Annotated in this window: 54 protein-coding genes and 2 pseudogenes (1 of these 56 only partly in view); 24 read left to right on the top strand and 32 right to left on the bottom strand. The window is 58.2% G+C overall.

Annotated features, from left to right (window positions below):
• Positions 1–1,152 carry the 5' portion of a DEAD/DEAH box helicase gene (locus tag AWM69_RS19065; protein WP_048383217.1) on the bottom strand. Its footprint begins 195 nt before the window's first position, so 1,152 of the gene's 1,347 nt are visible here — the first part of the coding sequence; the start codon lies at positions 1,150–1,152; its stop codon lies off the left edge, out of view.
• Between the two features lie 192 nt (positions 1,153–1,344).
• On the opposite strand from AWM69_RS19065, the gene AWM69_RS19060 reads away from it, so the two are divergent.
• Positions 1,345–2,646, top strand: a complete 1,302-nt coding sequence (locus tag AWM69_RS19060) for a mechanosensitive ion channel family protein (protein WP_131654537.1) — start codon at positions 1,345–1,347, stop codon at positions 2,644–2,646.
• Between the two features lie 62 nt (positions 2,647–2,708).
• Here AWM69_RS19060 and AWM69_RS19055 read toward each other — a convergent pair whose 3' ends face one another.
• From AWM69_RS19055 to AWM69_RS19045, 3 genes are all read right to left on the bottom strand, one after another.
• Positions 2,709–3,269: an alpha/beta hydrolase gene (locus AWM69_RS19055; protein WP_218727993.1), complete on the bottom strand. Its 561-nt coding sequence runs from the start codon at positions 3,267–3,269 to the stop codon at positions 2,709–2,711.
• Positions 3,270–3,429: 160 nt separating this feature from the next.
• On the bottom strand, positions 3,430–4,293 hold the full coding sequence (locus tag AWM69_RS19050; RefSeq protein ID WP_218727991.1) for a carboxylate/amino acid/amine transporter: 864 nt from the start codon (positions 4,291–4,293) through the stop codon (positions 3,430–3,432).
• A gap of 260 nt (positions 4,294–4,553) precedes the next feature.
• Positions 4,554–5,153 carry an FMN-dependent NADH-azoreductase gene (locus AWM69_RS19045; RefSeq protein WP_131654540.1) on the bottom strand — a complete coding sequence of 200 codons (600 nt, stop codon included), beginning with the start codon at positions 5,151–5,153 and terminating at the stop codon, positions 4,554–4,556.
• A 224-nt stretch (positions 5,154–5,377) separates the two neighbouring features.
• On the opposite strand from AWM69_RS19045, the gene AWM69_RS19040 reads away from it, so the two are divergent.
• The 4 genes from AWM69_RS19040 to aqpZ all read left to right on the top strand — a co-directional run bounded on the left by AWM69_RS19040 (position 5,378) and on the right by aqpZ (position 9,848).
• Positions 5,378–6,301, top strand: coding sequence for a LysR family transcriptional regulator (locus tag AWM69_RS19040; protein WP_131654541.1), 924 nt, complete (start codon positions 5,378–5,380; stop codon positions 6,299–6,301).
• 161 nt (positions 6,302–6,462) lie between these two features.
• Positions 6,463–7,032 (top strand): peptidylprolyl isomerase, encoded by a 570-nt coding sequence (locus tag AWM69_RS19035; protein WP_131654542.1) that lies wholly within the window; start codon positions 6,463–6,465, stop codon positions 7,030–7,032.
• 84 nt (positions 7,033–7,116) lie between these two features.
• Entirely contained in the window at positions 7,117–8,949 is a 1,833-nt protein-coding gene (locus AWM69_RS19030; protein WP_218727989.1) for an ABC transporter ATP-binding protein, read from the top strand.
• 200 nt (positions 8,950–9,149) lie between these two features.
• Complete coding sequence (gene aqpZ, locus AWM69_RS19025; protein ID WP_218727987.1) at positions 9,150–9,848, top strand: aquaporin Z; 699 nt, start codon at positions 9,150–9,152, stop codon at positions 9,846–9,848.
• Positions 9,849–9,866: 18 nt separating this feature from the next.
• Here aqpZ and AWM69_RS19020 read toward each other — a convergent pair whose 3' ends face one another.
• On the bottom strand, positions 9,867–10,991 hold the full coding sequence (locus AWM69_RS19020; RefSeq protein WP_218727985.1) for a GNAT family N-acetyltransferase: 1,125 nt from the start codon (positions 10,989–10,991) through the stop codon (positions 9,867–9,869).
• A gap of 333 nt (positions 10,992–11,324) precedes the next feature.
• On the opposite strand from AWM69_RS19020, the gene AWM69_RS19015 reads away from it, so the two are divergent.
• A complete protein-coding gene (locus AWM69_RS19015) occupies positions 11,325–12,587 on the top strand; it encodes a putative porin (RefSeq protein ID WP_131654546.1) in 1,263 nt (420 codons plus the stop codon).
• A gap of 89 nt (positions 12,588–12,676) precedes the next feature.
• On the opposite strand, the gene AWM69_RS19010 is transcribed toward AWM69_RS19015, so the two are convergent.
• From AWM69_RS19010 to aceK, 3 genes are all read right to left on the bottom strand, one after another.
• Positions 12,677–13,798 carry a beta-ketoacyl-ACP synthase III gene (locus AWM69_RS19010; protein WP_218727983.1) on the bottom strand — a complete coding sequence of 374 codons (1,122 nt, stop codon included), beginning with the start codon at positions 13,796–13,798 and terminating at the stop codon, positions 12,677–12,679.
• A 209-nt stretch (positions 13,799–14,007) separates the two neighbouring features.
• Positions 14,008–17,919, bottom strand: coding sequence for an ATP-dependent RNA helicase HrpA (gene hrpA / locus AWM69_RS19005; RefSeq protein ID WP_218727981.1), 3,912 nt, complete (start codon positions 17,917–17,919; stop codon positions 14,008–14,010).
• An 87-nt stretch (positions 17,920–18,006) separates the two neighbouring features.
• On the bottom strand, positions 18,007–19,716 hold the full coding sequence (aceK, locus tag AWM69_RS19000; protein WP_218727979.1) for a bifunctional isocitrate dehydrogenase kinase/phosphatase: 1,710 nt from the start codon (positions 19,714–19,716) through the stop codon (positions 18,007–18,009).
• Between the two features lie 144 nt (positions 19,717–19,860).
• On the opposite strand from aceK, the gene AWM69_RS18995 reads away from it, so the two are divergent.
• Positions 19,861–20,760, top strand: coding sequence for a DMT family transporter (locus AWM69_RS18995; protein ID WP_131654549.1), 900 nt, complete (start codon positions 19,861–19,863; stop codon positions 20,758–20,760).
• A 147-nt stretch (positions 20,761–20,907) separates the two neighbouring features.
• Here the strand turns inward: AWM69_RS18995 and AWM69_RS18990 are convergent, their stop codons facing one another.
• The 4 genes from AWM69_RS18990 to cysK form a co-directional block, all read right to left on the bottom strand.
• Positions 20,908–21,771, bottom strand: a complete 864-nt coding sequence (locus AWM69_RS18990) for a DMT family transporter (RefSeq protein WP_131655288.1) — start codon at positions 21,769–21,771, stop codon at positions 20,908–20,910.
• Positions 21,772–21,861: 90 nt separating this feature from the next.
• Positions 21,862–22,023 (bottom strand): hypothetical protein, encoded by a 162-nt coding sequence (locus AWM69_RS18985; RefSeq protein ID WP_157314793.1) that lies wholly within the window; start codon positions 22,021–22,023, stop codon positions 21,862–21,864.
• A gap of 87 nt (positions 22,024–22,110) precedes the next feature.
• Positions 22,111–23,049, bottom strand: coding sequence for an aspartyl/asparaginyl beta-hydroxylase domain-containing protein (locus AWM69_RS18980; RefSeq protein ID WP_218727977.1), 939 nt, complete (start codon positions 23,047–23,049; stop codon positions 22,111–22,113).
• Between the two features lie 269 nt (positions 23,050–23,318).
• Positions 23,319–24,293: a cysteine synthase A gene (gene cysK, locus AWM69_RS18975; RefSeq protein ID WP_048382951.1), complete on the bottom strand. Its 975-nt coding sequence runs from the start codon at positions 24,291–24,293 to the stop codon at positions 23,319–23,321.
• A 206-nt stretch (positions 24,294–24,499) separates the two neighbouring features.
• Between cysK and AWM69_RS18970 the strand changes: the two genes are divergently transcribed.
• Positions 24,500–25,345: a MoxR family ATPase gene (locus AWM69_RS18970; RefSeq protein ID WP_131655290.1), complete on the top strand. Its 846-nt coding sequence runs from the start codon at positions 24,500–24,502 to the stop codon at positions 25,343–25,345.
• Between the two features lie 21 nt (positions 25,346–25,366).
• On the top strand, positions 25,367–26,545 hold the full coding sequence (locus tag AWM69_RS18965; protein ID WP_131655291.1) for a VWA domain-containing protein: 1,179 nt from the start codon (positions 25,367–25,369) through the stop codon (positions 26,543–26,545).
• Between the two features lie 113 nt (positions 26,546–26,658).
• Here the strand turns inward: AWM69_RS18965 and AWM69_RS18960 are convergent, their stop codons facing one another.
• The 6 genes from AWM69_RS18960 to AWM69_RS18935 form a co-directional block, all read right to left on the bottom strand.
• Positions 26,659–27,576 (bottom strand): biotin-dependent carboxyltransferase family protein, encoded by a 918-nt coding sequence (locus tag AWM69_RS18960; RefSeq protein ID WP_218727975.1) that lies wholly within the window; start codon positions 27,574–27,576, stop codon positions 26,659–26,661.
• Positions 27,573–28,277, bottom strand: a complete 705-nt coding sequence (pxpB, locus tag AWM69_RS18955; protein ID WP_218727973.1) for a 5-oxoprolinase subunit PxpB — start codon at positions 28,275–28,277, stop codon at positions 27,573–27,575. The genes AWM69_RS18960 and pxpB overlap by 4 nt, the downstream gene beginning before the upstream one ends.
• Complete coding sequence (locus AWM69_RS18950; RefSeq protein ID WP_218727971.1) at positions 28,274–29,026, bottom strand: 5-oxoprolinase subunit PxpA; 753 nt, start codon at positions 29,024–29,026, stop codon at positions 28,274–28,276. The genes pxpB and AWM69_RS18950 overlap by 4 nt, the downstream gene beginning before the upstream one ends.
• Positions 29,027–29,181: 155 nt before the next feature.
• Positions 29,182–29,715 carry a DUF2937 family protein gene (locus tag AWM69_RS18945; protein WP_218727969.1) on the bottom strand — a complete coding sequence of 178 codons (534 nt, stop codon included), beginning with the start codon at positions 29,713–29,715 and terminating at the stop codon, positions 29,182–29,184.
• 12 nt (positions 29,716–29,727) lie between these two features.
• Positions 29,728–30,504, bottom strand: a complete 777-nt coding sequence (locus tag AWM69_RS18940) for a class II glutamine amidotransferase (protein WP_131655296.1) — start codon at positions 30,502–30,504, stop codon at positions 29,728–29,730.
• 34 nt (positions 30,505–30,538) lie between these two features.
• Positions 30,539–31,024: an MFS transporter gene (locus tag AWM69_RS18935; protein ID WP_131655297.1), complete on the bottom strand. Its 486-nt coding sequence runs from the start codon at positions 31,022–31,024 to the stop codon at positions 30,539–30,541.
• A 100-nt stretch (positions 31,025–31,124) separates the two neighbouring features.
• Between AWM69_RS18935 and AWM69_RS18930 the strand changes: the two genes are divergently transcribed.
• On the top strand, positions 31,125–33,170 hold the full coding sequence (locus AWM69_RS18930; protein WP_218727967.1) for a S9 family peptidase: 2,046 nt from the start codon (positions 31,125–31,127) through the stop codon (positions 33,168–33,170).
• 66 nt (positions 33,171–33,236) lie between these two features.
• Here AWM69_RS18930 and AWM69_RS18925 read toward each other — a convergent pair whose 3' ends face one another.
• Positions 33,237–33,506 (bottom strand): hypothetical protein, encoded by a 270-nt coding sequence (locus AWM69_RS18925; protein WP_131655299.1) that lies wholly within the window; start codon positions 33,504–33,506, stop codon positions 33,237–33,239.
• Positions 33,507–33,588: 82 nt separating this feature from the next.
• Here AWM69_RS18925 and AWM69_RS18920 point away from each other — a divergent pair, with 82 nt between their 5' ends.
• From AWM69_RS18920 to AWM69_RS18905, 4 genes are all read left to right on the top strand, one after another.
• On the top strand, positions 33,589–34,275 hold the full coding sequence (locus tag AWM69_RS18920; protein WP_010656469.1) for a spermidine synthase: 687 nt from the start codon (positions 33,589–33,591) through the stop codon (positions 34,273–34,275).
• A 53-nt stretch (positions 34,276–34,328) separates the two neighbouring features.
• Entirely contained in the window at positions 34,329–34,703 is a 375-nt protein-coding gene (locus AWM69_RS18915) for a YajD family HNH nuclease (protein ID WP_048382940.1), read from the top strand.
• Positions 34,704–34,820: 117 nt separating this feature from the next.
• Positions 34,821–35,288, top strand: coding sequence for an RNA methyltransferase (locus tag AWM69_RS18910; RefSeq protein WP_048382939.1), 468 nt, complete (start codon positions 34,821–34,823; stop codon positions 35,286–35,288).
• A gap of 77 nt (positions 35,289–35,365) precedes the next feature.
• Positions 35,366–35,701 carry a DUF2892 domain-containing protein gene (locus tag AWM69_RS18905; protein ID WP_218727965.1) on the top strand — a complete coding sequence of 112 codons (336 nt, stop codon included), beginning with the start codon at positions 35,366–35,368 and terminating at the stop codon, positions 35,699–35,701.
• A 79-nt stretch (positions 35,702–35,780) separates the two neighbouring features.
• Here the strand turns inward: AWM69_RS18905 and AWM69_RS18900 are convergent, their stop codons facing one another.
• The 8 genes from AWM69_RS18900 to AWM69_RS18865 all read right to left on the bottom strand — a co-directional run bounded on the left by AWM69_RS18900 (position 35,781) and on the right by AWM69_RS18865 (position 42,042).
• The gene (locus AWM69_RS18900) at positions 35,781–36,830 is read right to left on the bottom strand and encodes an AI-2E family transporter (RefSeq protein ID WP_131655301.1); all 1,050 of its coding nucleotides are present in this window, start codon (positions 36,828–36,830) and stop codon (positions 35,781–35,783) included.
• Between the two features lie 68 nt (positions 36,831–36,898).
• The gene (locus AWM69_RS18895) at positions 36,899–37,717 is read right to left on the bottom strand and encodes a DUF4892 domain-containing protein (RefSeq protein WP_218727963.1); all 819 of its coding nucleotides are present in this window, start codon (positions 37,715–37,717) and stop codon (positions 36,899–36,901) included.
• A gap of 145 nt (positions 37,718–37,862) precedes the next feature.
• Positions 37,863–38,717: an alpha/beta fold hydrolase gene (locus tag AWM69_RS18890; RefSeq protein WP_218727961.1), complete on the bottom strand. Its 855-nt coding sequence runs from the start codon at positions 38,715–38,717 to the stop codon at positions 37,863–37,865.
• Positions 38,718–38,729: 12 nt separating this feature from the next.
• On the bottom strand, positions 38,730–39,530 hold the full coding sequence (locus AWM69_RS18885) for an alpha/beta fold hydrolase (protein WP_218727959.1): 801 nt from the start codon (positions 39,528–39,530) through the stop codon (positions 38,730–38,732).
• 111 nt (positions 39,531–39,641) lie between these two features.
• Complete coding sequence (locus AWM69_RS18880; RefSeq protein ID WP_218727957.1) at positions 39,642–40,085, bottom strand: hotdog fold thioesterase; 444 nt, start codon at positions 40,083–40,085, stop codon at positions 39,642–39,644.
• 134 nt (positions 40,086–40,219) lie between these two features.
• Positions 40,220–40,669, bottom strand: coding sequence for a phosphohistidine phosphatase SixA (gene sixA / locus AWM69_RS18875; protein WP_218727955.1), 450 nt, complete (start codon positions 40,667–40,669; stop codon positions 40,220–40,222).
• A complete protein-coding gene (locus tag AWM69_RS18870; RefSeq protein ID WP_131655307.1) occupies positions 40,666–40,998 on the bottom strand; it encodes a DUF4389 domain-containing protein in 333 nt (110 codons plus the stop codon). Before AWM69_RS18870 ends, sixA begins: the two co-directional genes overlap by 4 nt.
• 18 nt (positions 40,999–41,016) lie before the next feature.
• The gene (locus AWM69_RS18865) at positions 41,017–42,042 is read right to left on the bottom strand and encodes an NAD(P)H-dependent glycerol-3-phosphate dehydrogenase (RefSeq protein WP_048382930.1); all 1,026 of its coding nucleotides are present in this window, start codon (positions 42,040–42,042) and stop codon (positions 41,017–41,019) included.
• A gap of 201 nt (positions 42,043–42,243) precedes the next feature.
• Between AWM69_RS18865 and AWM69_RS18860 the strand changes: the two genes are divergently transcribed.
• The 3 genes from AWM69_RS18860 to fabB all read left to right on the top strand — a co-directional run bounded on the left by AWM69_RS18860 (position 42,244) and on the right by fabB (position 46,138).
• A complete protein-coding gene (locus AWM69_RS18860; protein ID WP_218727953.1) occupies positions 42,244–44,142 on the top strand; it encodes an ATP-binding protein in 1,899 nt (632 codons plus the stop codon).
• Between the two features lie 248 nt (positions 44,143–44,390).
• Positions 44,391–44,906, top strand: coding sequence for a 3-hydroxyacyl-[acyl-carrier-protein] dehydratase FabA (gene fabA / locus AWM69_RS18855; protein WP_048382928.1), 516 nt, complete (start codon positions 44,391–44,393; stop codon positions 44,904–44,906).
• Positions 44,907–44,917: 11 nt separating this feature from the next.
• On the top strand, positions 44,918–46,138 hold the full coding sequence (fabB, locus tag AWM69_RS18850) for a beta-ketoacyl-ACP synthase I (protein ID WP_048382927.1): 1,221 nt from the start codon (positions 44,918–44,920) through the stop codon (positions 46,136–46,138).
• Positions 46,139–46,196: 58 nt separating this feature from the next.
• On the opposite strand, the gene AWM69_RS18845 is transcribed toward fabB, so the two are convergent.
• Entirely contained in the window at positions 46,197–47,213 is a 1,017-nt protein-coding gene (locus AWM69_RS18845; protein WP_256930430.1) for an amidohydrolase family protein, read from the bottom strand.
• Between the two features lie 135 nt (positions 47,214–47,348).
• Between AWM69_RS18845 and AWM69_RS18840 the strand changes: the two genes are divergently transcribed.
• Together AWM69_RS18840 and AWM69_RS18835 are read left to right on the top strand one after the other, a co-directional pair.
• Positions 47,349–47,765 carry an OsmC family protein gene (locus tag AWM69_RS18840; RefSeq protein WP_218727951.1) on the top strand — a complete coding sequence of 139 codons (417 nt, stop codon included), beginning with the start codon at positions 47,349–47,351 and terminating at the stop codon, positions 47,763–47,765.
• A 71-nt stretch (positions 47,766–47,836) separates the two neighbouring features.
• Positions 47,837–48,697: a pirin family protein gene (locus tag AWM69_RS18835; protein WP_218727949.1), complete on the top strand. Its 861-nt coding sequence runs from the start codon at positions 47,837–47,839 to the stop codon at positions 48,695–48,697.
• Positions 48,698–48,763: 66 nt separating this feature from the next.
• On the opposite strand, the gene AWM69_RS18830 is transcribed toward AWM69_RS18835, so the two are convergent.
• Positions 48,764–50,083: a Na+/H+ antiporter family protein gene (locus tag AWM69_RS18830; RefSeq protein WP_162199360.1), complete on the bottom strand. Its 1,320-nt coding sequence runs from the start codon at positions 50,081–50,083 to the stop codon at positions 48,764–48,766.
• A gap of 320 nt (positions 50,084–50,403) precedes the next feature.
• Here AWM69_RS18830 and AWM69_RS23140 point away from each other — a divergent pair.
• Positions 50,404–51,693: pseudogene (locus AWM69_RS23140) on the top strand (HAMP domain-containing protein); the annotation flags it as partial.
• 102 nt (positions 51,694–51,795) lie between these two features.
• Complete coding sequence (locus tag AWM69_RS23135) at positions 51,796–52,551, top strand: methyl-accepting chemotaxis protein (protein WP_373274343.1); 756 nt, start codon at positions 51,796–51,798, stop codon at positions 52,549–52,551.
• A gap of 42 nt (positions 52,552–52,593) precedes the next feature.
• On the opposite strand, the gene AWM69_RS18820 is transcribed toward AWM69_RS23135, so the two are convergent.
• Genes AWM69_RS18820 through AWM69_RS18810 form a run of 3 tightly spaced genes read right to left on the bottom strand, consistent with a single transcriptional unit; the run spans position 52,594 to position 54,892 of the window.
• The gene (locus tag AWM69_RS18820) at positions 52,594–53,913 is read right to left on the bottom strand and encodes an ATP-binding protein (RefSeq protein ID WP_218727946.1); all 1,320 of its coding nucleotides are present in this window, start codon (positions 53,911–53,913) and stop codon (positions 52,594–52,596) included.
• Complete coding sequence (locus tag AWM69_RS18815) at positions 53,910–54,578, bottom strand: response regulator transcription factor (protein WP_218727944.1); 669 nt, start codon at positions 54,576–54,578, stop codon at positions 53,910–53,912. The genes AWM69_RS18820 and AWM69_RS18815 overlap by 4 nt, the downstream gene beginning before the upstream one ends.
• Positions 54,578–54,892, bottom strand: a complete 315-nt coding sequence (locus AWM69_RS18810) for a PepSY domain-containing protein (RefSeq protein WP_048382919.1) — start codon at positions 54,890–54,892, stop codon at positions 54,578–54,580. The genes AWM69_RS18815 and AWM69_RS18810 overlap by 1 nt, the downstream gene beginning before the upstream one ends.
• A gap of 215 nt (positions 54,893–55,107) precedes the next feature.
• Here AWM69_RS18810 and queD point away from each other — a divergent pair, with 215 nt between their 5' ends.
• From queD to AWM69_RS18795, 3 genes and pseudogenes are all read left to right on the top strand, one after another.
• A complete protein-coding gene (gene queD, locus AWM69_RS18805) occupies positions 55,108–55,464 on the top strand; it encodes a 6-carboxytetrahydropterin synthase QueD (RefSeq protein WP_048382918.1) in 357 nt (118 codons plus the stop codon).
• 379 nt (positions 55,465–55,843) lie between these two features.
• Positions 55,844–55,975 (top strand): annotated as a pseudogene (locus AWM69_RS22920) (transposase); the annotation flags it as partial.
• Between the two features lie 297 nt (positions 55,976–56,272).
• Complete coding sequence (locus AWM69_RS18795; protein ID WP_218728157.1) at positions 56,273–56,794, top strand: GNAT family N-acetyltransferase; 522 nt, start codon at positions 56,273–56,275, stop codon at positions 56,792–56,794.
• Positions 56,795–56,946: the final 152 nt, after the last annotated feature.

Raw genomic sequence — 56,946 nt, 5'->3', positions numbered from 1 at the left:
GACTTTCTTCGGCCCGGTGTAGGTGCCTTTGACTTCCTTGATGGTGCGACGTTCGAAGCTTTGCTTCAGGTAGCGCTCAACGCTGGACATCAGGTTCCAGTCACCGTGACAGATCAGCGAGATCGCCAGGCCATCGTTGCCTGCGCGACCGGTACGACCAATACGGTGTACGTATTCGTCGCCGCTGCGTGGCATGTCAAAGTTGATCACCATGTCCAGGCCATCAACGTCCAGACCACGGGCCGCCACATCGGTGGCCACCAGGATCTTGACCCCGCCCTGCTTCAGGCGGTCGATTGCCAGCTTGCGATCCTTCTGGTCCTTCTCACCGTGCAGGACAAACGCCTTGTACTCCTGAGCCACCAGACGACCGTAGATACGGTCAGCCATGGCCCGGGTGTTGGTGAAGATGATTGCTTTTTGATAAGTCTCGTTGGCCAGCAGCCAGTTCACGATTTGTTCTTTGTGCTGGTTGTGATCGGCAGTGATCACTTGCTGGCGAGTCGTGGCGTTCAGCTGGCTGACCTGGTTGAGCTGCAAGTGCTCGGGATCGGTCAGGACCTTGCCGATCATCTCGCGCAGCCCGGAGCCTCCGGTGGTGGCCGAGAACAGCATGGTTTGCTGACGGTTCGGGCACTCATCGACCAGGCGCTGGACGTCTTCCGAGAAGCCCATGTCGAGCATGCGGTCGGCTTCGTCGAGCACCAGCACTTCAACTTCTTTCAAGTCCAGGTTGCCGGCGTTCAGTTGCTCCAGCAAACGACCGGGCGTGCCGATCAGAATGTCCGGCACCTTGCGCAACATGGCGGCCTGGACCTTGAAGTCTTCACCACCGGTGATCAGGCCGGACTTGATGAACGTAAACTGCGAAAAACGCTCGACTTCTTTCAGCGTCTGCTGTGCCAGCTCGCGGGTCGGCAACAGGATCAACGCTTTGATGCTGACGCGGATTTTGGCCGGACCGATCAGGCGATTGAGAATCGGCAGGACGAAAGCGGCGGTTTTGCCACTCCCGGTTTGAGCTGTCACCCGCAGGTCACGCCCTTCGAGCGCGAGCGGAATGGCCGCTGCTTGCACAGGCGTTGGCTCGACAAATTTAAGCTCGGCCACGGCTTTAAGCAGGCGTTCGTGCAGGGCGAATTGGGAAAACACGGGTGCTACCTCGAAGAAATGCAAAAAATCAGCGGCATAGAGTAACGGTTTCGAGCGCCCAGGCCGAGTTTCTTTGTACAAACGGCACGAAACAAATGCTTTTTTAAGGTCTTTAGTCCTGTCTAAGCCCCAAAAGCGCACTTAAATGCTCTAATTCCGGGGTCATTTCTCTTTGGGGTAACGTTTTAGCTTATGGACACTCAACAACTCTGGGCCCGTTTCCAGGCCCTTTGGGCCAACCTGGATCAACATCCCTGGGTATCGGCGTTTCTCGGCCTGATTGTGCTGGTGAGTATCGCTCTGATTGCCGGTTACATCGCACGCATCATTATCCTGCGCGTGAGCAAGATCCTCGGCCGGCAACCGGCCTTGCATTGGGTCAATAACTTACGCGAACACAAGGTGTTCCACCGTCTGGCACAATTGACGCCGTCCCTGATGGTGCAATTCGGACGCAACCTGGTACCGGACCTGAGCGACAACGGCCGCCATTTCCTCGGTAACCTGGCACTGGCCGTCACCATCTTTGTCCTGACCCGCGTAACCAGCGCGCTGCTGGATGCCTTGCTCGATATTTATTCGCGCACCAATTACGCCAAGACCCGCCCGATCAAGGGCTACATCCAGCTGAGCCAGATGCTGCTGTATGTGTTTTCGGCCATCATCATTGTCGCCACCCTGATCGATCGTTCACCGATGCTGCTTCTCTCGGGGCTGGGCGCGATGTCTGCGGTCATCTTGCTGGTCTACAAAGACACCCTGCTGTCGTTCGTGGCCAGCGTGCAGTTGACCAGCAATGACTTGCTGCGCGTCGGCGACTGGATCGAAATGCCTCAGGTGGGTGCCGATGGCGATGTAATCGACATCACATTGCATACGGTCAAAGTGCAGAACTTTGACAAGACCATCGTCTCGATTCCGACCTGGCGCCTGATGTCCGAGTCGTTCAAAAACTGGCGCGGCATGCAGCAATCGGGGGGACGCCGGATCAAGCGCAGCCTGTTCATCGATGCCAATGACGTCAGTTTCCTGACCGATGAACAGGAACAGCGTCTGGAGCAAGTGCGCTTGCTGAGCGATTACCTGGCGCGCAAAAAAGCTGAACTCAAAAGCTGGAATGAAGCTCAGGGTAACGTCGCTGCCCTGTCAGCCAATCGGCGGCGCATGACCAACATCGGGACCTTCCGTGCCTATGCGCTGGCCTACCTGAAAAGCCATGCCGAGATTCAGCCGAACATGACCTGTATGGTGCGCCAGCTACAAACCACGGCCCAAGGCGTGCCGCTGGAGGTGTACTGCTTTACCCGCACCACGGTGTGGGGCGAATACGAACAGATCCAGGGCGATATTTTTGACTATTTGCTGGCCGTGATGCCCGAGTTCGGGCTGAGCGTTTATCAACAGCCAAGCGGGAACGACCTGCGAAACGGCCTGTTGAACAAGATCAAGGCACCGCTGGTGGTGTCGGCCGAAGCTGCAGAAGCCGAGGCCTGATCCGCAAACTGCTCAGGCCCTTGCACCCGTTCGTGGTGGCAAGGGCCTGAGCTTCACCAGGGTTAACCGTGCTGAAACTGCGGGTCGCCTGTCAGCTTGAACAGCAGGTCCACGCCCTCGGACCAGGCACCGTAACCACTCTGGTCATTGATATGACCGGCCTTGTGCAACCACACCAGCTCGCTGCCCCATGCCTCGCTGAAAGCGCTGGCCCGCGTCACGGAGACATAGGGGTCATCCGTGCTGGCGACGGTGATCGCATTAAAAGGCAACGGGTTCATGAGCATCGGGGTGAAGCCCGTGGTTCCTTGCGGGTAGCTGTCGGCCTCTGTATCGCTGGGGGCGACCAGCAATGCGCCACGCACCCTCTGCGCCGCTTCGGGATGCTGCTGCGCCCACTGTGCAATCAGACTGCACGCCAGACTGTGCCCCACCAGGACAACCGGACGCTGGCTGGCCATCACCTTGTCGTGTAGCCGCAGTACCCAGTCCGCGCAGGTCGGCGTCTGCCAGTCATTCTGCTCGACTCGATGCAGCCCGCTGAAACGCTGTTCCCACTGTGTTTGCCAATGCTGGGGCCCGGAATCGAAGAGGCCTGGCAATATCAACACCCTGACGGTCATCCCTGTTCTCCCTTGAGGCGGTGGATAGGTCGTTGAGACGTTAGCTCGCCCCAGCCCTCAGGTCTAGTCAAGTGAGGCTTGCGCCGACCAGTATCATCAGAGTCCTCGCCTTCACCCCCCTGGTTATTCCCCCTGCGCCTAAAGCCCGTTTTTTCAGCACTTATCGCAATAACCCGCCCTTGCGGTCGAGGCGACTGATCCACACGGCGACCAGAATCACCAGCCCGCCCAAAAACAGGCGTCCCAAAGGCTCGTGCTGATTCCAGATCAGCAAGTTGAGCAATAACCCCACCGGGACATGCAAGTTGTTCATCACCGCCAGGGTACCGCCGCTGACCAGACAGGCACCCTTGTTCCACCAGTACATCCCCAGCGCGGTAGAGACCAGCCCCAGAAACACCAGCACAGCCCATTGCACCGGCGCGTCAGGCAAGAAGTGCGCCTTGCCGAACAACAGGAATGCTGGCAAGACCACCGCCAGCGCACCGAGGTAAAAGTAACCAAAGCGTCGATAATGCGGCAGATCACTTGGGTAGCGGGCCACCAGATGCTTGTACATGACCTGCCCTGCGGCATAGGTGAAGTTGGCCAGTTGCAGCAGCAGAAACCCTTTGAAGAAGTCCGGGCTGATGCTGTCGAAACGGATGACGGCCGCACCCATGACCGCCACCAGGGCCGCCACCAGCGCCCAGGGATTGAAGCGCCGGTTCAGCGCATCTTCGATCAAGGTCACGTGCAGCGGCGTCAGGATGGTAAACAGCAATACCTCGGGCACTGTAAGTACGCGAAAGCTCAAGTACAGGCACACGTAGGTGATCCCGAACTGCAAGGCGCCAATCACCAGCAGGCCGCGCATGAATCCAGGCTCGACCTGACGCCAGCGTGTCAGCGGGATAAACACCAGCCCCGCCAGTACCACGCGCACCAGCACCGCAAAGTAGCTGTCTACGTGCCCCGCCAGATACTCACCAATCAGGCTGAAGGAAAACGCCTGAATCAAAGTGACAAATAATAGATAACCCATGAATCTCTCGCCCAGAAGTCGACACGGCTCACGGAAGAAACCACCCATGAGCCTGTAAGAATGTGCGCGACCTTAGCGGTTTTTCAATGAGCCACGCCATCCCCCCGTGAATCCCGGGCAAAAAAAACCCGATCCGGCGCAATGGCTGATCGGGTACGAGCACTCAAGAAAGTGCAAAGGGAGGTTCGATGCGCGAACCGCATGCTTGAAGGAGCAATGAAACGATTAAACCTGCTGCTGATTATCTGTCGATTAACAGACTATGCGACTTCAGATAACTGGGCCTTGGCATGGTTCAAACCTTTTTCCTGGAAGTCACCGCCCAGATTCATGCCTTCGGCATGGATAAAGGTCACGTCGTGAATCCCGATGAATGCCATGACCTGACGCAGGTACGGTTCCTGGTGATCCGCAGCGCTGCCCGCATAGATTCCGCCACGGGCAGTCAGCACGTAGGCTTTCTTGCCGGCCAGCAACCCTTGAGGGCCGGTCTCGGTGTATTTGAACGTGACGCCGGCACGCAGCACATGATCAAGCCAGGCTTTGAGGGTGCTGGGGATAGCAAAGTTGTACATCGGTGCAGCCATGACCAGGACATCGGCGGCCAGCAGCTCATCGGTCAGTTCATTGGAGCGCTGCAGCGAAGACTGTTCGGCTGCGCTGCGCTGCGCCTCGGGCTTCATCCAGCCGCCCAGGAGGTTAGCGTCGAGATGCGGAACCGGATTTACCGCCAGGTCGCGAACAGTGATCAGGTCAGCGGGATGCACTTCACGCCACTGGCGGATGAACTGCTCGGTCAACTGCCGGGAAAATGAATCCTGCTGACGGGCACTGCTTTCAATGATCAGAACATTAGACATGGTGTGTAGGCTCCATCTATAGATGCTGTAAGGCGATGGAGAAAAGGTTATAGGGCATTGCTTCGATGAAAAAGCGTAATTATCTGCTGTAACCTATCTATAAACCTGTTTATTTATCCTGCCAAGGATGCGAGCATTCGTCCATGCCGCACCCTCAACACATTTGCGGGAAGCCGGTGTAACCCGCCAATCCACCGGCTATCCCCCCTCCAGAGGAATTCATCGTGAAAGCGCCCCGCGTGACCCTTGATCAATGGCGCACCTTGCAGGCTGTGGTCGACCATGGAGGCTTTGCCCAGGCCGCCGAAGTGCTGCATCGCTCGCAATCGTCTGTCAGCTACACCGTTGCCCGCATGCAAGACCAGCTCGGTGTGCCGTTGCTGCGTATCGACGGGCGCAAGGCCGTACTCACCGAAGCCGGCGGCGTATTGCTGCGCCGTTCCAGGCAGTTGGTAAAGCAAGCCAGCCAGCTGGAAGACCTCGCGCATCACATGGAACAAGGCTGGGAAGCCGAAGTCCGGCTGGTGGTCGATGCGGCGTATCCCAATGCCCGACTGGTACGCGCCCTGACCGCGTTCATGCCGCAAAGCCGCGGTTGCCGTGTACGTCTGCGCGAAGAAGTGCTGTCCGGTGTAGAAGAAGTCTTGCTTGAAGGGATCGCTGACCTGGCCATCAGCAGCTTCAATATTCCCGGCTATCTGGGCACCGAACTGAGTGATGTGGAGTTTGTCGCTGTTGCTCATCCCGATCATGCGCTGCACCGCCTGCAGCGCGAATTGCACTTCCAGGATCTCGAAAGCCAGCTGCAAGTGGTGATCCGCGACTCCGGTCGGCAACAACCCCGCGACATGGGCTGGCTGGGCGCCGAACAACGCTGGACTGTCGGCAGCCTGGCCACTGCGGCCGCTTTTGTCGGCAGCGGGCTCGGCTTTGCCTGGTTGCCACGGCACATGATCGAACGGGAGCTCAAGGAAGGTGTACTCAAACTGCTGCCAATGAATCAGGGCGGCAGCCGCCACCCGTTGTTCTACTTGTACTCCAACAAGGACAAGCCTCTGGGCCCGGCCACGCAAATCCTGGTCGAACTTTTGCGCACCTTCGACACAGCACCGCTCGATGCGCCTTTTGCAGCCCCGTTGCAAGCGTGAACAGCGGTGGGCAGGAACCCGATTGAAGAATATCCTGTCCAACACCCGCCGCCCGTGAACACTAGCGCTTGCGCAGGTGACCCGGGCATTGCCTCAATACAGTTTTGACCACTGTCTGTGTGACATTGAACCGTCACCCACTTTTTCAGGACCTCTGAACCATGCTCAAAAAAATTGCCCTCGCCGCTGGCGCCCTGTTCTTTGCAGCCAACGTGCTGGCTGCAACACCTGCCAGCACTCAAGCTCCACGTGTTGAACTGGACACCAGCTTCGGCAAAATTGAAATCGAACTGGATCCGGTGAAAGCGCCCGTCAGCAGCAAAAACTTCCTGGAATACGTCGACAGCGGCTTCTACAAGAACACCATTTTTCACCGTGTGATCCCGGGGTTCATGGTCCAGGGTGGCGGTTTCACCGCGCAAATGGTGCAAAAACCTACCCGCGATCCGATCAAAAACGAAGCCAGCAACGGTTTGCATAACGTACGAGGCACCTTGTCGATGGCCCGTACATCGAACCCGAACTCGGCCACCAGCCAGTTCTTTATCAACGTGGCCGACAATGCCTTCCTCGATCCGGGCCGCGATGCCGGCTATGCCGTATTCGCCAAAGTGGTGAATGGCATGGACGTGGTCGACCAGATCGTCAATTCGCAGACCACCACCAAACAAGGCATGCAAAACGTGCCTATCGACCCGGTTCTCATCAAGTCGGCCAAGCGCCTGAACTGATGGACTGAGTCGCGCAGGGAGCGTTGACCGGCCCAGGCCGGTCACATCACTAAAGGAGAGCCCGCACCGCGGGCGTCAGTGCCCATGCTTTATCGTCGCTTTGAAAACCTGATCGATATTTTCCGCGAAGCCCCAGGTGCTGCCCCGCCCAACTCCGTTTGGGCGTTTTATCTGTATTACCTGCGCCAGGTCTGGCCCCTGTTTGCCGCCCTGCTGGTCATCGGGCTGATCGCCGCCCTGATCGAGGTGGCACTGTTCAGTTACCTGAGCACGCTGATCAACTTGACCCAAAACACCCCCGCCAGCGACTTTTTCAAGGTCCACAGCAACGAGCTGATCTGGATGGCCGTGGTGGCGCTGGTGCTGCGCCCGGTGTTCTTTGGCCTGCATGACTTGCTGGTGCACCAGACCCTGACGCCGGGCATGACCAGCATGATTCGCTGGCAGAACCACCGCTATGTGCTTCAGCAAAGCCTGAACTTCTTTCAAAACGACTTCGCCGGGCGAATCGCCCAGCGCATCATGCAAACCGGCAACTCGTTGCGTGACTCGGCGGTACAGGCCGTCGATGCCCTGTGGCACGTGATGATCTACGCCATCAGTTCACTGGTGCTGTTTGCCGAGGCCGACTGGCGCCTGATGATTCCGCTGCTGGCCTGGATCCTGGCCTACATCGGCGCACTGTATTACTTCGTCCCCCGGGTCAAGGAACGCTCGGTGGTCTCTTCCGACGCTCGCTCCAAGCTCATGGGCCGCATCGTCGACGGTTACACCAACATCACCACGCTCAAGCTGTTTGCCCACACTCAGTTCGAGCAGCAGTACGCCCGCGAAGCCATCATCGAGCAAACCGAAAAAACCCGACTCGCAGGACGCGTGGTCACCAGCATGGACGTCACCATCACGCTGATGAACGGCCTGCTGATCGTCGGTACCACCGGCCTCGCGCTTTGGCTGTGGAGCCAATCGCTGATCAGCGTCGGCGCCATTGCCCTGGCCACAGGCCTGGTGATTCGCATCGTCAACATGTCGGGCTGGATCATGTGGGTGGTCAACGGTATTTTCGAAAACATCGGCATGGTGCAAGACGGGCTGCAGACCATCGCCCAGCCCGTCGCCGTGACTGACCGCGAACAGGCTCCGCGCCTGACCGTCAAGCATGGCGGAGTGCGCTTCGAGCACGTCACGTTCCACTATGGCAAACGCAGCGGGATCATCAGCGACCTCAACCTGGTGATCCGGCCTGGTGAAAAAATCGGCCTGATCGGCCCTTCCGGCGCGGGCAAGTCGACGCTGGTCAACTTGCTGTTACGCCTGTACGACCTGCAAGGCGGGCGCATCCTGATCGATGATCAGGACATTGCCGAGGTGACCCAGGAGAGCCTGCGCGAGCAAATCGGCATGATTACCCAGGACACCTCGCTGCTGCACCGCTCGATCCGCGACAACTTGCTGTATGGCAAACCGGACGCGACCGATGATGAACTGTGGGAAGCCGTGCGCAAGGCACGGGCCGACGAGTTTATCCCGCACCTGTCCGATGCCCAGGGCAGAACCGGTTTTGACGCCCATGTGGGCGAACGCGGGGTCAAGCTGTCGGGCGGACAACGCCAGCGCATCGCCATCGCCCGGGTCCTGCTCAAGAATGCGCCCATCCTGATCATGGACGAAGCCACCTCGGCCCTGGATTCGGAAGTCGAAGCGGCAATTCAGGAAAGCCTCGAAACCCTCATGCAAAACAAGACGGTGATTGCCATCGCCCACCGGCTTTCAACCATCGCGCGCATGGATCGCCTGGTGGTCCTGGAAAAAGGCCATATCGCCGAAACCGGCACCCATGCCGAACTGCTCGCCCATGGCGGACTGTATGCGCGCCTGTGGCAACATCAAACGGGTGGATTTGTCGGCATCGACTAACTCAAAAAAATAGAGACCGTTCTTCATACTGAAAAAATGCGCCAGGGCCCGTGACTAAAGGGCTCTGGCGTTTTCATGGCACTGGCAAAAGCACCGGCGGCTGCTGTAATTAACGACAGGATCCAGGAGGGTCCTGCCGTCAATTGCAGGATGCACCGCAGCTTCCTTTGCTTGATAGAGCATCTATCAGGGGCCGTCCCATGACTTTAGTAAAACGTTCGATGACTGAGTTGTTAGGCACTTTCTGGTTGGTACTTGGCGGTTGCGGCAGCGCGGTACTGGCTGCAGCCTTTCCTGATGTCGGTATCGGCTTGCTCGGCGTGGCACTGGCGTTTGGTCTTACCGTGCTAACCATGGCATTCGCCATCGGCCATATTTCCGGCTGTCACCTCAACCCCGCCGTGTCATTCGGGTTATGGGTCGGCGGACGCTTTCCGGCCAGGGAGCTGCCCGCGTACATCATTGCCCAGGTCGCGGGTGGCGTGATTGCCGCTGCGTTGCTGTATTTCATCGCCAGCGGCAAGCCCGGGTTTGAACTGGCCAGCGGACTGGCAGCCAACGGCTATGGCGAACATTCGCCCGGCGGTTACTCGATGATATCGGGGCTGGTGTGCGAAATCGTGATGACTGCAATGTTCATCCTGATCATCATGGGCGCCACCGACAAACGTGCTCCGGCGGGAATGGCGCCGATTGCCATTGGCCTGGGACTGACGCTGATCCACCTGATATCGATCCCGGTCACCAATACCTCGGTCAACCCGGCCCGCAGTACCGGCCCCGCCGTGATCATGGGCGGCTGGGCACTTCAGCAGTTGTGGTTATTCTGGCTGGCGCCGCTGGTGGGCGCAGCGCTGGGCGGGTTGACGTATCGCTGGCTGGGTAAAGAAGACCACTGACACACAATCTGGCAAGGGTCAGGCCTGCCGGTAAGGCAGCGCCGCCCTCGCCTCGTCGGCGTACGCCAGCACTCCAACGCGCTCACGCTGCAGGAAATCACTCACCGCGGCTTTCAAGCCCGCATGACGCAGGTAATGCCATGAACGGGTGATCACCGGCTCAAAACCGCGAATCAATTTGTGCTCACCCTGAGCCCCCGCATCAAAACGCTGCAACCCGTGAGCGATGGCGTAATCCATGCCCTGATAGAAACAGGTCTCGAAGTGCAAGCGGTCAAACTCGGCCAGACACCCCCAATAACGTCCATACAGGCTGTCACCCCCGACCAGGCTGAAAGCCATTGCCACCGGGCGTGTCCCCTGCCTGGCCAGAACCACGCGAATCGCTTCGGGCATGCGCTCAGCCAGCAAACTGAAAAACGCACGGGTCAGGTACGGGGTTTGCCGGCGCACGGCATAGGTGTTGGCATAACAGGCATAGACAAAATCCCATTGCGCCTCAGTGACCTCCCGGCCTTCGAGCCACTCAAACTCAAAGCCCTGCGCCGCCACTTGTTCACGCTCTTTACGCATTTGCTTGCGCTTGCGTGAACTCAACGCATCGAGAAAGTCCTGAAAGTCCCGGTATTCACGGTTTTGCCAATGAAACTGACACCCCAACCGCTGCAACCAGCCGGGCTGTTGCGCCAGCGCACTGTCCGCCAGCGCATCGGTGAAGTTGATGTGCGCACTGGACAGCCCCTCGATCTCCAGATAGCCGGGCAAGGCCGCCAGCAGTTCAAGACCGTCTTCGGCACGGGCGGCCAATAAGCGCGGACCGCTGACCGGGCTGAACGGCACGGCCATCAACAGTTTGGGGTAGTACTCAATACCCGCCCGCTCACAGGCTTGCGCCCATTCGTGATCGAACACGTATTCGCCGTAAGAATGCCATTTTCGATACCCGGGCAAAGCCGCCTGCAATTGCCCGTCCTGATAGTGCAACAAGTGCTCAGGCTGCCAACCGGAATGCGGCCCCAGGCTGGCGCTGTCTTCCAGCGCGGTGAGGAACGCATGCCGCAAAAAAGGCTGGGCCACGGGCACCAGTGCATCCCATTCCTGGGCAGAGATGGCGGACAGGCTGTCCAGACGGTGTAGCGGCATTGAATGTCCCCGGATACGCGGCGTAGAGCGTCGATGGTAGCACCAAGTGGCCTGGCAGCCCTTAGCCGTTGGCGATACCTCCCTCACCGCCTTGTCGGCGTGTCGCTGCCCCCCTTCCCCGCAGTGAATCGGTCAACTGTCACAGACTTGATATCACTTCGCCATTTTTCTGTCATATCCAGCCGCGATACTGGCGCCGCTTCTTAGAACACAGGGTTATGAGTGGCCTGTCTGCCAACACGCTGTAGGCACACTCGGACCGTTTCAATTTTGAGCCTGAATGGGCCGTTTTTTTTGGGGTGGTCAACGCCATCCCATCACTGGGAGATTCATATGCGTCTTGTTTCTACACGGGTTGCGGCGGGACTGTGTGGCGGCCTTGTTCTGGCCATGAGTGTTCCAGCCAGCGCAGCAGTCGATGCCAAACTGCTAGAAATGCTCAAAGCCAACGGTTCCATTTCTCCAGCGCAATATTCCGAGCTGCAAACCGAGCTCGCCAGCGAGAAACAAGCCCAGCAAGAAGCCGTTGCCAATCAGGTTAAAAAGTCTGACCTGACCGCCTTCGAGCAAAAAGTGGCGTGGGCGTCCAAGACCCAGGTCAAAGGTGACGTGCGTGTGCGTTACGAAGATGTGAACGGGGATGGCGCCGCCAGCGACCAGGACCGGGCACGTGTCCGCGCCCGTGTCGGGTTCTACAGTGAAATCAACCCGCAGGTCGATGCCGGTGTGCGTATTGCTACCGGTAGCAGCGACGACCGCCGCTCGACCAACCAGAGCCTGGACAACTACTTCAACAAAAAATCGCTGTGGCTCGACCAGGCGTATCTGGATTGGCACCCTACCAATATCAAAAACCTGCATTTGATCGCCGGTAAAATGAACCAGCCCTGGGTCAACGAAGGCGACATCATCTGGGATAGCGACATCAACCCAGAAGGCCTGGCTGCCACCTACAAGTTGCCGGTGGGCAGCGGCGACACCGAACTGTTCGGTAGCGCCGGCTACTACATCCTCAAGGACAACGTCGATGGCGAAGGCATGGAGTTCAAGCACGACCTGAACATGTATGCAGGTCAACTGGGCGCGCGCTTCGCTCCCTTTGACGGCACGAAAGTCACCTTGGGCGGCAGTATCTATAGCTTCGACGGTGATGACAGCCCGGCAGCCCGCGCTGCGCTGGCCGTCAACGGCAACACCAGCACCCAGTTCCGTCTGTATGAAGGCTTTGGTCAGGTCGACCTGAGCAACCTGCCGGTGCCGGTGTCAGCCTATGGCCAGTATGTGGTCAACGACCGTGCCGCCACCGATGGCGACACGGCCTGGTTGCTGGGCGTGAAGACCAAGCTGGGCAAGTTCGGCCTGGACTACAACTATCGTGACGTTCAACGCGATGCCGTCATTGGCGCGTTCACCGACTCGGACTTCGCCAACGGCTATACCGGCTCCCGTGGCCACAAGTTCAAAGTGGGTTACGAAATCGACAAGAACTTCTCGGTCGGCGCCGCGTACCTGATGGCCAAATCGGATACCGCAGCAAAAGACCGTACCGATGCGGACATCAATACGCTGCAGGTGGATCTCGAAGCCAAGTTCTAAGGCTTTATCGCTACAGGAAAAACCCCGCAAGGCGCTGGCTCCATCCAGCGCCTTGCGTTTTTTTGCGCGTTAAAAAACGCGAGCCGCACTCAACGCTTGCGCAAAATCACACTGCCGATCGAGTAACCGGCGCCAAACGAACTGAGTACCGCCAGCGCACCGCTCGCCAGATCATCCTGGTAGGTGTGGAATGCGATCACGGAGCCTGCCGAACTGGTGTTGGCGTAGGTATCCAGAATCACCGGGGCCTCTTCGATCGATGCCTCACGCCCCAGCAGGCGCTTGACGATCAAATGGTTCATGCTCAGGTTGGCCTGGTGCAGCCAGAAACGCTTCACATCCGCGACGTCGATGCGGTTTTCCTGCAAATGCTCGGCAACCAGCTCGGCGACCATCGGGCATACATCGCGGAACACCTTGCGGCCTTCCTGCACGAACAGCTTGTCCGGGCTCTCGGCCGCTTCATCAGAGGCACGGTTGAGAAAGCCGAAGTTGTTACGAATGTTGTTCGAGAAAGTGGTCAGCAGTTTGGTGCTGACGATATCGAACTGGTGCTCGGAGGTTGCCAGATCAGCGCGCTCGACGATCACCGCGGTGGCCGCATCGCCAAAAATGAAATGGCTGTCACGGTCACGGAAATTCAAATGTCCGGTGCACACTTCAGGGCTGATCAGCAGTACGGCGCGGGCCTGACCCAACTGCACGCTGTTGCTGGCGGTCTGAATACCAAAGGTCGCCGAAGAGCAGGCCACGTTCATGTCAAAGCCAAAGCCCTGGATGCCCAATGCCTGTTGCACTTCAATGGCAACCGCCGGATACGGCCGTTGCAGGTTGGAACACGCCACAATCACGCCGTCGATGTCGGCAGCCGTCTTGCCCGCTCGCTCGAGTGCCTGCTTCGCGGCGCCCACTGCCATTTCGCACAGCACCGACATTTCATCATTTGAACGCTGGGGCAGACGCGGGCGCATGCGCTGCGGATCAAGGATGCCTTCCTTGTCCATGACAAAACGGCTTTTGATGCCCGATGCTTTTTCAATGAACGCAGCGCTGGACTCGGCCAGAGGCTGGAGGTCACCCGCCTCGATCGCTGCCGCGTTGTCCGCATTGAACTGTTGCACATAGGCATTGAAAGACTGCACCAGCTCTTCATTGGAAATGCTGTTGGCCGGGGTGTACAGGCCGGTGCCGCTGATGACGACGTTATGCACGGTCGTTCCTCTATATCTGTTCAGGCAGAAAATATTGGCACAAACGTGCCACATCATAAAAAGGCCGTTCCCCGATCAAAGGATGAAAAGCCTTGAGTCATCTTGCTATCAAGTAGTTATAGCCGCGAAGTTTGCCATAAATGGCAAGTTTTAGCGTTATCTGCACATGTGCGGCCACGATGCAGTCCTTGTAGCCGCTCCGAATGTGGCTAGGCGTCTACCTGACTCCACTGCTTGCTTAAACGCTTGTCCGAAATCGGAACCTTGGTGCCCAATTGCTGACCGAACAACGACACCCTGTATTCCTCGAGCCACCAGCGATAGAGCTCCAGTTGCGGATCCCGCTTGCCTTCTTGGGCATGCTTGGTGGCCCGCGCCTGGTATTGGGCCCACAGGTTGCTCAGTTCGCCGCTCCAGACCCGATCCTTTTGAACCTGCCCTGGCAGTTTTTCCAGGCGCATCTCAATCGCCTTGAGATAACGCGGTAACTCCTTGAGCCAGACCGCCGGGGTTTCCCGTACAAAACCGGGATAAACCAGATGGCTCAGCTGTTGCTTGATGTCGTTCAGCGCCACGGCCTGAGCCAGGTCAATCTTGCCCTTGAAGCGCTTTTGCAGACCGTGCCACAACTTGAGGATATCCAGGGTCAACCTGGCCAGTTTTTCGGCGTGTTCAGTCCAGGCGCCCCGTTTGCGCTCGGCCAGCGAAGCCAGGCCGGCACCATCACGCGGCAACACCGCTTCGCCCTCAAGAATGCAGCTGTCGAGGCTGGCCAGCAGGATGTCTTCGACCAGACTTTCTACCCGGCCCAGCTCGCGATACAGCAACCCCAGCTCGGTCATGCCCGGCAATTTACCGCGCAGGAATTTCGCCGGCTCGGCCAATTGCTGCATCAATAACCGCTGCAAGGCACGTCGATGCTGGTATTCCGCTTCGGCCGGGGTCGAGAAGCGCCCTTCCTTGACCGTATTGCCCTCTTCCACCAGCGCCGGGTAGACCGTCATCGACAACCCGGCAATCTTCTGCTGGGTTTTCTCGGCCACCGGAGCAAACACCTTGGCTTCGACCGGCTGCTGGTTTTTGGCGGTTTGCGGCACCGCCAGTGCGGCCTGACTGGCTTGGGCAAAGCGCGCGGTCAATTCGGCCAGATCGCGCCCTTCGCCGAGGAACTTGCCGTCGGCGTCGACAATCTCCAGGTTCATTTTCAGGTGGTTTTCCACCTGCTGCGCCGCTTCTGCCCAGGCCTCGTCACTGACTCGCGCACCGGTCATGCGCAGCAACTCACGGCCCAATGCCTGGGGCAAGGAGCCTTCGGCAAATTCCAGGCGCTGCAAGGCGGCTTTGACGAAGTCCGGCACCGGCACGAAATTTTTGCGCAAGGCTTTGGGCAAGCTGCGTACCAGAGCGATGCATTTGGCTTCAATCATGCCTGGCACCAGCCACTCCAGGCGTTCCGGAGGCAACACCGAAAGCAAAGGTGCTGGCACCTTGACCGTCACCCCGTCACGGGGGTGATTGGGTTCAAAGTGATAGCTCAGCTCCAGGGTCAGATCACCCAGGTGCAGAGTGTCCGGGTAATGCCGGGCGGTGATTTCGGTGGCCTCGCGGGCCAGCACGTCCTCTTCGCGCATGATCAACAGCTGCGGGTCTTTCTGGCTGTTAACCCGGTACCAGCTGTCGAAGGTGGCGGTCTGATGAATCTCTGCCGGCAGACGAGCGTCATAGAACGCATAGAGGGTTTCTTCGTCGGCCAGGATGTCGCGGCGGCGGGCCTTGGCCTCCAGCTCGTCGAGCTGTTCCAGCAACTGCGCATTGGCCGTCAGGCATTTGGCCCGCGACTGAATCTCGCCGCGCACCAGCCCTTCGCGGATAAACAGCTCGCGGGACAGCACCGGATCAATCGGCCCGTAATGCACTGCGCGCCGACCCACCACGATCAGCCCGAACAGGGTGATTTGCTCATAAGCCACCACTTGTCCGCGCTTCTTCTCCCAATGCGGTTCGAAGTGGTTCTTTTTGATCAGGTGCCCGGCCAGCGGCTCGATCCAGTCCGGCTCGATCTTGGCTACCATCCGAGCATACAGCTTGGTGGTTTCGACCAGCTCGGCGGTCATCAGCCATTGCGGACGCTTTTTGCCCAGACCTGATGAGGGGTGAATCCAGAACCGGCGCTGGCGGGCGCCCAGGTAATCGCCGTCTTCGGTCTTCTGCCCGATCTGACTGAGCAAGCCTGACAACACGGCCTTGTGCAGCTTGGGGTAATCGGCCGGTTCTTTATTGACCGTCAACTGAAGGTCGCGGCAGATCAGGCTCAATTGCCGGTGAGAGTCGCGCCATTCACGCAACCGCAGGTAATTGAGGAAGTTCTTGCGGCACCAGTTACGCAGCGGACTGGCCGTCAGCGCCTGGCGCTGTTCTTCAAAGCCGCGCCAGACATTGATCAACCCGGCGAAATCCGAGTCTACGTCTTTCCATTGTGCGTGGGCCTGATCGGCCGCTTGCTGACGCTCGGGCGGACGTTCCCGCGGATCTTGCACCGACATCGCACTGGCGACGATCAACACTTCCTGCAAACTGCCGAGTTTGGCGGCTTCCAGCAACATGCGCCCCATCCGCGGATCAACCGGCAAGCGGGCCAATTGGCGGCCCAGCGGTGTCAGCTGATTCTCGCGGTTTACCGCCGACAGCTCTTGCAGCAGATTAAAGCCGTCAGTGATGGCCTTGCCATCCGGCGGCTCGATAAACGGGAAGGCTGTAATCTCGCCCAGGCGCAGGTGCAGCATTTGCAGGATCACTGCCGCCAGGTTGGTGCGCAGGATCTCCGGGTCGGTAAATTCCGGACGCCCGTTGAAATCTTCTTCGGCGTACAAACGCACGCAAATACCCGGCTCAACCCGGCCGCAGCGACCTTTACGCTGATTGGCACTAGCCTGGGAAATCGCCTCGATCGGCAAACGCTGAACCTTGGCCCGGTAGCTGTAACGACTGATCCGCGCCGTACCGCTGTCGATCACATAGCGAATGCCCGGCACGGTCAGCGAGGTTTCCGCCACGTTGGTCGCCAGTACCACGCGTCGCCCCGGGTGCGACTGAAAGATGCGCTGCTGTTCGGCAGGCGACAGTCGCGCATACAAAGGCAGGATTTCGGTGTGCTTGAGCTGCGCCTTGCGCAACAGGTCGGCGGCATCGCGAATTTCACGCTCGCCGGGCAAAAACACCAGCACATCCCCCGGGCTCTTGCGCTCGCTACGCTCAAAGGCAGCGATCTCATCGAGGGTGGCGATGATCGCCTGATCGACGCTCAAGTCCTCTTCGACGCTGTTGCCCTCTTCGTCCTGCTCGGAGGTCAGCGGTCGATACCAGGTTTCGACCGGGAAGGTACGGCCCGAGACTTCGACAATCGGCGCATCATTGAAGTGTTTGGAAAAACGCTCCAGATCGATGGTGGCCGAGGTGATGATGACCTTCAGGTCCGGGCGCCGCGGCAGCAGGATTTTCAGGTAGCCCAGCAAAAAGTCGATGTTCAGGCTTCGTTCGTGGGCTTCGTCGACGATGATTGTGTCGTAACGCTCCAGATAGCGGTCGTGCTGGGTTTCAGCCAGCAAGATGCCATCGGTCATCAGCTTGATCAGGGTATTGGAATCGCTTTGATCCTCGAACCGCACCTGATACCCGACCAGCGCGCCCAGGGGCGTGGCCAGTTCTTCGGCCACGCGGCTGGCAACACTGCGGGCGGCGATTCGCCGGGGTTGGGTGTGGCCAATCAGGCCATGCTGCCCACGACCGATTTCAAGACAGATTTTCGGCAACTGGGTGGTTTTGCCCGAGCCGGTCTCACCGGCCAGAATCAGCACCTGATGCTTGAGCAAAGCGGCCTTGATTTCATCGCGTTTGGCGGCAATCGGCAGGTTTTCGTCATAACGAATCAACGGCACGCTGGCCGCCCGCGCCGTGACCTGCGCGCACGAAGCCTGCACCCGTTCGGCCCATGCGGCCAACTTGGCGTCGTCAGGCTTTTTGCGCAGCTCATGCAATTGCCGCCGCAACTTGTGGCGGTCGGCAATCATGGCTTGATCAAGGTTTTTCAACAGTTGGTCGATAGCAGGCGATTCGTCAGTCATCAGGTGCGCAAAAGTCTTCAAAAATGCAGGGGGCGGATTGTCGCAGATTTAAGCGCTTATGCACGAATCTGTAGGAACAGGCAGCACCTATCCCTTGCGCCGATACGGAAATACGTCAATCACCTTGCCTGCGGTAATTGCCGCCTGCAGGCCTTTCCAGTAACCGGCATCGTAGATCTCGCCGTGCAGTTCGCTGAACAGGCGACGCTGACCGGCGTCGGCGAACAGGAACTGCGGGAACTCTTCAGGAAACACGTCCAGCGGCCCGATGGAATACCAGGGTTCACTGGCCATTTCATCTTCAGGAGTTCGAGGCTGCGGAATGTACCGAAAGTTAGCTTCGGTCAAGTAACAGATTTCGTCGTAGTCATAGAACACCACGCGGCCGTGGCGGGTGACGCCGAAGTTTTTCAGCAGCATGTCGCCGGGGAAAATATTGGCCGCCGCCAATTGCTTGATCGCCAGCCCATAGTCGTCCAGCACTTCGCGGGTCTGCGCGTCGCTGGCACTCTCCAGGTACAGATTGAGCGGGGTCATGCGCCGCTCGGTCCAGCAATGGCGGATCAGCAGCGTGTCGCCCTCGACGACCACCGTTGAAGGGGCCACCTCGAGCAATTCGGCCAGGCAATCAGGGGCGAACTTGCTCAGCGGGAAGCGGAAATCTGCGAATTCCTGGGTGTCGGCCATGCGCCCTACCCGATCGACATGCTTCACCAGCCGGTACTTTTCAATCACCGTGGCACGGCTGATGTTTTTCGACGGCGAGAAACGGTCCTTGATCAGTTTGAATACCGTGTTGAAGCCCGGCAACGTGAACACGGTCATGACCATGCCGCGAACCCCTGGCGCCATGATGAAACGGTCGTCAGTGGTGGCCAGGTGGTTGATCAGGGCACGGTAAAATTCGGACTTGCCGTGTTTGTAAAAACCGATCGAGGTATAGAGCTCGGCGATGTGCTTGCCGGGCAAGATACGCTGGAGAAACCCGACAAACTCCGCAGGCACAGGTACATCCACCATGAAGTACGAGCGGGTGAACGAGAAAATGATCGACACTTCAGCTTCGTCGGTGATTACCGCGTCGGCCTGAATTCCCCCGCCTTCACGGTGCACAAACGCGATGACCAGCGGCCACTGCTCATCCTGGTTGTAGAGCCGCCCGACGAGGTAGGCGCCCTTGTTTCGATAGAGCGCAGAAGAGAACAACTCAAGGTTCAAGCCCGGGTCTTTGCAGACCCAGTCCGGCAAACTGTCCCGCAACTGCCCTTCAAGTCGACGCAAATCCCCCGGTAAATCGGCGTAGGGTTCACTGAACCCGTAATCGGCGCAAATCTGCGCCAGGGTGCGACTCAACTGACCGGCCGGACGATAAGTGCGGGTCTGCGCCGCACGGGCCTGACGCTGCAGCGGGCGGGTGGTGTGGATAAACATGCAGCGGTCGCTGATCAGGTCATGGCTGAACAGGCTGCAAAAGATCGAGTTGTACCAGGTCTCGGCCAGCTCATCGTCAAAGCGCAGGTCAATCAGACTGATGTAGGCACGCTTGACCTGCGGCCAATGCACCGCATTCAACAAGCCCTTTTCGGCGAATGTCGCCTGCAAACGCTGGTTGAGCTGATTGACTTTCAGCTCATACAGGTTGATCCGTGCCGCCGACGCGGTCTGCGCTTCTTGCCATAATGCGCCTTCAAAACGGGCCCGGGCGCCATCGGTGATATGTCGAAACGGCTCACGGTAATCATCGAAGCCTTCGAGGATCATGTGTGCAATCGCTGCTGCCGGCCAGGACTGGGGCATTGTGAGACCTCCACACGACGGTAGAAGAGCCGTGGATCGACTGAGCTTAGTGGCCCGGTGTCAAACCACGCAACCATTGCCATGTGCGCAACATCCCCTACACTGCCCGGCTCAAGCTCCCGCTTAAACCAGCAAGGAAACTACGTGAAACTCGTCGATATCATGCGCATGCTGTCACTGGCAGGCATTTGGGGTGCCAGCTTTCTGTTCATGCGGATTATCGCTCCGGTTCTTGGGTCAATTCCTACTGCCTTTTTTCGCGTCTCCATCGCCGCCACCGGCCTGGTGGTGATCCTCGCGCTGATGCGCGTGCGCTGGAACTTCGGTGGCAAATTCAAAGTCGTGTTGATCCTCGGCGTCATCAACTCCGGAATACCCGCCACGTTGTATTCCGTGGCCGCACTGGTGCTGCCGGCCGGCTACTCAGCGATTTTCAACGCAACGACCCCGTTGATGGGGGTATTGATCGGCGGGCTGTTTTTCAGCGAAAAACTCACCCTGACCAAAATGAGCGGTGTATTTCTGGGGCTGCTCGGGGTGGGGATCCTGACCCGCGCCGGCCCTGTGGCATTCGACATCGACCTGCTGATGGGGGCTCTCGCTTGCCTGCTGGCCACCACCTGCTATGGCTTTGCCGGCTTTCTGGCTCGCCGCTGGCTGGATCAGCAAGGTGGTCTTGATCCGAGACTCTCGGCACTGGGCAGCATGCTGGGCGCCACCTTGTTTCTATTACCGTTGTTCGGGCTGAGCCTGATCAATCAACCACCTGCCAGTTGGGGCGGTGCGAGCGTCTGGCTGTCGTTACTGGGCCTGGGGCTCGTCTGCACGGCATTCGCCTACATTCTGTACTTCCGTTTACTGACCAGCATCGGCCCGGTCAAATCCATGACCGTGACCTTTATGATCCCGCCTTTCGGCGTGCTCTGGGGCGCTCTGTTTCTGGATGAACCGCTGTCGATGGCGCATGTCTATGGCGGGCTGCTGATTGCCGTGGCGTTGTGGCTGGTGTTAAAACCGGCAACGCCGGACAAGCAGATTGCATGATGCCGGGGGGTGCAGCGCACCCCATCGCAGCCTTCGGCAGCGGCTACAGAACCCCCAAAATCCGTAGCAGCAGTCGAGCGGAGCGAGGCCGCGTCCGGGGGGTTGCCTACCCGGCTTCACGACGGCTACGCCGCCGGGGCGTGCGGCCTATACCGTTTTGCGGAACACGAACATCAATCCAACGATGATCATGGCCATGCCCAGCACACTCAACGCTGCCAGCTTATTGCCAAAGATCAGGTAATCCATGATCGCAGTCACGGCAGGCACCAGGTAAAACAGGCTGGTGACATTCACCAGATTGCCTTTGGCGATCATCCGGTACAGCAATAAGGTCGCCAGCACCGACACCACCAGCCCCATCCATAACACCGGTACGACAAAGCCGACGCTGTGCTCGAAATGAAACGGCTGGAACGGCACAAACACACCGCACGCCAACAAACCGGCCAGATATTGCAAAGGCAAGGTGCCCAACGGGTTCTCAGTGATGCGCTTCTGCATCAAGGTGCCCAGCGTCATGCTGGCCAGCGCCAGCACCGCAAAGAGCATTCCGAGCCACGACAGGCCCGCCAGTCCGATCCCCTGATACACCACCAGAATCAACCCGGTCAGCCCCAGCACCAGCCCCAGGGAGCGACTCCATGAATGGCGGCGCTCCATGATCACCGCCGTCAAAATCGGCTGCACCCCCATCACGGTCGCCATCACTCCCGGCGTGACCTTGAGGTCCAGGGCCAGTATGTAAAAAATCTGATAGGCGCCGAGCAGCACCACCCCGGTTAACAGCGCATATCCCAGGGTGTGGAGGCTGCGAGGCCGTTTGAATTTCATCAAGGGGGTTAACAGCAGCAGTGCCAACAGGGCAATGGCAAAGCGGATCAGCAGAAAGGCAAAGGGCGAAGCATGAGCCAGCCCCCATTTGGAAAAAATGGCGCCACTGCTCCACAGCAGTACAAACAGGCTCGTGGAAGCTGCCGCCAATGCGGACTCTTTAGAAATGGAAAACATGGACAACACCTGTCATCAGACAAAAAGCCAACTCAGCCGGGGCTGAAGTTCAGTATTTTTCAGACGGGTACGGGCAGCTGAATGATCAGCTCAGCCCGTAACAACACCCGGTGGCGATACGACGACGTACACCACGGTGCTGCTGACAGGAGGGGGATAATGACTGATCTGCACAGGCTGCTGGATCCCGCACGGCACAACGCCAGCAGAGACTGCTGATTTGACGGTACCGTGGATAAGGGAAAGTGGCATGCGCTGATCTTTCTTGAAGATAAGGACGTGAGCACCAGGCTCATTGAGCGCCAACTATAAACAGCGCTCAATACAAATTGCAACAACTTAACCGAACAACCAGCGCCACAGCAGCACCAGTACGATCACCGCCAGCACCGGGCGCGCCACACGATACAGTTTGGGGTGACGCCGCTTCCATTGCTTGACCACACCACTGAAGCGGTCGCTGAAGGTTTTGCTCCAGGCATACGCCTTGTTGATCCCGCCGACGCGCTCGTCATCGAGGTTTTGCGGAGCCGTCGCCTTGCCCAGTTGAGCACTGACCCAGCGATTGATGCGGGTCATCAGGCGACTGGTCAGAGGACGTTCCACATCGCAGAACAGAATGACGCGGGTGATGTCGGTTTCGTTCTTGACCCAGTGCACGTAGGTCTCATCGAACATGACGTCCTGACCGTCGCGCCAGGCATATTCCTCGCCATCGACGAAGATACGACAGGCATCGGAGTTCGGGGTCGACAAGCCCAGGTGGTAACGCAGGGAACCGGCAAAGGGATCGCGGTGCGGATTGAGGTGGCTGCCCCCTGGCAACAGGGCGAACATTGCACCCTTGACATTAGGGATGCTGTTGACCAATTCAACGGTTTTTGGGCACAGCAACTCAGCCGAAGGCAGGGCCTTGTCGTACCACTTGAGGTAAAAGCGCTTCCAGCCCTTCTTGAAAAAAGAACCGAAACCGGCGTCATTATTCTTTTCAGCGGCGCGAATATAGCCTTCATCGAACAGGTGCATGGCCTCTTCGCGGATCACCTGCCAGTTGTCCTTGAGGACATCCAGTTCAGGGAATTTGCTGCGATCCAGATACGGTTTGGACGGTACACCCGAAAACAGATACATCAAGGCATTGTAGGGCGCGAAGAATGCGGAGTGGTTGACGAACTGGCGCAATACCGGCAGCCGTGCCTTGCCGCGCAAATGCACGTAAAGGATGCTGCCGACAAACAGCAGTATCAGCCCTGCCTTGATGGCGAAGGATAAGGTCATGCAACAACTCCTTGAAAATAGGCCTCTTGCCGCGTGCCGGTGCTGTACCAATAGCCCGACATGGCAGCCGGCCATGATAAACACTACCGGCCCGGGACAAAACCCGCCGGATCCAACATTCATTGTTAAGCATTACGTAACAACGAAAATTAGCATGCGTAAACCTGAAGCCGCTTGATGCACATCACGTAACCGCCCGCAGCAGTCGTCGAGTGGAGCAAAGTCGCTCTTTGCTCCACCTGCCAACGGCTACGGGATCTACACGGCGATTACTGCTGCAGCTCCTGCTCACTGAACATGTCGCTGAACAGCATGCTCGACAGGTAACGTTCGCCCGAGTCCGGGAGAATCACGACAATGGTCTTGCCTTGCATTTCCGGTGTTTCGGCCATGCGTACCGCAACGGCCATGGCCGCACCACACGAGATCCCGCACAGGATGCCTTCTTCCTGCATCAGTCGCAGGGCCATGGCCTTGGACTCTTCGTCGCTGACCAGCTCGACTTTATCGACCATCGACAGATCAAGGTTTTTCGGCACAAATCCGGCGCCGATGCCCTGGATCTTGTGCGGTGCGGGCTTGATTTCCTGACCCGCGAGAGCCTGGGTAATCACCGGCGAGCCTTCAGGTTCTACTGCCACCGACAGAATCGGCTTGCCCTGGGTCTGTTTGATATAACGCGAAATACCGGTAATCGTACCGCCGGTGCCAACGCCCGAAACCAGGACATCGATGCCGCCATCGGTATCGTTCCAGATTTCCGGGCCGGTGGTTTTTTCGTGAATCGCCGGGTTGGCCGGGTTTTCGAATTGCTGCGGCATAAAGTACTGCGCAGGATCGCTGGCCTGGATTTCAGTCGCCTTGTCGATGGCGCCTTTCATGCCTTTGGCCGGCTCGGTCAACACCAGCTCGGCCCCCAGCGCCTTGAGCACTTTGCGGCGCTCGATACTCATGGACGACGGCATGGTCAGCATCAGCTTGTATCCACGCGCTGCGGCAACAAAAGCCAGACCGATACCGGTGTTGCCCGAAGTCGGCTCGATAATGGTCATGCCCGGCTTGAGTACCCCGCGGCTTTCGGCGTCCCAGATCATGTTGGCGCCAATCCGGCATTTCACCGAATACCCGGGGTTACGCCCTTCGATCTTGGCCAGAATAGTCACACCACGGGGTGCGATACGGTTGATCTGTACCAGGGGCGTGTTACCGATGGAGTGCGCGTTGTCTGAAAAAATGCGGCTCATGGCGGGGGTCCTTAATGCACCGTTTAGGAAGGCTTCAAGGGTAGGCCTCGTGCTCACATGCGTCCAGTCATGCTGTGACGCGCCATTCAGAGACTGAATACCGCGTCTGCGTTCACGCCAGACAGGCAGCACGTTATAGTCGGACATACGTTTAAACATTTCCCGCCCTGCCCTGCAGGTCGGGGTCATGGCTTGAGGAATTGCAGATGAAGTTTGAAGGCACCCGCGCCTACGTGGCCACCGATGACCTGAAGCTGGCGGTCAACGCAGCCATTACCCTGGAACGTCCGCTGCTGGTCAAGGGCGAACCCGGTACCGGCAAGACCATGCTGGCCGAGCAACTGGCCGAGTCCTTTGGTTGCAAACTGATTACCTGGCACATCAAGTCCACCACCAAGGCCCATCAAGGCTTGTACGAATACGATGCGGTCAGCCGTCTGCGCGACTCGCAGCTGGGCGTCGATAAAGTCCACGATGTGCGCAACTACCTGAAGAAAGGCAAGCTGTGGGAAGCCTTCGAAGCCGAAGAGCGGGTGATCCTGCTGATCGATGAAATCGACAAGGCCGACATCGAGTTCCCGAATGACCTGCTGCAAGAACTCGACAAGATGGAGTTCTACGTTTACGAAATCGACGAAACGATCAAGGCCAAGGTTCGCCCGATCATCATCATCACCTCTAACAACGAAAAAGAGCTGCCCGACGCGTTCCTGCGCCGTTGCTTCTTCCATTACATCAGCTTCCCGGACCGCACCACGCTGCAAAAAATTGTCGACGTGCACTTCCCGAACATTAAACAAACGCTGGTCAGCGAAGCGCTGGACGTGTTTTTCGATGTGCGCAAAGTGCCCGGCCTGAAGAAAAAACCTTCCACCTCCGAACTGGTCGACTGGTTGAAGCTGCTGATGGCCGACAACATTGGCGAAGCCGTATTGCGCGAGCGTGATCCGACCAAGGCCATTCCACCCTTGGCAGGTGCCCTGGTGAAAAACGAACAGGACGTACAGTTGCTGGAGCGCCTGGCGTTCATGAGCCGCCGCGGCAATCGCTGATTTTTCCAGAAGGCGATAAGCATGTTGCTGAATCTGTTCAATGAAATGCGTGCAGCCAAGGTGCCGGTCTCGGTACGCGAGTTACTGGACCTGATCAACGCCCTGAAACACCGCGTGACGTTTGCCGACATGGACGAGTTTTATTACCTGGCGCGTACGATCCTGGTGAAAGACGAACGCCATTTCGACAAATTCGACCGGGCCTTCGGTGCGTACTTCAATGGCCTGCAAAACCTGAATGAACACCTTGAGGCCTTGATCCCGGAGGACTGGCTGCGCAAGGAATTCGAACGCTCGCTGAGCGACGAGGACCGGGCCCAGCTTCAGTCTCTGGGTGGGCTGGACAAACTGATCGAGGCGTTCAAACAACGCCTTGAAGAGCAAAAGGAACGCCACGCCGGCGGCAACAAGTGGATCGGCACCGGCGGCACCAGCCCGTTCGGTTCAGGCGGCTATCACCCCGAAGGCATTCGCGTGGGCGATGCCGGTGCGCGTCAGGGCAAGGCTGCGAAGGTCTGGGAGCAGCGCGAATACAAGAATCTCGACGACCAGGTCGAATTGGGCACGCGCAACATCAAGGTGGCACTGCGGCGCCTGCGCAAATTTGCGCGCCAGGGCGCGGCAGAAGAACTGGACATCGATGGCACCATCGACCACACCGCCCGCGATGCAGGCCTGTTGAATATTCAGATGCGGCCTGAACGGCGCAACACCATCAAACTGTTGTTGCTGTTCGACATCGGCGGTTCGATGGATGCCCATATCAAGATTTGCGAAGAGTTGTTTTCAGCCTGCAGAACCGAGTTCAAGCACCTGGAGTATTACTACTTCCACAACTTCGTTTATGAGTCGGTGTGGAAGAACAACCAGCGCCGCCAGGTTGAACGCATCGCCACCCAGGACCTGCTGCACAAGTACGGGGCCGATTACAAAGTGATTTTCATCGGTGACGCGTCAATGGGGCCGTATGAGATCACCCACGCCGGGGGCAGTGTCGAGCACTGGAACGAAGAGCCCGGGTATAAGTGGATGCAGCGCTTTATGGAGAAGTACAAAAAACTTGTCTGGATTAATCCCTACCCCAAAGACACCTGGCATTACACCGCTTCAACCGGCATCGTCCGCGATTTGATCGAGGATCGCATGTACCCGTTGACGCTTGAAGGGCTGGAAGAAGCGATGCGTTATTTGGCCAAGTAGCATCTGTTACAACGGTAGCTGCAGGCGTCGAGTTTGCTCGCGACTGGATCGCTGCGGTTTTTCAGATAAACCGCATTGACTGGATCGCAGGCAAGCTCCCGACGACAGAGGTTCTAGCTAAAGCGTTGCATGTAACTGACGTGCTGGCATTGCGCCGCTTCCTGGGTGGTCGGCCGCAGGTGTACGCCCTCCCCCGGCAAACATTGCGCCAGACGCGCCAGCGCCAATGGGGTCAAGGCCCCAAGACGCGGATAGCCACCAATGGTCTGGCGGTCATTGAGCAACACGATCGGCTGGCCATCCGGGGGGACCTGAATGGCGCCCAGCGGAATGCCTTCGGAAATCATCGGTGCGCCCTGATACACCAGCGCTGGCCCCAACAAGCGAATCCCCATGCGATCGGCGCGGCTGTCGACGGTCCATGGCTGGTTGAACGCATCAAACGTGCTTTGCCCACTGAAGGCTCCGATTTGTGCCCCCAATACTACGTCCAGGCCGGGTTTTGACGTGAAATGCGGGATAGCGTCCCGTGCCAGTTCACGCAGCGGCCGGGAAACAGCGGCAAACCTCAACTCATCCCCGGCAACCAGCGCACGGCCAAAACCGTCCGGGCCGCCCAGCTGTTCACGAACCACCGTGGCACAACTGCCCAATACCTGAGGGGCGATAAAGCCAGCAGGCGCGGCCAAATAGGCCCGAGCACCGAGCAATGGCTGAGTGAATGCCAGCGTCTGACCTTTTTTCAGGTCAAAACTGCGCCAGGGCTTGAGTGCCTGGCCATCGACAGTGGCGGCCAGATCAGCCCCGGCCAGGGCCAGGCTGCAATCGGCCTGCGCCACCAGGGTCAAGCCACCCAAGGTGATTTCGATAACCGCCGCGTCTGGCGAATTACCCAACAGCCAGTTAGCCCAGGCCATTGAGAGCCAGTCCGCGGCCCCGCCCTGGGTGACGCCCAGGTGCCGGACGCCGAAACGGCCAGCATCTTGCAGCACACACATCGGGTTGCTGGCCTGAATCAATAAACCGCTCATGCCAGCGCCTCCTGAGGTGTGTCGTCACCGCCCAGATTAATGAATTCAGCGTGACTGACGGGGGCGAATTGAACGCTATCGCCGGGTTGCATCAGGCTGTAACCCTCGCGTTCGCGGTCAAACAGCGCACTCGGGGTACGCCCGATGAGGTTCCAGCCACCTGGCGATTGCGCCGGATAGGCCGCGGTCTGGCGCTCGGCAATCCCGACGCTTCCCGCGGCAACCCGTTTGCGCGGTGTCGCGAGACGCGGTGCAGCCAGGGCCTCTTCCACCAGCCCCATGAACGCAAACCCCGGGGCAAAGCCCAGCGCAAATACTTGATAGTGATGCTCGCTGTGACGGCGAATAACCTCACTCACCGACCAGCCGGTACGCTCGGCCAACAAGGTGAGCTCCGGGCCAACGCTCACGTCGTACCACACCGGCAGCACATGGCATTGGCCACGGTTTTGCGTGTCGGGCTGAAGATCGGTCAGTGCCTGGGCGATCAATTCACGGGCCTGGCCCGGGCTCAGCGCCAGCCCGTCGTAATGCACCATCAGGGTGGTGTAGGACGGCACCAGATCAATCAGATGACCGGCAAATCCGGCACGCAGGCGTTGGCTCGCGGCGAGCATCCACGGCATGTTGGTTTCAGCAATTTCATCGAACAGACGCAGCATCAGGCAGTCGATGGCCACCACTTCGATCCGCGGCTTCATGACGGCATCTGCTGATTCAAGGCCTCGCGGATGCGCTGCACCGCCGCCACCGAACTCGCGTTGTCGCCATGCACACACAGGGTATTGGCCTGCAAGACCAAGGCGCTACCGTCGCTGGCAACCAGCTGTTTACCGGCAGCAATGGTCAGCGCCTGCTGCACGATGACATCGGCTTCATGATGCACGGCGCCCGGCAACTGACGTGCAACCAAGCGCCCGGCGTTATCGTAGGCACGATCGGCAAATGCCTCGAACCACAACGTGAGCCCGAACTCATCGCCTATGGCCTGGGCTGCACTGTTGTCGCGGGTGGCCATCAGCATTAGCGGCAAGCTGACATCGTAGGCCGCGACGGCCTGGATCACCGCCCGCAACTGCGCGGGGTTGGCCATCATGTCGTTGTACATCGCGCCATGGGGTTTGACATAACTGACACGCGTGCCCTGAGCCCGGCAAATACCCTCAAGGGCGCCGATCTGATAGTGCAACAGGTCTTGCAGCTCCTGGGGCGAGTAGGCCATCGAGCGGCGGCCAAAGCCGGCCAGGTCCTGATACGCAGGGTGCGCACCGATCCGCACGTTGTGCGTCATCGCCAGCTTCACGGTGTTGCGCATGATGCTCGGGTCGCCTGCGTGAAAGCCGCAGGCAATGTTGGCGCAATCGATAAACGGCATCACTTCGGCATCCAGGCCCATGGTCCAGCTGCCGAAACTCTCACCTATGTCGCAATTCAATAACAGGCGGCTCACGATGATGCTCCTGTGGTGTTTTCTTATAGTTTAGAGAGCCGGCATTTTTCGACAGGCGCACACCGTTCGTCCAACTAATAAAAGCCGGACGCAGAGATAAGAAAAAGTTGATTGCTTAACAAGACCGCGCTGGAAACATGAGCCCCGAGGGGGGCTTAGTAGTTGCGCTCGCGGCGGGCAATGCGTTCACGCTGGCGCTTGCCCCCCAGTACGACCCAGTCGATCACGCGCAGGAGCCCTTCAATCACGAAGGAAAACAACAGGGCCCCGGCCAGGGCCCACCCCATCGCTGCGGGCGACAACAGCACCTGATAGGTGTAGGCCTTCAGGGTTTCCTGGCGCATGGCCGGGTCAGCGGCGAAAGCCACCTGCAAGGCGCGCATGTACCACGGCCCCTGCATGGCCTGGAACTGCTCGTCGAGCAGACGCTGACGGCCAAGCAACGTGCTCAGGCTAGTGGCATCGCTGCGAAACACCGGGTCATCACTGCCCTGATAATGCGCCACCAGGGCTTGCAGATCGCCCTTGAAAAACTGGTTGGCAGTGTTCTGGAAACCCGCCAGTGCAGTTTGCGCTTCGATCAGATGAGCTTCGACACGATTGGCGTAGTCATTGATAAACCCCGGCACTTGCACACCGATCAACAGGCCTGAGGTGAACAACACCAAACGCAGGTAGCTCAAGAACATACACGCCCATCCTTATTTGGTTGTGCCCTGGCTGACGCATTCGCCGCGCCGCCACAGGCTCCATTGACCCGGCTCATAGCGCGTCCAGGTTTCATTTTCAGTCAGCGGCTCAGTGGCGATGACCGTGACCACATCATTGGGCGTGGTTTCGGCCTGAAAGTCGACGATCACATCGACGTCTTTCAAGCGAGCCGGACCAAACGGCGCACGACGGGTAATGTGCGCCAACTTGGTCGAGCAATAGCAAAAGAGCCAGTCGCCATCACTGAGCAAGCAGTTAAACACGCCTTTGCTGCGGAACTCGGCGCAGGCCGCCACCAGCACCGGCAGGATACGTTCGACTTCAACCGGCTCGGGGAAGGCTTCGCGCACACGGTTGAGCACATCACAAAATGCGGCTTCGCTGTCGGTATCGCCAATCGGGCGGTAAAACCGGGTGCTCGGCGACAGGTCGGCCAACTGGCCATTGTGCGCGAAACACCAATTGCGGCCCCACAGTTCACGCACGAAGGGATGAGTGTTGGACAGGCACACCTTGCCCACGTTGGCCTGACGGATATGACCAATCACCACTTCGCTTTTGATCGGGTAACGCTGCACCAGCAGGGCGACTTCAGAGTCGCAGCTGGCAGCCGGGTCCTGGAACAGACGCAGGCCACGGCCTTCATAAAAGGCAATACCCCAGCCATCGCGGTGCGGACCGGTACGTCCGCCACGCTGCATCAGCCCGGTGAAACTAAAGACAATATCGGTCGGGACATTGGCGCTCATGCCCAATAATTCACACACGCTCGCACTCTCGCATTCAGGCTGACGAAAAAAATTACAACCGTGGTTCAACCCGTGAAGGTGCTGTTGCACTCCGCGCAGCAGAACGACCGAAGCGCTCATTGCCGGCAGAGCCAAATGGCTGATCGTCTTCAGGGTCGCTGTCGCGCGCCTGTTCTGACGCGGCGGCACTGGCCTTGCGGGTTCGCTCGATTGACCAGCGGATCAGTGCAAAGACCGCGTACAGGCAGAAGGCAAGAATGGCATACATCAATAGCTCCGAGACGGCACGCCAGACGTTGTTGCCTACCTTGAACGCCAGGTCAAGCGCAGTAATGGCAATGGCCGGGGCGAATTTTTCCTTCACCGGATCAATGATGGTCGGGCTGAACAGCAACACCGCCATCAATATGCGCAGCGGTTCACGCAACCAACGCCACATAAATCGGGTCAGGCGGCACCATACGAGCAGGCAGCCCAAAGCGGCAAAGGCATATAGGCCCCAGGCGATCAGATAGTCGTTCTCGGTCATGGTATCCATGGTCGGCAGGCAATGAGACGCTATGATAACGGCTTTTCGGCAGTGCGGCTGCACCACCGTCCGCGCCATTTCCTTTCATGCGAGTTTCAGAGACCTCTTAATGACCGAATCAGCCTACGCAAACAGCGCACCTATCGCACATAAGGTCGAGGGTTCCGACCCCTATTCGTGGTTACAGAATCGCGACAGCAAAGAGGTTTTGGACTACCTGAAAGCTGAAAACAGCTACCAGGAAGCGCAACTGGCCGATCAGGCAGCATTGCGCGAAGCGCTGTTTCAAGAAATCAAAGGCCGCATTCGCGAAACCGATTTGTCTCTGCCCTCTCCCTGGGGACCGTACCTGTATTACACGCGCACCCATGCCGGGGACGAATACGCCCGTCACTATCGCTGCCCGCGCCCGGCGGATGACAGCCAGCAGGTCGATGAAAGTGCAGAACACCTGCTGCTGGACCCGAACGCGCTGGCCGATGGCGGGTTTATTTCACTCGGGGCTTTCAGCATCAGCCCTGACCATCAGCGCCTGGCCTACAGCCTGGACACCAGCGGCGAAGAAACCTACCGCCTGTTCGTCAAAGAATTGAACAGCGACGCGATCATCGAGCTGCCTTATGAAAATTGCGACGGCAGCATGACCTGGGCCAATGACAGCCAGACGCTGTTCTTCGCTGAGCTCGACGATACCCATCGCCCGCACAAACTGTTGCGTCATACCCTGGGCGAGACAGAGGCTCATGAAGTTTTTCATGAACCCGACGGACGATTTTTCCTGCATTGCTATCGCTCAAGCTCCGAGCGCCAGCTGATTCTGTTGCTCAACAGCAAAACCACCAGTGAAAGCTGGGTACTGGATGCCGAGCAGCCGCAACAGCCGTTCAACTGCCTGGCGCCACGGATTGAAGGCCACGATTACAGCGTCGACCACGGCTTGTACGAGGGGCAATGGGCCTGGTTTATCCGCACCAATCAGGACGGCATCAACTTTGCCCTGTATTACGCCTTGGGCGAGGTGCCGGCACGCAGCGACTGGCAACGTCTGATCGCCCATCGCGACAACGTGATGCTCGAAGGGTTGAGCCTGAACGCGAATGCCTTGAGCCTGAGCCTGCGTGAAGGCGGCCTGCCGATCATCGAAATCCGTCCCGATGGGTTGCCGCCGTATCAGGTTCAACTGCCCGACGCGGCCTATAGCCTCTATGTGCAAGACAGTCTGGAATTTGACAGCAAGTACATTCGCCTGCGCTATGAGGCTCTGAATCGTCCGGCGCAGATCCGCCAATTGACGCTGACCTCCGGCGAGCAATCTGTACTCAAGGAAACCCCGGTGCTGGGGCCATTCGATGCTAACGATTACGTCAGCCAGCGCCTGTGGGCCACGGCCCCCGATGGCACCCAAGTGCCGATCAGCCTGGTGGTCAAGCGCGATGCCCTGGGCAAAGCCACCCCGCTCTACTTGTACGGTTACGGTGCCTACGGCGAAAGTCTTGACCCGTGGTTCTCCCATGCCCGCCTCAGCCTGCTGGAACGCGGCGTCGCGTTTGCCATTGCCCATGTGCGGGGCGGTGGCGAATTGGGCGAGGCTTGGTACCGCGCTGGCAAGCAGGAGCACAAGCACAACACCTTCAGCGACTTTATCGCCTGTGCCGAGCACCTGATCGAACAAGGCCTGACCCGTCCCGAGCAACTGGTGATCAGTGGCGGTAGCGCGGGTGGCCTGCTGATTGGCGCGGTGCTCAATCAACGTCCGGAGCTGTTCAAGGCCGCGATTGCCGAAGTGCCGTTTGTCGATGTGCTGAACACCATGCTCGACCCGGATCTACCGCTGACCGTGACCGAATATGACGAATGGGGCAACCCGCAAGAGCCTGAGGTTTATGCGCGGATCAAGGCCTATGCGCCTTATGAAAACGTCACTGCCCAGACGTACCCGGCGCTGCTGGTCATTGCCGGATACAACGACAGCCGTGTGCAGTATTGGGAAGCGGCCAAATGGGTGGCCAAGCTGCGGGCAACCAAAAATGACGATCATCTGTTGTTGCTCAAGACCGAACTGGATGCCGGGCATGGCGGCATGAGCGGGCGCTATCAGGGGTTGCGCGACGTGGCGCTGGAATATGCATTTGTGTTCAAGGTGCTGGGAATCTGATCTGAATGAACTGCAGGCGCCGGGTTTGCTCGCGCGGCAAAACAAGCCTGGTGCCTGCGGCGTGGGTCAGTCTTTGGGTTCAAGCCCGGGCAGCGGCTGGTCTTTGGGCGGCTGCGGCAAGTTGATTGGCGGCAGCGGAATCAGGCTGCCATTGCCCGCGGCCGGTCGGGGCACAATGCGCGGCGTGATTTGCGGATACGGGGTTGGCGTGGCGGTGCCCGGCGAACCCGGCGCGGGCGTTACGGGCGCCGTCGGCACCGGGGCCAGTTCCGCCGCCCGGGCTGCAGTTATCAGGAGCGCACCCCACACAATGACCGTTAGAATAGTGCGTTTCATCTATCACTCCGTTGCCAGACCGGCTTGTCTGCCCTCAGGCTACTCGTAACCTGCGGTTTTTGCCCCTTTCTATGAGATATCCATGAAACGTTTTGTTTTGCTCGACACCACTCCAATCCCCGAAAACGGCGGTGCCTTGTGCCTGTTTGAGTATGGCGAAGACTTCGTGATCAAGATTCAGGGCGGCGACGGCGGCCAGTTAATGAATACCCGCATGCATGGTTCGGAAGATGCATTGGCCGAAATCCCCTGCCGAAAAGTCGCCGGGCGTCCGCAGTCACGGGTCCTGATAGGCGGTCTGGGCATGGGGTTCACCCTGGCTTCTGCGCTCAAACACCTGGGTAAAACCGCCGAAGTGGTGGTCGCCGAGCTGGTTCCCGGGGTTGTGGAATGGAACCGGGGCCCGCTGGGCGAGAAATCCGGCAACCCGCTGCAAGATCCACGCACCGTCATCCGCATGGAAGACGTCGCCAAGGTGCTGCAGGCCGAACCCAACGGCTTTGACGCCATCATGCTCGACGTCGATAACGGCCCAGAGGGGCTGACGCAAAAAGCCAATAGCTGGCTTTACTCGGCTGGAGGCTTGAGTGCCTGCGCCAAGGCCCTGCGTCCCAAAGGCGTGCTGGCCGTATGGTCGGCAAGTGCCGACAAGCAGTTTTCGGACAAGCTGCGCAAGGCCGGTTTCAAGGCCGAAGAAGTGCAGGTATTCGCCCACGGCAATAAGGGCACGCGGCATACGATCTGGATTGCCGAAAAAATCAAAGGCTGATCAACAGCTAAACTTCACGACATAACCGTCATTTGTCTTAGAAAGGTGAACCCATGAGTTCAGCGAACCCACCCTCCCACACTGCCAAGCTGGACCGTATCCTGGCCGATGCCCAGCGTGACCGTGAAATGGGCTACCGCGACAAAGCCCTGAAAATGTACCCCCACGTGTGCGGCCGCTGTGCCCGTGAGTTTGCCGGCAAACGCCTGAGTGAACTGACGGTTCACCACCGCGACCACAATCACGACAACAACCCGCAAGACGGTTCCAACTGGGAACTGTTGTGCCTGTACTGCCACGACAACGAACACTCGCGCTATACCGACCAACAGTACTTTTCGGACAGCTCCACCAGCAGCCCGAAAGTTGCCAAGGCCACCCACAACCCGTTTGCCGCGCTGGCCGGGCTGATGAAAAAAGACGATTAACCGTTGTCTTTGACCGCTGGCGCCCGTCTTGCGTCAGCGGCCACAAATTTCGCCCCGTCCTTAAAAACCTTGCCAATGCCGGTATACTCGCGTCTTTTTTCTGAAAGGCTCGGGCACGTGGCAAACAAACGGTACAGCTGCATTGGTTTGTATAACCCCAAATCACCGGAAAACGTCGGCTCGGTGATGCGTGCGGCTGGTTGCTACAGCGTGGCGTCAGTGTTCTATACCGGAAAACGCTATGAGCGCGCCCGCGACTTCGTCACCGACACCAAGAAAGTCCATCAGGACATTCCCCTCATCGGCATCGACGACTTGAAAAAAATCATCCCGCTGGGCTGTATTCCGGTCGCCGTGGAGATGGTCGAAGGTGCACGCTCCTTACCTGAGTACACCCACCCTGACCGGGCGATCTATATCTTTGGCCCGGAAGACGGCTCATTGGGCAAAGATGTGCTGGAGTGGTGCGAAGACGTGATTTACATCCCCACCACGGGCTGCATGAACCTCGCCGCCACGGTCAACGTCGTGCTTTACGACCGCCTGGCCAAAGGCAATAACACGCGGTCCGGTCCCAAGTTCTGAGCCGTCCGTCATTCGATGGAACGATACGCCCCCGCCGACAGTCAGCTCTGTATCGACGATCCCATTGGAGACTGAGCATGAGCGGAATACATCCTGTTGAGCGCATTGAGTCCACGGTTGAAAGCCGGCCCTGTCAAAACGTGCAAGGCTGGGAGCGTGCCGGCTCCCTGGCGGGTGGCGTGGTGATGCTGGGCAAAGGGATTCGTCGTGGCGGATTTATCGGCTTGATCCAGATTGGCATTGGCGCCATTGCGCTCAAGCGCGGAATCACGGGGTACAGCTCAACCAAGCGCATGCTTGAACAAAGCCGCCAGCAATTGCACAGCCTGCGCACGGACATTGAACGTGCAGGTGATCAATTGCTGAAACTCAAGGAAGTGAGCGAAGCGCAGGCCACGCAGAAAGCGAAGTAAGCCCGCCCGGGAACAAAGGCCAGCTGGCGCGCGACTCCCCGCGGCGCCAGCCCGCTCGTAACTGCATGGCTATCGAGCTTCAGGCCTTGTTCTTGTTCTGCTGGCTGGCGCTCCAGTCCACCAGCAGGCTGTACGCAATGGCAAGCAAGGTGGGGCCAATAAACAGGCCGATAAAACCAAAGGCGATCAAACCGCCAAATACCCCGAGCAGAACGATCACCAACGGCAGGTTGCCACCACGGCTGATCAGGTAAGGCTTGAGCACGTTATCGACACCACTGATGATCAGCGTGCCCCAGATACCCAGGAAGACCGCCATCCCGTAATCACCTTTCCAGGCCAGCCAGGCAGTCGCCGGGATCCAGATCAGGGGTGGCCCCATCGGGATCAGGCTGAGCAGGAACGTCGCAAGTCCCAGCACCAGCGCCCCGGGAACGCCCGCGATCAAAAAGCCGATCAATGCCAACAACGCCTGCGCGGCTGCGGTGCCAATCACGCCGTTGACCACCCGCTGCACGGTGCCCGCCACCAGCTCCTTGTAATAATCGGCGCGATCACCAATCAGTCGTTCCAGCAGGCCATGCACGAAATTCGCCAGCCGTGGACCGTCCCGGTAGAAAAAGAACACAAAGACGATACTCAACGTTAACTCAAGAATACCGCCACCGATCTGCGCACTCCGCGCCAGTAGCCAGTTGCCCACCTGCCCCAGGTAAGGTTTGACCGCCAGAATCAGGGCAGCCCCTTGCTCATCGATGGAGTCCCAGATACTGATCAGGCGTTCGCCGATAAGCGGAATGCTGCCGAGCCAGGTCGGGGCCTCGGGCAAGCCTTCGAGCTGCACATCCTTGACGAAAGTCGTTGCGTCGCGCACATGGTCCGCCAGGTTGAATCCCAGCCAGACCAGCGGCCCGGCTACCAGCAGCATCCAGCCTAGCGTCAGAATGCCAGCAGCGAGCGATTCACGTCCGTTCAGCCAGCGCGTCAGCAACCGCATCAAGGGCCAACTGGCAAACGCCAGCACGGCCCCCCAGAACAGTGCCGACCAAAAGGGCGCCATCACCCATAGACTGGCACCGAACAACACCAGCAGCAGAATCTGCACCAGCAGGCGATCGTTATTGAGCATATGTGTTCCGCAGAGAGTTCTAAAAAGAGACAACGGCTACGCTGAGTGTAGCCGTCGTAGACAAACGTTTAACGCAGCAGCTCGATATGCAGACCCGGGGCTTCGCTGTTGCCCAGTTCTATCCGGGCGGCACGAACTCCCTTCTTGACCAGCGCATCGCGCCAGGCCGCTGCCTGAGGGCCCGTCAGGCTGACCCTGGAGGTGGTATCGAGGTTCAATGCCCGTGAAATCAGCGTGAGCCACTGTTCATCAGGCTCGCCGGTGAAGTTCGGAAAATCCAGCTCGCCCGTGCTTTTGAGCTGACGTTGCAGCGTGGCAGACGTGGGCAACAGCACACCCAGGTCGGTAGTCGACTCCAGCTGCTCGACATACAGGTAGTCTTTGCGGGCTCCGCGATTGATGCTGTACAACGCAATGAGCTGGTTCTGCGCGGGGGCGGCCCGGCGCAACAACACATAGGACTGTCGATCGTCGGCGCCTACCAGCCTGGAATTGCCGAACACTTCATTGGCCCACAGGCTGCTTTCGCCGCAGTCTCGTGCCCGGCACCAGAACAGCAGTTCAGCGCCTTTGGCTTGCAAGGCCTCGCGAGCAGCCGTTAACGCATCATTGGCCGTGTGCTCAGGCGGCAACTCGTAGATGATGGCCGTCGTCTGACCACGGCCATTGACCTGCCCTTCGAAACGAAGACGACCACTGATCTTGCGGATCGAGCCCAACGGGTAGATGCGTTCAACGTCGGGTCGTACGGTGTAATCCACAATGCGTGCATCTGCCAGCCGTGGCACGTCTTGCAAATCATGACTGCCGGGTACGTCGGCAGCCCACACCAGCGGGCTCAAGCAGCTCAGGCCCAGCACACGGATAAAACCATTGACTGTTTTCATCGGCGTGCATCACCCGGGGGCGATATGTGTTGCAGCGTCCTCACGAAAAAGACCGGGTGGCCGTTCGGGGTCGCAGCGGTGTAGAGATCTGTCATGGTTGTCTCCCATTTCAACCCGCCAAGCCTCGGCAGTTGGCCGCTGCAAGTCAAGGAACAGCGAAGAAGCGATTGAAACAGTCTGCAACAAGGATTGCCCCCGCTTCGTCATTGATGTGCAAATGATGGCCGCCGGGTAACCGTTCCAGGTTGAAGGGTAGTCGATCCAGCAAGTCTGAATGACTGGCTAACATGCCCTGCTCGGCCACCACGAGCGTCGTCGGGCAACACACCCGGCGAACGAAAGACATGGCCTGCTCGTCACTCAGGCGCAAAGGAGACGGCAAGGTCAGACGACTGTCACTGCGCCAGCTATACCCCCCGGGTACCGGCATCAAGCCGCGCTGAGCCAGAAACTCTGCAGCCTCCCGACTGACCGCCACCATGCCTTTCATCCGCGCCTCAATGGCCCTGTCGAGAGTGGGATGCACCGACTTGCGCTTATGCTGCAGATCGAGTTGCGCTTGCAACGCCTGCCCCATGCGCTCGGCCGCATCGGCTTCAGCCCCCGTGCGCAGCACAATCCCGTCAATCAGCGCCAGACGGGTAACACGCTCTGGAAACGACCCGGCAATCACCACCGAAACAATGGCCCCCAGGGAGTGCCCCAGCAGCGCAAATTGCGTCCAGCCCAATTGTTCAGCTACGCAGAGCACATCGAAAGCGTAATCCGCCAACGAATACCCTGCCCCTTGAGGTCGGTGATCAGAATGGCCATGCCCGGCAAAATCCAGGGCCACGATACGCAAGCCTGAAAGCCGGGGTGCCAGCCGGGCGAAGCTGTTGGCGTTGTCCAGCCAGCCATGCAGGGCAATGACCGGTATGCCGTCTTCAGGGCCAAAAATATGCGCTGCGAGCTCGATATGCGGCAGGCTCAGACGAATTTCTTCAACCACAGGGCTCATGCAAAGTGCTCTTCAGGGGCCAGGATGGCGAAGCTCCCAGCGGGTAAATATTTGTTTGAGCAGGCTCGCGGTCTCCTGCGGCTGCTCCAGCGGAAACATGTGCCCGCCAGGTACGCTCAGCGACTCGCCGTTAGGCATGCGCGAAACGGCCCGGGCATGATGGCGCATCACCACACGGCTGTCGCGCCCGCGCACAATGGCCAGCGGCACTTGCAACGGGAAGACGCGCCCGGGACTGATATGGGGGACACTGCGGTAGATGTCGATTTCGGTGGCTGGATCGAAGCTCAATCGCAAGCGATCATCAAACGGCTGTAGACCGTGCTCCAGATAAGCCTCCAGGCACTCCGGGTCAAAGCTGCGGAACAACGATTTACCGTTGAAATAGGTACGGGCTGCTTCCCGGTCGGCAAATTCTTCGCGCCGGCCCAGTGTCCGGCCAGCCGGGGTCAGGCGATCGATAAAACCAAAGCGCTTGGCCGCACGGATGACCCACTGATCGGTGCGGGTCAGAACCGGCGAGTCGAGCATCACCACCCCCTTGTAGAGGTGCGGACAACGAGTCGCTGCGTACAGGTGCAATATCCCGCCCAGGGAATGGCCGACACCCCATACAGGAGCCGGCTGCTGTTGCAGGTGAAAAATCAGCTCATCAACCAGATTGCGCCAGTTGTTGTCCACCGGGAAACGCGGATCGTGCCCGTGTTGCGACAGGTGCGCCACACTGAAGTCCGGTGCCAGGGCATTGAACAATTTGCCATAGGTGGCCGAAGGGAAGCCGTTGGCATGGGCGAAGAAGATCTGCCGAGACATACAAGGCGTCCAGAGATAGGGAATACGCCTTATTGTCTGTAGGAAAATACTTAACATCAATGACCGTATACGCCAGGACAGACGCCACTACGGCCATTAGACATCCTTTACTCAGCGCGCAGGCGGTGTTTCACCCAGTGGCACCACGGCCATGGTCAAACGGGAGATGCAGTTGAGTTTGCCTTCAGCGTCCGTCAAACGGATATCCCAGACATGGGTCGTACGACCGATATGAACTGGACGTGCGACTGCGCTTACCCGTCCGCTGCGAACACCGCGCAAGTGGTTGGCGTTGACCTCAAGCCCCACGCAGTAGAATTTATGTTGATCGATGCACAGGTAGCTGGCCATCGAGCCCAGAGTTTCGGCCAGCACCACAGAGGCCCCGCCATGCAACAGCCCGAAGGGTTGATGAGTGCGATGATCGACCACCATGCTTGCCGTGATGGACTGCTCATCAAAAGCATCGAAGGTGATGTCGAGCACGTCACAGATGGTGTTGGGGCGTAGCGCATTCAGTTGCGCCAGGTCTGGCGGAGTACTCCACAAGCTCATGGGTCATTCCTTGGTCAGTGAGTGTTGGGGCCGAAATGCCTTAGGACTTTTCGCACACATTAACCCCAACTATCTTTCACTCACCCCCATGCGCGCAACCGTTGCGACTACGCGCCCCCCGATGCTTGCGGCAATCAGGAGTGCCGTACGCTGAGCAATGTCATGCTGCCAGCGAGCGGCCATTCACCTTCGAGCTCCGCCAGGCTTGCGGTCTGCATGGGCTGTGGCTGACGCAAATGGCCATGCTGCAACAGGCTGATCAAATCACCGACAAAGGGCTGATGACTCACCAACAGCACATTGCCATGGTCAGGCAGCTGGCTCAGAGCGTACTTCGGTTCGCTCTCAGGCGTTAGCCACGGTGCGCTGATGAACGGGCCTGTAAAGCCCAGGGCGTCACGCACCAACGCCGCCGTTTGCCGGGCCCGGATGTAAGGGCTGACCTGGATCCTGTCGAGCGGCTGGCCAATCAGATGAGCAGCGCTTTGCAGCACTTGCTCACGCCCATGAGCTGTCAGCTCACGCTCGGCATCACGTCTGGCATGGGGCTCAGCTTCACCGTGCCGCAGAATCCAGACCTTCACGGTTTGCTCTCGGTGCCGTTGTCCGGTGCCTCATAAGGCGCTTCACCTTCGGGTGCACGCGGCGCTGGCCAATCGGCAAACGGCCAGGGCTTTTGCTCGGTGTGAAAACTGCCGAAACGGCCAATCTGCGCGAGATACAGGCTAAGGCTGTCGCCGAAGTTCATCAGCCCCCGGTTCGGGGCGCCATACACCAGGCGATAAATCAGTTGCACCAGCACCAGGCCGCCAAGCACCAATTGCGCGACTTGCCAGACTAAAAGGAAGACCAGCATCCACAGCACGCGCAAAACCAGAGACTCATAGCGGGAGGCTTGTTTAGGGTCGTTCATGTGCCGCTCCTGTCGTGCTCAGTTAAAACCACTGGTGGAGATAAAATCGACATCGGTCTTGGGCTCGGCGCGCATCAACAGCTCGATGACCTGATTCAGCGTGCGCCCCTCGAACAGGATGGCGTGCAGGCCAGCGACCAACGGCATGTAAACATTCAGTTCCTGCGCCTTGGTCTTGAGCACTTTGAGGGTGTTCACCCCTTCAGCCACTTCGCCCAGACGGTTGACCGCTTCTTCGAGGCTCAATCCCTGCCCCAGGGCATAACCGACCTGATAGTTTCGGCTTTTAGCCGACGAGCAGGTCACAATCAAGTCACCAACACCGGCCAGGCCAAGAAAAGTCATTGGGTTGGCACCCTGACTGACGGCAAAGCGGGTCATTTCTGCCAAGGCACGGGTAATCAGCATGCTCTTGGTGTTTTCGCCCATGCCCAGCGCCACGGCCATGCCGGCGATGATCGCGTAAACGTTTTTCAACGCCCCGCCCAGCTCCACGCCGAACCGGTCGGCACTGGCATACACCCGGAACGTGCGGCCGTGCAGAGCAGCCTGAACCTCAGTGCACAAAGCTTCGTCAGCACTGGCCACTACCGTGGCGGTCAGCGCATGCTCGGCGACTTCGCGGGCCAGGTTGGGCCCGGACAACACGCCAATGCGCGCTTGCGGGGCTATTTCTTCGAGGATTTCGCTCATCAGCTTGAAACTGTGCGCCTCGATCCCCTTGGTCAGGCTGACCAGCATTTTTCCGCTCAAGCGCTCGGCATGCACCGCCAGCACATTGCGCAATGCGCTGGATGGCAATGCCACAAAGCACAGTTCGCAAGTGTCGAGGGTCGCTTGCAAGTCAGTGACCGGCTCGACGCCCGGGTGAATCTTGATGCCTTTAAGGTAACGAGGGTTCTCTCGATTGAGGCGAATCGCCTCGGCTTGCTCAGGATCGCGCATCCACTGATGCACACGATGACCGTTCTCTGCCAGCAAGTTGGCCACGGCGGTGCCGAAACTCCCGCCTCCCAAGACCGCAATAGCGCGCTGTTCCGTCATATGAAAACCCGTTTTCCATCTAGCTGTGGCAATCCCCGCATTATACGGAGCACATCCCTCGCGACTACCCCCAAGGCAAATGCTTGTGTGATTGAGTTCCCGGAAATATAGACAGGCCCGACTGGAAAAGCAGAGCGGCTCGGTTAACATGCCGCCTCGCTATTCATACTTTCTTTAGGGGCAGCTCTGCTGCAGGCAAGAATGACCGCTCTCAGTCGCTGGGATATCCATACCCGGACACAGATGATGAGTCTGGGCCCGGCCTTGTTATTGACCTTGTTGTTAATCAGCTTTTTTACCTTCGTGCGGATCCAGGACTTGCGTCAGGAGCTGAACCGCACAGGCCAGCTGATTGCCAGCCAACTGGCACCGGCCACGGAATACGGGGTGATATCCGGCAATACCCACGTACTGGAAACCTTGATCAAAGCCTCGCTGAACACGCCCCACGTTCAGTTCGTGCAGGTTCAGGGACGGACTGACAACGTACTGGCACACGCGGAACAACCGGCGTCAGACTCTGATCCACACTCACAGATCGACGTGTTCCAGGCGCCGGTCCGACTGCAGACAAGTCCGCCCGACCCTGTCTTCCTGTCCAGCAACGACCCTGTAGCGGCGCCGAGAGAGGACTATCTGGGCCGGGTCCTGGTGGGCATGTCCAATGAGTCATTCAATGAGCGCCAGCACGAGATCCTGCTGAAAGCCGTGATCCTCGCGCTGTTTGCACTGGGTTTCACTTTCCTGCTGGCCAAACGCCTGGCGGCCAACCTGTCCAGGCCCATCAGCGACATGAGCAATGCTGTCAAAGCCATCCAGCAAGGCGACTACAAAACCCCGCTGCCCGTGGTTGACGATGGCGAGCTGGGCAGCCTGGCACAGCATATCAACAACCTGGCCGAAGCCCTGGAACAAGCCAGTCGCGAACAGAAGACCACCATTGCGCAGTTGATCCAGACCCGCGAAGAGGCCGAGCAGGCCAACCGTGCCAAAACCGATTTTCTGGCGATGATGAGTCACGAATTGCGTACACCGATGAATGGCGTATCGGGGATGCTGCAGCTTCTGGAAACCACCGAAATGACCGAGGAGCAGGTTGAATATGCCGCCCTCGCCTCCGAGTCCACGGAGCATCTGCTCAAGGTCATCAACGATATTCTCGACTTCTCGCGAATTGAGCGCTCGACGCTGGAACTCGAGCACATTCCTTTCAATCTCGCCGACCTGATCAACACCAGCGCCCAAGCCTTCCAGCACAGCGCCGGGCAACGTGGCCTGCAGTTACAACTGAGCATTCCCGACGACCTGCCGGGCTTGCATGTGCTGGGCGATCCCACCCGGATCCGGCAAATCCTGGTAAACCTGATTGGCAACGCCCTGAAATTTACCGAACACGGACGGGTACTCATCGAACCCCGCAGTCAACCGCTGGATCACGAACTGATCTGGTTTACCTGCACCGTGAGCGACAGCGGTATCGGAATCAGCACCGACAAACTGGAATCGATGTTCAATGCCTTCCAGCAAGCAGACAGTTCGATTTCGCGGCGTTATGGCGGTACGGGCCTGGGCCTGCCAATCGCCCGCACCCTGGCCGAACGCATGGGCGGCACGCTACATGCCAAGAGCGAGGAGGCTCGGGGCTCGGTGTTTACGCTGGAGATTCCTCTGGCACTGCACCACCCCGTTGCGCCCGGCAGCAGACCGGCCCCGGAGGCCGAGCCGGTGCTCCCTGCCGGGCGCCGGGTGTTGCTGGTCGAAGACAACAAGGTCAATCAATCCGTCATTGCCGCGATGCTGAGCAGCCTGGGCTATGAGGTGAGTGTCGTCAGTGACGGTGCGCAAGCGATCCATCGAGCCAACACCGAATGCTTTGCGGCGATCCTGATGGACTGCCGCCTACCGATCATCGACGGCTATGAAGCGACCCGGCAAATCCGCCAACTGACGGGCGGCACTGCGCTGCCGATCATTGCCTTGACTGCCAACGCGTTGCAGGGTGACCGGGAGACCTGTTTGCTGGCCGGAATGAACGATTACCTTGCAAAGCCCTTCAAACGGGCTGATCTGGAACAAATTCTGCTGCATTGGGTCCAGTAACTTATGGCGAATGAACCACCTGCGACTGGCGTTAATGGCAAAAGTGCGGCAGTCTTAGGCACCCGAATGGGTCGATTAACCGGCCCGGTTTAAATTTTCAGTGCACAAGTGTACATTCCTGTCCTTAGCGCTGTGACTTTCACTACAACGCAATAGTCTATGTGTAGGCTGGCGAACTGAAACTCGATGTTTCAGTTGGTCGGGAAGATTTGCCCCACCCTGCCGCATGGGATTATTGAGGAGCTCGCATGACCAAACAAAACGCCTTTACTCGGGAAGATTTGCTGCGCTGTAGCCGCGGCGAGCTGTTCGGCCCAGGTAACGCGCAACTGCCCGCCCCTAACATGCTGATGGTGGATCGCATCACCCATATCAGCGAAGAGGGTGGCAAGTACGGCAAAGGTGAATTGGTCGCCGAGCTGGATATCAATCCAGACCTGTGGTTCTTCGCCTGTCACTTCGAAGGTGATCCGGTGATGCCGGGCTGCCTGGGCCTCGATGCCATGTGGCAGCTGGTTGGCTTTTTCCTGGGCTGGCAAGGTTTGCCAGGCCGTGGCCGGGCCCTGGGCTCGGGCGAGGTGAAATTCTTCGGCCAGGTCTTGCCGACCGCCAAGAAGATCACTTACAACATTCATATCAAGCGTGTTCTGCGCGGCAAGTTGAACCTGGCCATTGCCGATGGTTCCGTCAGCGTTGACGGCCGCGAAATCTACACCGCCGAAGGCCTTCGGGTCGGCGTTTTTACATCCACTGAAAACTTCTAAGGGTTATCCGCATGCGCCGCGTCGTTATCACTGGTCTGGGCATCGTTTCGTGCCTGGGCAATGACAAAGAGACCGTCTCCGCTAACCTGCGTGCAAGTCGCCCTGGCATCCGATTCAACCCGGAATATGCCGAAATGGGTCTGCGTAGCCAGGTTTCCGGCTCCATTGACCTGCCTCTCGAAGAGCTGATTGATCGCAAGATCTATCGCTTCGTCGGCCACGCAGCGGCTTACGCCTATCTGGCCATGAAAGACGCCATCACTGACTCGGGCCTGAGCGAGGAGCAAGTCTCCAACCCGCGTACCGGTCTGATCGCCGGCTCTGGCGGCGCGTCGACCTTGAACCAGATGGAAGCGCTGGACATCCTGCGTGAAAAAGGCGTGAAACGTGTTGGCCCGTACCGCGTAACGCGGACCATGAGCAGCACTGTTTCGGCTTGCCTGGCCACTCCGTTCAAAATCAAGGGCCTGAACTACTCCATCGCTTCTGCCTGCGCGACCAGTGCTCACTGCATCGGTACTGCCATGGAGCAGATCCAGATGGGCAAGCAGGACATCGTGTTTGCTGGTGGTGGCGAAGAAGAGCATTGGAGCCAGTCGTTCCTGTTCGACGCCATGGGCGCGCTGTCCAGCCAGTACAACGATACCCCTGAAAAAGCCTCCCGTGCCTATGACGCCAAGCGTGACGGTTTCGTCATCGCCGGTGGCGGCGGTATGGTTGTGGTTGAAGAGCTGGAACATGCTCTGGCCCGTGGCGCAAAAATCTATGCCGAAATCGTTGGCTACGGCGCAACGTCCGACGGCTACGACATGGTTGCGCCAAGCGGTGAAGGTGCAATTCGCTGCATGCAAATGGCGATGTCCACCGTTGATGCTCCGATTGACTACCTGAACACCCACGGCACCTCGACGCCGGTCGGCGACATTGCCGAGATGAAAGGCGTGCGTGAAGTGTTCGGCGAAAACGCACCGGCAATCAGCTCCACCAAGAGCCTGTCGGGTCACTCCCTGGGCGCCGCCGGCGTTCACGAAGCGATCTACTGCATGCTGATGATGGAAGGCAACTTCATGGCCGGCTCGGCCAACATTGAAGAGCTGGACCCAGCGGTCGCAGACATGCCGATCCTGACCAAAACCCGCGAAAATGCCACCATCAACACCGTGATGAGCAACAGCTTCGGCTTCGGTGGCACCAATGCCACTCTGGTTCTGAAGCGCTGGGAAGGCAAGTAAGCCCTCAGCTCGCGACATAAAAATGCCCCGACCGGTTCGGGGCATTTTTTTGCCTGGCCTAAAGCGGCCGGCTTTTTTTCGGCAACACTGACAAGAAATTATCCTTGGCGACCTTGTGCGCCACTGCCTCGGGCAACGCATCGAGAAACGGGTCAAAGCTGCGTAATTCCTCACCCAATTTATCGAAGCGCCCCACTACATCCGAGCCCAGCATAAACCGCTCCGGAAACCGCTCAACCAACGCCACCCATTCAGGTCTTGCCTTGCCTTGCTCATCCAGCAAATACGGCGTGAGCATGCTCCAGGACAGGTCTATGTAGAGATTGGGGTAAGCGGCCAGTAACCGGGCAAGCGTTGGCAACAGAAAGGGCATTTCTTCCTGATGCCGATGAATCTCGGCACTTGTACCCGCATGCGCCCAGATGAAACGGGTGCCGGGATGCTTGCTCAAGGGTTCTTCGAGTTCTGCCAGATACAGCGGGTTCTTCTCGCGCTTGGACGTGATGTTGGAGTGCAGCAAAACGGGCAAGTCATGTTCAGCGGCCAACGTGTACACCTTCATCATGGCCTCGTTGTTGGCGCGCGGCGTATCGCCGGAGATCAGCGCCGTCAGGTCATCGTGACGGGTGAACACTTCGCCAATGCCTTGCCATAACCCCGGGTCGAGATCGAGCATGCGCTGAATGTGCGCCGCTGCATTCTTGTCATTGGGGTTAAATCCCGACAGGAACGGGTGAAAGTGCGCTCGCTGCTTCGGGCTCAGCTTATTGATTGCCGCAGCCACCCACACATCGGTCGCGCTGTACCAATACGCATCGGCATCATCGCCAGCGTAGTAACGCGGGCGCTTGGGCTCGTCTTCATGCCATTTTTTGGCCACGGGTATCCCCGAGATCATCACGTGCTCAATGTGATGGCTGGCCATTGCCTCAAGCAACGCATCCATGCCTGCCGTTTCCTGGAAGAAGTCTACGTAATGCAGGTGGGCATCGCTGTAGGTGTAGTCACGAGCCTGAGCCCAGGTGCTGGCCATCAGCACCGCCATCGCAAGCCCCGTATATTTAAATAACTGCATGATTCCCCCTCCGTTGACTGCGATAGACACGACTGGCACCACAAGGGTTCAGGTACTCGATCAAATGGAACGCATGGTGCGCGGTATGCTCTATAAAGATCAGGTCCCTTAATCACTGCCAAGTTGAGGTTTGCCATGACTGTTACCGTAAATACCTTGTCGCACGATAACTTTCGTCACAGTGTCATGATCGATGATCACGAAGTGTTTACCGACCTTCCCGCCTCCATGGGCGGCGAAAGCTCTGCGCCCTCTCCGCACGACTACTTCGATGCCGCGCTGGGTGCCTGCAAGGCCTTGACCCTCAAGCTGTACGCGCAGAAGAAGGACATTCCGCTCACCGGGGTGACGGTTGAGGTTAAACACGATGCCAGTGCAGAGCAGCAAGGCAAGTACGCCCTGCACGTCAAACTGACGCTCAAAGGGGTATTGACGGATGCACAGCGCGATGAGCTGCACCGTGTGGCTGACAAGTGCCCCGTGCATAAATTGATGACAACCGCTGATGTCACCATCGAAACCCACCTGTCTGAAGGTGCTTTCAGCCAGTAGGCAATTGAGCCCGCTGCCAGTACGGGAGCGTTGGGTTATGCTCAACGCTCCTTCGTTCCAGGAACAGCGTCATGCCATCTCTCACCATCATTCGTCCTCGTGCCGAAGAGGTTGAAGGCCAACCCATCTTGCGCCCTCTGCCTTCAGCCAAATGCCGCAGTGTCGGACCTTTCGTATTTTTCGACCACATGCTGCGCACCCATTACCCGGCTGGCCACGGCATGAATATCCGGCAGCATCCGCATATTGGCCTGTCGACCCTGACTTACTTGTTTGAAGGCCAGCTCCAGCATAAAGACAGCCTGGGCTCTGACCAGCAGGTGGGCCCGGGTGAAGTCAGCTGGATGACCGCCGGCGCGGCCATTGCCCACATTGAGCGCACACCCGCTGCATTGCTGGCGCAAGGCTCAACATTGAGCGGGCTGCAAGTGTGGCTGGCCTCCCCCAAAGAACACGAGCAAGGGGCTGGTCATTACAGCCACCATGACGCTGGCAGCTTGCCGTTCAGCGATAACCTGGGCGTCAGGATTCGTCTGATTGCAGGCACGGGTTTTTGCATGACCTCCCCCGTACCGGTGCTGTCACCTACGCTGTACGCGCAAGTGCACATGCAAACAGCCACGACCCTGCTCATCCCTGCAGAACACCCCGAACGCGCGCTGTATGTCCTGGAAGGTGAAGCATTGCTCGATGGCCAGGCGCTTGAGCCACACTGCCTGGTCGTGTTGCCTGAGGGTGAAGACGTGACGCTATGTGCAGAAAGCGACTGCCATGCGGTCATCATCGGTGGATCGCCGCTGGAGGGGCCGCGAAGAATGAACTGGAACTTCGTTGCCAGCGACCCAGCGCTCATCGAGCAAGCGAGAACCCGCTGGGCTGCGGGGGATTGGCCGACCGTACCCGGTGAAACCGGACGTATCGAGTTGCCTTGAAGGCCGAGTCCGAGCCACTTAGCCATTGCCGCCAGGTCCTTCCGGCGGCTTGCTGGATATGACGTCTTACAGGGTCATCGCTGCTACCCAGCCAAAGGCCAGTAGTGGCAGGTTGTAATGCAAGAACGTGGGGACCACGGTGTCCCATATGTGGTGATGCTGACCGTCGATATTCAGGCCAGAGGTCGGCCCCAGGGTTGAGTCCGAGGCCGGAGAGCCCGCATCACCCAAGGCACCCGCCGTACCGACAATGCACACGATGGCCATCGGGCTGAAACCCAGCTGCACACACAGCGGCACGAATATCGCCGCCAGAATCGGTACCGTCGAGAAAGACGAACCGATCCCCATGGTCACCAGCAGGCCGACCAGCAGCATCAGCAACGCGCCCCAACCCTTACTGTGATTGATCCAGCCTGCAGACGCCTCAACCAGCGATTTAACTTCGCCGGTGGCTTTCATGACTTCGGCAAAACCTGAGGCGGCGATCATGATGAATCCGATCATGGCCATCATCTTCATGCCTTCCGTGAACAGGTCGTCCGTCTCACGCCAGCGGACAATGCCCGACACCGAAAAAATCAGAAAGCCCGCCAGTGCACCGATGATCATGGAGCCCAGCCATAGCTGAATGATAAACGCGGCGGCAATGGCTCCCCCGGCTACCAACAGGGTCAACGGGTTATAACTGACGGCAACTTGCTCAACCTGTTCAATCCTGGCCAGGTCATATTCGCGCTTTTTGCGGTAACTGATAAAAACCGCCACCAACAAGCCCACCAGCATCCCCAGCGCGGGAATCGCCATTGCGTGAGTGACATTGACCTGACTGACGTCGACCCCGCCCTTGCCGACATTGGCCAGCAGGATCTGGTTCAGGAAGATGTTGCCGAAGCCCACGGGCAAGAAGATATAAGGCGTGATCAAGCCAAATGTCATGACACAAGCAATCAGCCGGCGGTCAATCTTCAGCTTGGTCAGCACATACAACAGGGGCGGAACCAACAGGGGAATAAAAGCGATATGGATGGGCAGAATGTTTTGCGAAGAAATCGCCACCACCAGCAATAGACCGATCAGAAGCCACTTTATGCGGCTACCACCGCCCAGCTGCTGCCTGTTGACCATTGTCAGGGCCTTGTCGGCCAATGCGTGGGCCAGACCGGACTTGGCAATCGCAACGGCAAAGGCACCCAACATTGCGTAAGACAACGCAACCGTTGCGCCTCCACCCAGCCCACTGTTAAAGGCATTGAGCGTGGCTTCGATGCCCAACCCGCCCACGAGACCGCCGACGACAGCCCCGACAATCAGAGCGATGACCACATGCACACGGGACAGGCTGAGCACCAGCATGATGCCGACCGCGGCAATTACTGCATTTATCATTACAACCTCATAGCGATAGCGCGCACCACGATAAAACACCGTAAAGCGGAAAATTCCGGACGCAGACTGTTGTTCACGCTGCCGGTTCTGGAAGGTGGGACATATTTGAGGGCGCACACTTTGCAACAGCACCGCGACCTTGTCAAAGCACGCTCAACAAGCCTCCCCTCAGCCTCGCCAGCCGATTTCGGGCTTGATCCCCGAAGCGCTGATCCCCTGCCGCGCGCGAGGTTGTCAATACTGATAATTCAGCCCTGCGCGTAAAGAAACGTCCCGAGCGGCCGCTAACAAGCAAAGCCTCTTTTTAGGATGTCGTCATGTCGCTCAGACAACTTTCCATCCAATGGAAAATCACCCTGCTTGCCGGACTTTGCCTGTTGGGTATTGTGACGTTGCTGGTCGGGCTTTCGCTTTACCGCATGAATCACACCGCCGAGCTGGTGAAGGCGTCCAGTGCGCACATGCTCAATGAAGCCGCGCAAGCGCGTATTGAAGCTCAGGGTGAAGCGCAGGCATTGTCGATCAGCCGCCAGTTCATGGACGCCTACCAGTACGGCAACGGCTTTGCCCGACAAGTCCTGTTTCTGCGTGAGCAATCTGAAAAACGCTTTCTGGATGCATTCGACCTTCGCGAAGACCTGACCCGTCAGGTGAAAGCGGCCTTGCAGGCCAATCCGGATTTGCTCGGCCTGTCTCTGGTATTTGAAGCCAACGCCCTGGATGGAAAAGATCAACTGTTCGACCACCAGCCCGAGCTGGGCAGCAATGACAAAGGGCGCTTTGCCCTTTATTGGTCGCAACCGACACCCGGCACACTGACCTCGATGGCCCTGCCGGAAACGGACATGTCCGATACCCGTACCGGCCCCAGCGGCCAGGCCAATAACACGTGGTTTACCTGCCCTCGCACAACACTCAAGCCGTGCATCATCGAGCCCTACATGTACGCGATCGACGGGCAGAACGTCTTGCTGACCAGCATCGTTTTCCCGCTGCTGATCAACGGCAAGCTCGTCGCTTCGCTCTCGGTTGATATCAACCTGAACAGCTTGCAAGCCATGAGCCTGAAAGCCAGCCAGAAGCTTTACGACGGGCAAACCAGCGTGAGCATCGTCAGTTCGGCCGGCGTACTGGCCGGTTTCAGCGATGATTCAAACAAGCTGGGTCAACGCTTCGATCAGGTAGACCCTGCCAATGGTCCATCGCTGATGCAAATGATGACCGGCGGCGGTCCGACACAAAGCATTCGCGATCATTCAAGGCTGAAAGTGCTGACACCGTTTCTCCCGATCCCTGGCAGCCAACCCTGGGGCGTTTTGCTCGATGTGCCGGAGAAGGTGCTGGTCGGCCCTGCAGAGGCTCTGCAAGCAGAGCTGAACGAGCGCAACAGCGCAGGTGCCCTGACGGAGCTGGGCCTGGGTGTTCTGGCTGCGATCATAGGTCTGCTGCTGGTATGGTTGATGGCCCGCAGCGTCACGCGGCCAATCCTCAACGTGGCCAACATGCTCGAAGACATTGCCAGTGGTGAGGGCGATCTGACTCGGCGCCTGACCTACGATAAAAAAGACGAACTGGGGCAATTGGCTGGCTGGTTCAACCGGTTTCTCGACAAACTGCAGCCGGTCATCGCCGAGGTCAAGCGTTCGGTACAGGATGCGCGTAACACAGCGGATCAATCGGCGGCCATTGCCGCTCAAACCAGTGCAGGCATGGAGCAGCAATACCGCCAGGTCGATCAGGCCGCCACGGCATCCCATGAAATGAGCGCAACGGCGCAAGATGTTGCGCGCAGCGCTGCTCAGGCGGCCCAGGCCGCTCGCGATGCCGATCAGGCAACTCGCGAGGGCCTCACCATCATTGATCGCACCACCACCAGCATCGACCTGCTGGCCGCCGATATGAGTGTGGCCATGACACAAGTCGAGGGGCTGGCCGCCAATAGCGAGAAGATTGGCTCGGTCCTTGAGGTCATTCGTGCCATTGCGGAACAGACCAACTTGCTTGCCCTCAATGCCGCGATTGAAGCGGCACGGGCAGGTGAGGCCGGACGCGGTTTCGCCGTAGTGGCCGATGAAGTGCGCAATCTGGCACGCCGGACCCAGGAGTCAGTCGAAGAAACCCGCCAGGTGATTGAGCAATTACAAGCCGGTACCCAAGACGTCGTAAGCTCCATGGACAACAGTCATCGCCAGGCACAAGGCAGTGTCGAGCAAGTGAGCCAGGCGGTGACAGCCTTGCAGCAAATCGGCAGCGCCGTGACCGTGATTACCGACATGAACTTACAGATTGCCAGCGCTGCGGAGGAGCAAAGTGCCGTGGCCGAAGAGATCAACAGTAACGTGAGCACCATCCGCGATGTCACCGAATCATTATCCGGGCAGGCGAATGAGTCAGCACGAGTCAGCCAGTCACTCAACTCGCTGGCGAACCAGCAGCAAAAACTGATGGATCAGTTCCGCGTCTGAGGTATAGATCCGTGAGCGACGACGGCTCAGAGCCGTCGCCGCTTACAAGAGGCGACCCGGAAGCCGGATCACAACCAACAATCCGCCCATCGACCCCGTTTCCAGCTGCATCTCCCCTCCCCATGCATCCACAATATCCCGCACAATTCCCAAACCCAAGCCATGGCCATTGGTTTGCTCGTCCAGACGCGTTCCCCGACTGAACACCTGATCACGCTCAGACTCCGGAATGCCCGGGCCGTCGTCCTGCACTTCAATAACAAACCCCGTTGGCGTTTGCTGAATACTCAGCTCTACTTGGGCGTCTGCCCATTTGCAGGCGTTATCCAGCAGGTTGCCGAGCAGCTCGAGCATGTCTTCCCGATCCCAGGGCATATGCAGGCCCGGCGAAGCATTCAACTTCAGTTCAAGGTGCGTGCCGTGGATCATGCCAAGAGTGGCCAGCAGCCCAGGCAATTCCCTGTCGACATCAAATTGCGCGCCCGGTAACGCATCCCCGGCCAGCCGGGCCCGATTAAGCTCTCGGCTCATGCGTTGCTGTATCTGTTCCAGTTGCTCATGCAGGGTGTGTTGTATTCGGGGGTAAGCGGCAAGCTGCTCATCCTTTGCCAGACTGAACAAAACAGCCAGCGGTGTTTTCAATGCGTGGCCCAGGTTGCCCAGCGCATTGCGCGAGCGCTTCAGGTTGTCTTCAGTGTGTGCCAGCAAATGGTTGATTTGGGTGACCAGAGGTTCAAGTTCAAGCGGCACCTGCGTATCGAGTTGCGAGCGTTGCCCTGACTGCAACTGAACGATTTGCTTGCGCGCTGTTTCCAGTGGCCGCAAAGCCCGGCGAACCGTCAGCCGCTGCAGCAACAAAATGACCATGAGGGCAAACACACCAATGCCTAACCCGATACGCTGAACCTGCTTGAAGCTGTCACGTATCGGCGTGTAGTCCTGCGCAACACTGATGGAAACTGCCTGACCAAAGCGTTGGTAATTGCTGCGCAAAACCAGCAGCATCTGCCCCTCGGGGCCCGGCTGAAGCTCGCTGTCCAGGCCTGGCTGGCTGGAGCTCGGCAACTGCGCATCCCACAACGAACGTGAGCGCCAATGGATATCCCCGAACTCGATGCTGAAATAGTGCCCGGAGAAGGGTCGCTGGTAAGCAGGTGACAATCGCCGCTCATCCAGCTGTAAACCCTGGGGGCCTCGACTCAAGGCTATCAACAGGTTTTCGCTGTCATTTTGCAAGCCGGACTCCAGGTAACGCTGGAGACCACTTTCAAACAACCAGAGACTGACCTGACCGACCACCAGACCCGCAATCAGCAAGACACTGACCAGGCCCAGGCTCAATCGCTGCTGAATGGATTTCACTGGGGGACTGCGCCGAATATATAGCCTTGGCCACGACGGGTCTCAATCACTGCTCGCCCAAGCTTGCGCCGCAGATGATTGACATGAACCTCCAGCACATTGGAGTCACGCTCGGTCTCACCGTCGTAGAGATGTTCAGCCAAGTGGCTTTTTGAGAGTATTTGCTGCGGGTGCAGCATGAAATAGCGCAGCAGACGAAATTCGGCCGCCGTCAGTTGTATCTCGGTGCCCTCATTGATCACGCATTGACGTGCCTCATCCAGATGCAACCCCGCAGACTGCAAGAGTGGCTGGTTCGACTGGCCATGAGAACGGCGCAATAACGCCTGGACGCGCAGCTGTAGTTCCTCTGGATGAAACGGCTTGGTCACATAATCATCCGCTCCAGCCTTAAGCCCTTCAATGCGTTCGGACCAGGAGCTGCGTGCAGTCAAAATCAGTACGGGCGTCGCAAGCCCTTGCGTACGCCATTGCTTGAGGACATCAATTCCGGGAAGCCCCGGCAGGCCCAAATCGAGAATGATCAGGTCATACGGTTCTGTCTGCCCCTGATAAAGGGCATCACGGCCATCAGCCAACCAATCCACTGCATAACCTGCACGAGTCAAACCAGCCATTAACTCGTCAGCCAAAGGTACATGATCCTCTACCAGCAACAAGCGCATTAATCATCCACCTCATCTTTAAGCAACTGACCATTACTCGCGTTCAACTTGACCTCACGCACAATACCGCTGGTGGTTAACAACTCGACTTCGTAGACATAAATATCGTCATCCTCCTCGAGCTCCACCTCCAGCAGCTTTGCGCCTGAGTGACGCTCAAGAACCTTTTGAAGAAGCTGCTCCAACGGCATGATTACACCTTGCACCCGCAAACGCAGCGCTTCGTCCTGGCCTAAATCCCGCGCCTGAGCCAAAGAGCAGAGCGCACAGATCATCAGCACGACAAGCCCGCCAATTCGCACATTCACAGTCATCACTTGCCTCAACGGCCTCCATACGGTTTCATTTTTGCCACATCAAAGGTGTGAACCATAGCGCTATTGGCTTAATTGAAGCTGAAGGCGCCGTAAATAGTGCCCCATTGCACAGTGAACGGGGCCGCTATTCTCGCTCACAGAGCGTTAACTGTTAAACTGCGCGCCTGCATACATCGCCTGGCGATAGCCATTTATTCAAGAGCTATAAAACTGTGGAAATTTTCAAAGAGTTTACCTTCGAATCTGCGCATCGCCTGCCTTACGTTCCGCAAGGGCACAAATGCGGACGCCTGCATGGTCACTCCTTCAAAGTGGCGATCCACTTAAGCGGTGATATTGACCCTGCAACAGGCTGGATCCGGGACTTCTCGGAAATCAAGGCGATCTTCAAGCCGCTTTATGAGCAGCTTGATCACAATTACCTGAATGACATTCCAGGGCTGGAAAACCCAACCAGCGAAGTATTGGCCAAGTGGATTTGGCAACAGCTGAAGCCGTTGCTTCCAGAATTGTCCGCGATACGCATTCACGAAACCTGCACCAGTGGTTGCATCTACTACGGTGATTGATACATCCGCTTAAAAACCCCACCTGCCCGGTTAATGCCCGTCAGTTAAGGACGGTACGATCTGAACCTGTAGGCGCGAGCTTGCTCGCGATGGCTTCCAAAACGCTGTGTTAATCCAGCAGCACACGCGTTCTCATTAGCGACTATCGCGAGCAAGGCTCGCGCCTACAAAGACATTTCCCCTTAACTGACGAGCATTAACCTGCCCGGTGTTTTTTTTGCATTCGAAAAAAGTGCGGGCAGTGCCGTAATTAACAGCAGACCTTGACTGCCCTACGTATCCGTCCGACCAAGTCATCTTCCCAGCCCCGCGAGGCCAGGACATGGTGTGCACTTAAATTTAGGTGGACACCCGTTCTAGCCTTTTAAGCGGGTATTTCATGCAGCCACAACGCCGTTCCTACTCCAAGTCCTTCAAGGCCCAAGTCATTCAAGAGTGTGCCCAGCCCGGTGCTTCTATTGCCAGCATCGCGCTCAGCCATAGCCTCAACGCAAACCTTGTCCATAAATGGATTCGGGTACAAACGCAGAAAAACACGGTGCCACAACCTGCGTTTATTCCGTTACCCATGCAGCTGGCCGGAGTAAATTCGCAAGCTGCATCATCGAATATCTGCGTTGAGATCCAGCACCCGCGTGGCACCGTCAAAGTGAACTGGCCAACTGAAAGTGCTGCTGCGATGATTCGCATCGACTCCATCTGGCTCGCCCACCGAGCCGATGGACATGCGAGCTGGCAGGTGGCAGCCGATCTAGCTACTTACGCGGGGCCTGATGCTCGTGTGTATGCAAATAAACCGGTGAGAAATATGATTAATATTCGTGAAGCTACTAAAGCCGACCTAGATGTTCTACGTGAAATCGGCTGTGAGACCTACCAAGAGCATTTTTCGGACATCTGGTCTCTCTCCGGCATGCAAGACTTTCTTAATCAAGACTTTTCCCCTAACTTGCTCGGCAAATCACTCGAATCCTCCACTTGCCATTTGTGGCTTATAGCTTCAAACGAAAGCGACAGGGTCGTAGGCTTTGCCAAAGTTAACTGGTCAACGCCTGCGCCTTTAACTGGTGAATTGGGTGCGGAGCTTCAAAAAATTTACTTTCTCAAATCCGAAGCAGGACGAGGATATGGGAAACAACTCCTGCACTTCATTTGCAGCCGAGCGAGAGAGCGCGGAGAACGCTTGCTGTGGCTTGACGTACTCAAGACCAACTCAAATGCGCGGCGATTCTATGAGGGTTTCGGTTTCCAAGAAATCGGTGAAATCCCTTTCAAAACTGACTTGGTTGAAATTGGAATGGTAGCAATGGCATGTGAACTTTCCCGATAGGCATATTCGACGACCTTCCTGTCGGTAGGTCGTCATTAACGACAACGCGGAAAAAGCCAGATGACTTTACCGGACACTTACTGCCCTACACCTCAAGCGCTGAGGAAGACTTTTCTCGGCACAAAAACAAACCCCCCTGTCTGCGTGAGCAG

Source organism: Pseudomonas sp. D1HM (assembly GCF_019266105.1).
Lineage (GTDB): Bacteria > Pseudomonadota > Gammaproteobacteria > Pseudomonadales > Pseudomonadaceae > Aquipseudomonas > Aquipseudomonas taetrolens.
This window is presented reverse-complemented; position numbering and strand designations above follow the sequence as displayed.

Coding starts and splice junctions, on each gene's coding strand:
- AWM69_RS18840 (WP_218727951.1), top strand. CDS start 47,349: ATGACTGTTACCGTAAATACCTTGTCGCACGATAACTTTCGTCACAGT.
- AWM69_RS18925 (WP_131655299.1), bottom strand. CDS start 33,506: ATGAAACGCACTATTCTAACGGTCATTGTGTGGGGTGCGCTCCTGATA.
- AWM69_RS18815 (WP_218727944.1), bottom strand. CDS start 54,578: ATGCGCTTGTTGCTGGTAGAGGATCATGTACCTTTGGCTGACGAGTTA.
- AWM69_RS18880 (WP_218727957.1), bottom strand. CDS start 40,085: ATGAGCTTGTGGAGTACTCCGCCAGACCTGGCGCAACTGAATGCGCTA.
- AWM69_RS18885 (WP_218727959.1), bottom strand. CDS start 39,530: ATGTCTCGGCAGATCTTCTTCGCCCATGCCAACGGCTTCCCTTCGGCC.
- pxpB (WP_218727973.1), bottom strand. CDS start 28,277: ATGAAGCCGCGGATCGAAGTGGTGGCCATCGACTGCCTGATGCTGCGT.
- AWM69_RS18870 (WP_131655307.1), bottom strand. CDS start 40,998: ATGAACGACCCTAAACAAGCCTCCCGCTATGAGTCTCTGGTTTTGCGC.
- AWM69_RS18965 (WP_131655291.1), top strand. CDS start 25,367: ATGTTGCTGAATCTGTTCAATGAAATGCGTGCAGCCAAGGTGCCGGTC.
- AWM69_RS23135 (WP_373274343.1), top strand. CDS start 51,796: ATGGAGCAGCAATACCGCCAGGTCGATCAGGCCGCCACGGCATCCCAT.
- AWM69_RS18810 (WP_048382919.1), bottom strand. CDS start 54,892: ATGACTGTGAATGTGCGAATTGGCGGGCTTGTCGTGCTGATGATCTGT.
- AWM69_RS18935 (WP_131655297.1), bottom strand. CDS start 31,024: ATGGATACCATGACCGAGAACGACTATCTGATCGCCTGGGGCCTATAT.
- aceK (WP_218727979.1), bottom strand. CDS start 19,716: ATGCCCCAGTCCTGGCCGGCAGCAGCGATTGCACACATGATCCTCGAA.
- AWM69_RS18990 (WP_131655288.1), bottom strand. CDS start 21,771: ATGTTTTCCATTTCTAAAGAGTCCGCATTGGCGGCAGCTTCCACGAGC.
- AWM69_RS18960 (WP_218727975.1), bottom strand. CDS start 27,576: ATGAGCGGTTTATTGATTCAGGCCAGCAACCCGATGTGTGTGCTGCAA.
- fabA (WP_048382928.1), top strand. CDS start 44,391: ATGACCAAACAAAACGCCTTTACTCGGGAAGATTTGCTGCGCTGTAGC.
- cysK (WP_048382951.1), bottom strand. CDS start 24,293: ATGAGCCGCATTTTTTCAGACAACGCGCACTCCATCGGTAACACGCCC.
- AWM69_RS18980 (WP_218727977.1), bottom strand. CDS start 23,049: ATGACCTTATCCTTCGCCATCAAGGCAGGGCTGATACTGCTGTTTGTC.
- AWM69_RS18970 (WP_131655290.1), top strand. CDS start 24,500: ATGAAGTTTGAAGGCACCCGCGCCTACGTGGCCACCGATGACCTGAAG.
- aqpZ (WP_218727987.1), top strand. CDS start 9,150: ATGACTTTAGTAAAACGTTCGATGACTGAGTTGTTAGGCACTTTCTGG.
- AWM69_RS18945 (WP_218727969.1), bottom strand. CDS start 29,715: ATGTTCTTGAGCTACCTGCGTTTGGTGTTGTTCACCTCAGGCCTGTTG.
- AWM69_RS19035 (WP_131654542.1), top strand. CDS start 6,463: ATGCTCAAAAAAATTGCCCTCGCCGCTGGCGCCCTGTTCTTTGCAGCC.
- AWM69_RS18835 (WP_218727949.1), top strand. CDS start 47,837: ATGCCATCTCTCACCATCATTCGTCCTCGTGCCGAAGAGGTTGAAGGC.
- AWM69_RS19045 (WP_131654540.1), bottom strand. CDS start 5,153: ATGTCTAATGTTCTGATCATTGAAAGCAGTGCCCGTCAGCAGGATTCA.
- AWM69_RS19060 (WP_131654537.1), top strand. CDS start 1,345: ATGGACACTCAACAACTCTGGGCCCGTTTCCAGGCCCTTTGGGCCAAC.
- hrpA (WP_218727981.1), bottom strand. CDS start 17,919: ATGACTGACGAATCGCCTGCTATCGACCAACTGTTGAAAAACCTTGAT.
- AWM69_RS18860 (WP_218727953.1), top strand. CDS start 42,244: ATGACCGCTCTCAGTCGCTGGGATATCCATACCCGGACACAGATGATG.
- AWM69_RS18900 (WP_131655301.1), bottom strand. CDS start 36,830: ATGCTCAATAACGATCGCCTGCTGGTGCAGATTCTGCTGCTGGTGTTG.
- AWM69_RS19020 (WP_218727985.1), bottom strand. CDS start 10,991: ATGCCGCTACACCGTCTGGACAGCCTGTCCGCCATCTCTGCCCAGGAA.
- AWM69_RS18845 (WP_256930430.1), bottom strand. CDS start 47,213: ATGCAGTTATTTAAATATACGGGGCTTGCGATGGCGGTGCTGATGGCC.
- AWM69_RS18915 (WP_048382940.1), top strand. CDS start 34,329: ATGAGTTCAGCGAACCCACCCTCCCACACTGCCAAGCTGGACCGTATC.
- AWM69_RS19015 (WP_131654546.1), top strand. CDS start 11,325: ATGCGTCTTGTTTCTACACGGGTTGCGGCGGGACTGTGTGGCGGCCTT.
- AWM69_RS18930 (WP_218727967.1), top strand. CDS start 31,125: ATGACCGAATCAGCCTACGCAAACAGCGCACCTATCGCACATAAGGTC.
- AWM69_RS19055 (WP_218727993.1), bottom strand. CDS start 3,269: ATGACCGTCAGGGTGTTGATATTGCCAGGCCTCTTCGATTCCGGGCCC.
- AWM69_RS18795 (WP_218728157.1), top strand. CDS start 56,273: ATGATTAATATTCGTGAAGCTACTAAAGCCGACCTAGATGTTCTACGT.
- AWM69_RS18920 (WP_010656469.1), top strand. CDS start 33,589: ATGAAACGTTTTGTTTTGCTCGACACCACTCCAATCCCCGAAAACGGC.
- fabB (WP_048382927.1), top strand. CDS start 44,918: ATGCGCCGCGTCGTTATCACTGGTCTGGGCATCGTTTCGTGCCTGGGC.
- AWM69_RS18985 (WP_157314793.1), bottom strand. CDS start 22,023: ATGCCACTTTCCCTTATCCACGGTACCGTCAAATCAGCAGTCTCTGCT.
- AWM69_RS18865 (WP_048382930.1), bottom strand. CDS start 42,042: ATGACGGAACAGCGCGCTATTGCGGTCTTGGGAGGCGGGAGTTTCGGC.
- AWM69_RS19050 (WP_218727991.1), bottom strand. CDS start 4,293: ATGGGTTATCTATTATTTGTCACTTTGATTCAGGCGTTTTCCTTCAGC.
- AWM69_RS18890 (WP_218727961.1), bottom strand. CDS start 38,717: ATGAGCCCTGTGGTTGAAGAAATTCGTCTGAGCCTGCCGCATATCGAG.
- AWM69_RS18895 (WP_218727963.1), bottom strand. CDS start 37,717: ATGAAAACAGTCAATGGTTTTATCCGTGTGCTGGGCCTGAGCTGCTTG.
- AWM69_RS19030 (WP_218727989.1), top strand. CDS start 7,117: ATGCTTTATCGTCGCTTTGAAAACCTGATCGATATTTTCCGCGAAGCC.
- AWM69_RS18905 (WP_218727965.1), top strand. CDS start 35,366: ATGAGCGGAATACATCCTGTTGAGCGCATTGAGTCCACGGTTGAAAGC.